Annotated in this window: 56 protein-coding genes and 1 tRNA gene (1 of these 57 only partly in view); 33 read left to right on the top strand and 24 right to left on the bottom strand. The window is 62.3% G+C overall.

All coding sequences use genetic code 11. From position 1 onward, the window contains the following. The 3 genes in view from P1U55_RS00675 to P1U55_RS00665 are tightly spaced (at most 7 nt apart) and all read left to right on the top strand, a layout consistent with a single transcriptional unit that may run on beyond the window. Positions 1–27, top strand: the 3' end of a protein-coding gene (locus P1U55_RS00675; RefSeq protein WP_301045532.1) for a hypothetical protein. The gene continues 765 nt to the left of window position 1, outside the view; only the last 27 of its 792 coding nucleotides appear in the window; its start codon lies beyond the left edge, outside the window; its stop codon occupies positions 25–27. Then, positions 27–1337, top strand: a complete 1311-nt coding sequence (locus tag P1U55_RS00670) for a hypothetical protein (RefSeq protein ID WP_301045531.1) — start codon at positions 27–29, stop codon at positions 1335–1337. Before P1U55_RS00675 ends, P1U55_RS00670 begins: the two co-directional genes overlap by 1 nt. Positions 1338–1344: 7 nt before the next feature. Next, positions 1345–2250, top strand: a complete 906-nt coding sequence (locus P1U55_RS00665) for a glycosyltransferase family 2 protein (RefSeq protein WP_301045530.1) — start codon at positions 1345–1347, stop codon at positions 2248–2250. Here P1U55_RS00665 and P1U55_RS00660 read toward each other — a convergent pair. The 3 genes from P1U55_RS00660 to P1U55_RS00650 form a co-directional block, all read right to left on the bottom strand. Continuing rightward, positions 2242–3606, bottom strand: coding sequence for a polysaccharide biosynthesis/export family protein (locus P1U55_RS00660; protein WP_301045529.1), 1365 nt, complete (start codon positions 3604–3606; stop codon positions 2242–2244). The genes P1U55_RS00665 and P1U55_RS00660 overlap by 9 nt on opposite strands. A gap of 62 nt (positions 3607–3668) precedes the next feature. Then, on the bottom strand, positions 3669–4343 hold the full coding sequence (locus tag P1U55_RS00655; RefSeq protein WP_301045528.1) for a YjbF family lipoprotein: 675 nt from the start codon (positions 4341–4343) through the stop codon (positions 3669–3671). Continuing rightward, the gene (locus tag P1U55_RS00650; RefSeq protein WP_301045527.1) at positions 4340–6412 is read right to left on the bottom strand and encodes a YjbH domain-containing protein; all 2073 of its coding nucleotides are present in this window, start codon (positions 6410–6412) and stop codon (positions 4340–4342) included. Before P1U55_RS00650 ends, P1U55_RS00655 begins: the two co-directional genes overlap by 4 nt. A gap of 311 nt (positions 6413–6723) precedes the next feature. On the opposite strand from P1U55_RS00650, the gene P1U55_RS00645 reads away from it, so the two are divergent. Together P1U55_RS00645 and P1U55_RS00640 are read left to right on the top strand one after the other, a co-directional pair. Further along, a complete protein-coding gene (locus tag P1U55_RS00645; protein WP_301045526.1) occupies positions 6724–6990 on the top strand; it encodes a hypothetical protein in 267 nt (88 codons plus the stop codon). 5 nt (positions 6991–6995) lie between these two features. Beyond that, entirely contained in the window at positions 6996–7778 is a 783-nt protein-coding gene (locus P1U55_RS00640) for a hypothetical protein (RefSeq protein ID WP_301045525.1), read from the top strand. Here P1U55_RS00640 and P1U55_RS00635 read toward each other — a convergent pair. Beyond that, positions 7775–8908: a glycosyltransferase family 1 protein gene (locus P1U55_RS00635; RefSeq protein WP_301045524.1), complete on the bottom strand. Its 1134-nt coding sequence runs from the start codon at positions 8906–8908 to the stop codon at positions 7775–7777. The two genes, P1U55_RS00640 and P1U55_RS00635, sit on opposite strands and share 4 nt — an antisense overlap. A gap of 299 nt (positions 8909–9207) precedes the next feature. Here P1U55_RS00635 and P1U55_RS00630 point away from each other — a divergent pair, with 299 nt between their 5' ends. Continuing rightward, positions 9208–10653, top strand: a complete 1446-nt coding sequence (locus tag P1U55_RS00630) for a mannose-1-phosphate guanylyltransferase/mannose-6-phosphate isomerase (RefSeq protein ID WP_301045523.1) — start codon at positions 9208–9210, stop codon at positions 10651–10653. A 6-nt stretch (positions 10654–10659) separates the two neighbouring features. Continuing rightward, on the top strand, positions 10660–11436 hold the full coding sequence (locus P1U55_RS00625; RefSeq protein WP_301045522.1) for a sulfotransferase family 2 domain-containing protein: 777 nt from the start codon (positions 10660–10662) through the stop codon (positions 11434–11436). Here the strand turns inward: P1U55_RS00625 and P1U55_RS00620 are convergent. From P1U55_RS00620 to P1U55_RS00595, 6 genes are all read right to left on the bottom strand, one after another. Then, positions 11406–12863, bottom strand: coding sequence for a hypothetical protein (locus P1U55_RS00620; protein ID WP_301045521.1), 1458 nt, complete (start codon positions 12861–12863; stop codon positions 11406–11408). The two genes, P1U55_RS00625 and P1U55_RS00620, sit on opposite strands and share 31 nt — an antisense overlap. Before the next feature lie 52 nt (positions 12864–12915). Then, positions 12916–14061 carry an acyltransferase gene (locus P1U55_RS00615; RefSeq protein WP_301045520.1) on the bottom strand — a complete coding sequence of 382 codons (1146 nt, stop codon included), beginning with the start codon at positions 14059–14061 and terminating at the stop codon, positions 12916–12918. Positions 14062–14235: 174 nt separating this feature from the next. Then, on the bottom strand, positions 14236–14919 hold the full coding sequence (locus P1U55_RS00610; protein WP_301045519.1) for a sugar transferase: 684 nt from the start codon (positions 14917–14919) through the stop codon (positions 14236–14238). 345 nt (positions 14920–15264) lie between these two features. Further along, positions 15265–15789 (bottom strand): hypothetical protein, encoded by a 525-nt coding sequence (locus P1U55_RS00605; protein WP_301045518.1) that lies wholly within the window; start codon positions 15787–15789, stop codon positions 15265–15267. 246 nt (positions 15790–16035) lie between these two features. Continuing rightward, on the bottom strand, positions 16036–16305 hold the full coding sequence (locus tag P1U55_RS00600; RefSeq protein WP_301045517.1) for a hypothetical protein: 270 nt from the start codon (positions 16303–16305) through the stop codon (positions 16036–16038). Further along, complete coding sequence (locus P1U55_RS00595; RefSeq protein WP_301045516.1) at positions 16284–16448, bottom strand: hypothetical protein; 165 nt, start codon at positions 16446–16448, stop codon at positions 16284–16286. Before P1U55_RS00595 ends, P1U55_RS00600 begins: the two co-directional genes overlap by 22 nt. Positions 16449–16545: 97 nt before the next feature. Here P1U55_RS00595 and P1U55_RS00590 point away from each other — a divergent pair, with 97 nt between their 5' ends. Together P1U55_RS00590 and P1U55_RS00585 are read left to right on the top strand one after the other, a co-directional pair. Next, on the top strand, positions 16546–18705 hold the full coding sequence (locus P1U55_RS00590) for a polysaccharide biosynthesis tyrosine autokinase (protein ID WP_301045515.1): 2160 nt from the start codon (positions 16546–16548) through the stop codon (positions 18703–18705). Between the two features lie 144 nt (positions 18706–18849). Continuing rightward, positions 18850–18925 (top strand) — tRNA-Lys (locus P1U55_RS00585). A gap of 399 nt (positions 18926–19324) precedes the next feature. Here the strand turns inward: P1U55_RS00585 and P1U55_RS00580 are convergent. From P1U55_RS00580 to P1U55_RS00565, 4 genes are all read right to left on the bottom strand, one after another. Further along, on the bottom strand, positions 19325–19756 hold the full coding sequence (locus P1U55_RS00580) for a universal stress protein (protein WP_301045514.1): 432 nt from the start codon (positions 19754–19756) through the stop codon (positions 19325–19327). Further along, the gene (locus tag P1U55_RS00575) at positions 19753–22365 is read right to left on the bottom strand and encodes a TRAP transporter permease (RefSeq protein WP_301045513.1); all 2613 of its coding nucleotides are present in this window, start codon (positions 22363–22365) and stop codon (positions 19753–19755) included. The genes P1U55_RS00580 and P1U55_RS00575 overlap by 4 nt, the downstream gene beginning before the upstream one ends. Positions 22366–22491: 126 nt before the next feature. After that, positions 22492–23457, bottom strand: a complete 966-nt coding sequence (locus P1U55_RS00570; RefSeq protein ID WP_301045512.1) for a TAXI family TRAP transporter solute-binding subunit — start codon at positions 23455–23457, stop codon at positions 22492–22494. Positions 23458–23510: 53 nt separating this feature from the next. Further along, positions 23511–24371, bottom strand: coding sequence for a MurR/RpiR family transcriptional regulator (locus P1U55_RS00565; protein WP_301045511.1), 861 nt, complete (start codon positions 24369–24371; stop codon positions 23511–23513). 121 nt (positions 24372–24492) lie between these two features. On the opposite strand from P1U55_RS00565, the gene P1U55_RS00560 reads away from it, so the two are divergent. The 16 genes from P1U55_RS00560 (at position 24493) to P1U55_RS00480 (ending at position 41472) form a co-directional block, all read left to right on the top strand. Continuing rightward, positions 24493–25812, top strand: coding sequence for an aspartate aminotransferase family protein (locus tag P1U55_RS00560; protein ID WP_301045510.1), 1320 nt, complete (start codon positions 24493–24495; stop codon positions 25810–25812). Positions 25813–25952: 140 nt separating this feature from the next. Further along, complete coding sequence (locus P1U55_RS00555; RefSeq protein ID WP_301045509.1) at positions 25953–27209, top strand: aminotransferase class V-fold PLP-dependent enzyme; 1257 nt, start codon at positions 25953–25955, stop codon at positions 27207–27209. 186 nt (positions 27210–27395) lie between these two features. After that, on the top strand, positions 27396–28004 hold the full coding sequence (locus tag P1U55_RS00550; RefSeq protein WP_301045508.1) for a TetR/AcrR family transcriptional regulator: 609 nt from the start codon (positions 27396–27398) through the stop codon (positions 28002–28004). A gap of 219 nt (positions 28005–28223) precedes the next feature. Further along, on the top strand, positions 28224–29573 hold the full coding sequence (locus P1U55_RS00545) for an extracellular solute-binding protein (RefSeq protein ID WP_301045507.1): 1350 nt from the start codon (positions 28224–28226) through the stop codon (positions 29571–29573). Between the two features lie 46 nt (positions 29574–29619). Further along, positions 29620–30855: a carbohydrate ABC transporter permease gene (locus P1U55_RS00540; protein WP_301045506.1), complete on the top strand. Its 1236-nt coding sequence runs from the start codon at positions 29620–29622 to the stop codon at positions 30853–30855. Further along, the gene (locus tag P1U55_RS00535; protein WP_301045505.1) at positions 30852–32072 is read left to right on the top strand and encodes a carbohydrate ABC transporter permease; all 1221 of its coding nucleotides are present in this window, start codon (positions 30852–30854) and stop codon (positions 32070–32072) included. Before P1U55_RS00540 ends, P1U55_RS00535 begins: the two co-directional genes overlap by 4 nt. Beyond that, the gene (locus P1U55_RS00530; RefSeq protein ID WP_301045504.1) at positions 32069–33325 is read left to right on the top strand and encodes a trehalase family glycosidase; all 1257 of its coding nucleotides are present in this window, start codon (positions 32069–32071) and stop codon (positions 33323–33325) included. The genes P1U55_RS00535 and P1U55_RS00530 overlap by 4 nt, the downstream gene beginning before the upstream one ends. Then, on the top strand, positions 33313–34332 hold the full coding sequence (gene ugpC, locus P1U55_RS00525) for a sn-glycerol-3-phosphate ABC transporter ATP-binding protein UgpC (protein WP_301045503.1): 1020 nt from the start codon (positions 33313–33315) through the stop codon (positions 34330–34332). Before P1U55_RS00530 ends, ugpC begins: the two co-directional genes overlap by 13 nt. Positions 34333–34386: 54 nt before the next feature. Beyond that, entirely contained in the window at positions 34387–35181 is a 795-nt protein-coding gene (locus P1U55_RS00520; protein ID WP_301045502.1) for a S49 family peptidase, read from the top strand. Positions 35182–35369: 188 nt separating this feature from the next. Beyond that, positions 35370–36329, top strand: a complete 960-nt coding sequence (locus P1U55_RS00510) for a calcium/sodium antiporter (protein ID WP_301045547.1) — start codon at positions 35370–35372, stop codon at positions 36327–36329. A 1-nt stretch (position 36330) separates the two neighbouring features. Beyond that, complete coding sequence (locus P1U55_RS00505) at positions 36331–37095, top strand: SDR family oxidoreductase (protein ID WP_301045501.1); 765 nt, start codon at positions 36331–36333, stop codon at positions 37093–37095. Positions 37096–37420: 325 nt separating this feature from the next. Next, a complete protein-coding gene (gene uvrC, locus P1U55_RS00500; RefSeq protein WP_301045500.1) occupies positions 37421–39283 on the top strand; it encodes an excinuclease ABC subunit UvrC in 1863 nt (620 codons plus the stop codon). Positions 39284–39385: 102 nt separating this feature from the next. Next, positions 39386–40108: a hypothetical protein gene (locus P1U55_RS00495; protein ID WP_301045499.1), complete on the top strand. Its 723-nt coding sequence runs from the start codon at positions 39386–39388 to the stop codon at positions 40106–40108. 51 nt (positions 40109–40159) lie between these two features. Beyond that, positions 40160–40777 (top strand): CDP-diacylglycerol--glycerol-3-phosphate 3-phosphatidyltransferase, encoded by a 618-nt coding sequence (pgsA, locus tag P1U55_RS00490; RefSeq protein ID WP_301045498.1) that lies wholly within the window; start codon positions 40160–40162, stop codon positions 40775–40777. 2 nt (positions 40778–40779) lie between these two features. After that, on the top strand, positions 40780–41025 hold the full coding sequence (moaD, locus tag P1U55_RS00485; RefSeq protein ID WP_301045546.1) for a molybdopterin converting factor subunit 1: 246 nt from the start codon (positions 40780–40782) through the stop codon (positions 41023–41025). A gap of 3 nt (positions 41026–41028) precedes the next feature. After that, positions 41029–41472 carry a molybdenum cofactor biosynthesis protein MoaE gene (locus P1U55_RS00480; RefSeq protein WP_301045497.1) on the top strand — a complete coding sequence of 148 codons (444 nt, stop codon included), beginning with the start codon at positions 41029–41031 and terminating at the stop codon, positions 41470–41472. Positions 41473–41482: 10 nt separating this feature from the next. Here the strand turns inward: P1U55_RS00480 and P1U55_RS00475 are convergent, their stop codons facing one another. The 4 genes from P1U55_RS00475 to ubiA all read right to left on the bottom strand — a co-directional run bounded on the left by P1U55_RS00475 (position 41483) and on the right by ubiA (position 45483). Further along, positions 41483–42124, bottom strand: coding sequence for a DUF2268 domain-containing putative Zn-dependent protease (locus tag P1U55_RS00475; protein WP_301045496.1), 642 nt, complete (start codon positions 42122–42124; stop codon positions 41483–41485). 91 nt (positions 42125–42215) lie between these two features. Then, a complete protein-coding gene (locus tag P1U55_RS00470; protein WP_301045495.1) occupies positions 42216–42545 on the bottom strand; it encodes a hypothetical protein in 330 nt (109 codons plus the stop codon). Beyond that, on the bottom strand, positions 42538–44451 hold the full coding sequence (locus P1U55_RS00465) for an OmpA family protein (RefSeq protein WP_301045494.1): 1914 nt from the start codon (positions 44449–44451) through the stop codon (positions 42538–42540). The genes P1U55_RS00470 and P1U55_RS00465 overlap by 8 nt, the downstream gene beginning before the upstream one ends. A 69-nt stretch (positions 44452–44520) precedes the next feature. Then, the gene (ubiA, locus tag P1U55_RS00460) at positions 44521–45483 is read right to left on the bottom strand and encodes a 4-hydroxybenzoate octaprenyltransferase (RefSeq protein ID WP_301045493.1); all 963 of its coding nucleotides are present in this window, start codon (positions 45481–45483) and stop codon (positions 44521–44523) included. 12 nt (positions 45484–45495) lie between these two features. Between ubiA and P1U55_RS00455 the strand changes: the two genes are divergently transcribed. The 4 genes from P1U55_RS00455 to P1U55_RS00440 all read left to right on the top strand — a co-directional run bounded on the left by P1U55_RS00455 (position 45496) and on the right by P1U55_RS00440 (position 48537). Continuing rightward, positions 45496–46221 (top strand): 16S rRNA (uracil(1498)-N(3))-methyltransferase, encoded by a 726-nt coding sequence (locus P1U55_RS00455; protein ID WP_301045492.1) that lies wholly within the window; start codon positions 45496–45498, stop codon positions 46219–46221. Beyond that, complete coding sequence (locus P1U55_RS00450) at positions 46218–46736, top strand: hypothetical protein (protein ID WP_301045491.1); 519 nt, start codon at positions 46218–46220, stop codon at positions 46734–46736. Before P1U55_RS00455 ends, P1U55_RS00450 begins: the two co-directional genes overlap by 4 nt. A gap of 55 nt (positions 46737–46791) precedes the next feature. Next, complete coding sequence (locus P1U55_RS00445; protein ID WP_301045490.1) at positions 46792–48162, top strand: glutamate--cysteine ligase; 1371 nt, start codon at positions 46792–46794, stop codon at positions 48160–48162. Between the two features lie 129 nt (positions 48163–48291). Continuing rightward, positions 48292–48537, top strand: a complete 246-nt coding sequence (locus P1U55_RS00440) for a hypothetical protein (RefSeq protein WP_301045489.1) — start codon at positions 48292–48294, stop codon at positions 48535–48537. Between the two features lie 31 nt (positions 48538–48568). Here the strand turns inward: P1U55_RS00440 and plsY are convergent, their stop codons facing one another. The 6 genes from plsY to P1U55_RS00410 all read right to left on the bottom strand — a co-directional run bounded on the left by plsY (position 48569) and on the right by P1U55_RS00410 (position 52833). Continuing rightward, a complete protein-coding gene (plsY, locus tag P1U55_RS00435; RefSeq protein ID WP_301045488.1) occupies positions 48569–49192 on the bottom strand; it encodes a glycerol-3-phosphate 1-O-acyltransferase PlsY in 624 nt (207 codons plus the stop codon). A 235-nt stretch (positions 49193–49427) separates the two neighbouring features. Continuing rightward, on the bottom strand, positions 49428–50705 hold the full coding sequence (pyrC, locus tag P1U55_RS00430) for a dihydroorotase (protein WP_301045487.1): 1278 nt from the start codon (positions 50703–50705) through the stop codon (positions 49428–49430). Further along, on the bottom strand, positions 50702–50863 hold the full coding sequence (locus tag P1U55_RS00425; RefSeq protein WP_301045486.1) for a hypothetical protein: 162 nt from the start codon (positions 50861–50863) through the stop codon (positions 50702–50704). Before P1U55_RS00425 ends, pyrC begins: the two co-directional genes overlap by 4 nt. Continuing rightward, positions 50860–51420 carry a hypothetical protein gene (locus P1U55_RS00420; protein ID WP_301045485.1) on the bottom strand — a complete coding sequence of 187 codons (561 nt, stop codon included), beginning with the start codon at positions 51418–51420 and terminating at the stop codon, positions 50860–50862. Before P1U55_RS00420 ends, P1U55_RS00425 begins: the two co-directional genes overlap by 4 nt. After that, positions 51413–51871, bottom strand: coding sequence for a hypothetical protein (locus P1U55_RS00415; RefSeq protein WP_301045484.1), 459 nt, complete (start codon positions 51869–51871; stop codon positions 51413–51415). The genes P1U55_RS00420 and P1U55_RS00415 overlap by 8 nt, the downstream gene beginning before the upstream one ends. Before the next feature lie 5 nt (positions 51872–51876). Continuing rightward, complete coding sequence (locus P1U55_RS00410; protein WP_301045483.1) at positions 51877–52833, bottom strand: aspartate carbamoyltransferase catalytic subunit; 957 nt, start codon at positions 52831–52833, stop codon at positions 51877–51879. 85 nt (positions 52834–52918) lie between these two features. Here P1U55_RS00410 and P1U55_RS00405 point away from each other — a divergent pair, with 85 nt between their 5' ends. The 4 genes from P1U55_RS00405 to P1U55_RS00390 form a co-directional block, all read left to right on the top strand. Further along, the gene (locus P1U55_RS00405; protein ID WP_301045545.1) at positions 52919–53719 is read left to right on the top strand and encodes a uracil-DNA glycosylase; all 801 of its coding nucleotides are present in this window, start codon (positions 52919–52921) and stop codon (positions 53717–53719) included. 25 nt (positions 53720–53744) lie between these two features. Beyond that, positions 53745–54365 (top strand): LysE family translocator, encoded by a 621-nt coding sequence (locus P1U55_RS00400; protein WP_301045482.1) that lies wholly within the window; start codon positions 53745–53747, stop codon positions 54363–54365. Then, positions 54362–54895, top strand: a complete 534-nt coding sequence (gene moaB / locus P1U55_RS00395) for a molybdenum cofactor biosynthesis protein B (RefSeq protein ID WP_301045481.1) — start codon at positions 54362–54364, stop codon at positions 54893–54895. Before P1U55_RS00400 ends, moaB begins: the two co-directional genes overlap by 4 nt. A 249-nt stretch (positions 54896–55144) precedes the next feature. Beyond that, the coding region (locus P1U55_RS00390; protein ID WP_301045480.1) for an HlyD family efflux transporter periplasmic adaptor subunit at positions 55145–56126 on the top strand (982 nt) is incomplete at its 3' end.

Below are 56126 nucleotides of genomic sequence, written 5' to 3'. Positions count from 1 at the left end.
TTTGACGGTCTGGAAGAAAGCTGCTGATGCTTAGAAGCAGTATTCAGGCTCTTGCGATCCGGCTGATGGGCACGGCCATTTGGGTTGTGCTCACGATGCTTTTGGCGCGGATGGTCTCGCAGGAGGCCTTTGGGGAGTTGTTCTTCCTGATCAACCTGACGATCCTTGGCGGCACCGTTCTGACGCTGGGGTATGATGTAATTTCCCTGCGGTTTGGAGCGCCGATGTGGGCGCAGGGCGAGACCGGTGGCATGCGGGCGCTGCTCGGGGAAGGAATGGGCATATCGCTTGGGGCGTCGGCCCTGCTGGCGGCGGTTCTGCTGGGGGGGTTGGCCTTTGGCGTGGTATCGCCGGTGACGGCCTCGGTAGGATCGGCAGCGCTGGTGGTTGTGGCGATTTTCCTGACGGCGATGATTGGGCTGAGCCGCGATATGCTGCGCGCGAGTGATCGGCTGCGGCGGGCGCTGATCGGGGAAGCCTTTGTGCGCACGCTGGTCTTTGCGGTGCTGGCGGCGGCCCTATTGCTCACCGGGCAAGCCACCGCGATTGGGCTGTTCGCGCTTTACGTAGTGGCGCTGTTGCTGACAGCGGGGCTACAGGTGAACTGGGTGCGCCAGGCGATTGGCGGGATCACGGCGGCGTGGCCAACACGCGTCCATCTGCCGGTGGCGCTGGCGGTGTGGCCGGGCACAGCCTCGGGCATCATTGTGATGCGCGCGCCGGGGCTGTTTGTGGGGATGCAATCGGGCCTGGTCGAGGCGGCGCTGTTCTTTGCCGCCGACCGGGTGGCGCAGCTTTCGTTCTTTCTGGTGGCGGCGGTGCGCACCGCCGTGGCCCCGGAACTGGCGCGCGCCGAAGCATCCGAGTTGCAGGAAACCGTTGCGCGAACGAGTGCTTTGATGCTGCTCTCGGGCATCTTTGGCCTTGTGGCGGTGATGGCCTTTGGCACGGCAATGCTTTGGGCGCTTGGGCCAAACTACTACGCGGCCTTCCCGACGATGGTGTTCCTGCTGATCGGCAACTCGATGACGGCGATCTTTGGGCCGTTTCAGGTGTTGCTCAACATGCGGGGCCGCGAGCGCATTGCATCGGCCATCGTGACCGCATCGGCGGTTTTGCTGGTGGTTTTGCTGCTCACCGCCACATCGGCGCAGGGCGCGGCGATGATTTTTGCCGGGGTGCAGGCGGTGGCCTATGCCATGGGCTGGCTGGCGGTGCGCCGCACGCTTGGGGTGAGTTGCGGCATGTTCGCGGTGAAAGCGCGCCACATCAAAGAGGTGCGCGCGGAGTTTGGGGCAATGGCCCGCAAGCTGACAGGAAAACAGCACAGGAAGTGACGCCGGCATGACTGCACAGACCAAACCGCTGATCGTATCGCCGATCGTGCCCACCATGGGGCGGGCCGAGGAGATCAGGCCATTGCTGGAGAGCTTCATGCGCCAGACCCGCAAGGCCGACGAGATCCTCGTGGTGGACCAGAACGAAGATGACCGTTTGGTGCCGATCCTTGCGGAGTTCCCCGATCTGCCGATCCGCCACATCCACGATCCGGCGCTGCGCGGGCTGAACAAGAGCCGCAACCATGGCTGGCGGGAAAGCAAGGGGGATGTGATCTTTTTCCCGGATGACGATTGCTACTATCCGGATGATTTCATCGAAAAGGCGCTGGCGAAGCTGGAAGAGACGGGTGCGGATGTCGTTACCGGGCGTTGCCCGGAGGGTCGTGGTGGGCGCTACCAAACCGAGGCGATGTGGGTGGACCGGCGCACAGTTTGGACGACGCAGGTAGAGTGGATCATGATTATGCGCCGCGAGGTTCTGAAAACCATCGAGGGCTGGGATGAAAACCTGGGCGTTGGCGCTGGCACCTTTTGGGGCGCTGGCGAGGCGCAGGACCTTTCGCTCAAGGCGATGGCTTGCGGATTTCGTGAATACTACGATCCAGAGATCATTGCCCACCATCCGCCGCTCAACTTGAGTGAGATGGATGCAAAGATGGTCGCGCGTGTATCCAGCTACTCCCAGGGTATGGGATATGTGTGGATGCGCCATGGATACGGCTTGGGCCATGCGACCCATTTCATCCTGCGGGCGCTTGGCACCATGGGCAAGGCCGCGCTCAAGGGAGAGCGCGCCAAGATGCAATATGGCTGGGGCGTGTTCAAAGGCCGGTTAAGCGGCTACCTGCGGGCGCGGCGCGAGGTGGAGCGCTATCACCCACCGGTTTCACCGGGCCTGCCCCTAGTTTGACGCCGCACTGATCGAGGTGGTGATAAGCGATGGGGTGATCTGGCGGATCACGCGGTTCCACCGGGTGACGGGCTGTTCGGCGACGAAGATCACATCATTCGGGCGCAGTTCAAACTGCGCGGCCAGGGTGAAGTTGGCGGCATTGCCCGCATCAAGGTGCCACGCCGTGACAGCGCCAAACTCGGCCGGGTTATTGGACGCTCGGAGCACATAGATCTGGCGCACGTTTCCGGTGAACACCGGCACGCCTTCGGCCGCTTCAAAAAGCGCATCGGCCAGGGTTGATTGCTGCTCGAAAGGCAAGGTGAAGCGGCTTTGGGTTTTGACCTCGCCGGTGATATACGCATGATCCCGCTTGATTGCGCCCAGATCGGCGCGGGCGAGATAATTTTGCCGTGCTTCTGTGAGCGCGTTGCGGCGGATGGCGATTTCGGTCGAGAGCGCGCCGAGAGCGGCCTGACGCTGCGAGCTGCGGAAATTGGCCAGCGCGATCTGCTGCTCGAAGTAGTCTTGCGCCTGCCCGAGATCATACTCGGTGTCTACGAAGACCGAATCTCCGTTGACCAGCCGAATGCGGCGGTGATCGGAGCGGGCATTGAACGCGGAAAGCGGGATTTGATAGAGTGTGCCGTCGCGGTAGATGCGGATCGCGGCGTATTCTTCATCAGCGACGTTGATACCACCGGCGGTGGCGAGGGCCTCATCCAGATACAGCGGGGACAGGGCGACAGGCACCACACCCGGCTTGCCAACAGCGCCGCCCACGGCCACGCGGCGGGCGTTGAACTCGGCGATTTCGAGCGAGAAGGTTGGATCAATCTGGCTTTCGACGAGGCGTTGAAACAGGGCGTTTTCGGCTTCTTCAACGGTCATCCCGGCGATTCTCACCCGGCCAACATTGGGGATGGCAATCGCGCCGTCATCCTGAACGGTGTAGCCTTGGCGCGCGTTTTGCGCGGCGAGCAGGCCGGTCAGCTCTGTGACCGAGTCGTTGCTGCGCGGCGTGGCCAGCAGGACCACATCGCTGATGCCGATGGTATAGGGGCCGGGCGCGGCATTGGGTGGCAGGCGGCTTTCAAGGGGACCGGGGCGGGCAGAGGCGGTGAGCACCGGCTGGGGGGCCGCGCCGCCCGTGCGCAGCCCGCTGCCGCCACCAGCGCCGGTGGTGAACACCGAAGGCAGGCCGCGCGGACGATAGGTAGAGCGATTGGCGAGGCGGGTTGTTTCGGCGTCTATCGGGACGACGCGAACGCGGGTGCCATCAACGACACCGTCGCGCACCTTGGGGCTGTGATAGACGGCCCCGCAGGCGGAGAGGGCCAATACCAGGCCAAATGTGGTGATCCAGCGCATCATCTTTGTCTCTCTTTCCGGCGTCATGGTCGTGTTTTTCATTTTCGGACGGTGCTGCGAAGCAGTTAATTCACCAGATCGCGGAGCACCAGCATCCCCGATACGGCCCCGGCCCATTGCCGCGATTGCACAATGCGGTCGCCGCGCAACCAATAGAAGTTGCGGAAGGTTTGATCGAGGCTGCGACAGTCTTCCTGCATCAGGCGGGTCTTTACCTTGCGTAACTGACCGTCACGGGTGGCGAGGTCAATCTCGGCGGGGCCTTGGGGGGATATTGTGCACAGGTAGGTGCGGGTAACGGCCCGGTACTCCCCTGTGAGGAAGGTTTGGAAGCGCTCGGCCACGCCACCGTTGCGGCTGCGCAGCAAGGCCGAAACCTGTGCAAGATCAGAGTTCTGGATATCGTTGCCAAGCCCGGCGGTGCCGGTCAGCAAACCATCGCGCATCCGCAGGGTGACCCCATCGGGGGTGACGTAGGTTTCGGCCCCGGCGCGGCGGGTCTTGAGCACGGCGATGGTGGGATTGCCGCCTTCAAGCACCGCGACCTGCTTCGCCGGAGCGCCGCTTTCGACCAGGCGGGCAAACTCAGCGGCGGCTTGGCGTTGCTCCTGCACCGGGGTGGGGGCGCTGGTGGTGCCCAGGCGCCCGCCGGTGGCGCAGCCGGTGATCAGCAGGCAGGCCGCAGCAACAAGGCCAAGGGTGGCGCGGCGCATCAGGGGGCGGGTGAAAGGCGATTTCATCGCAGGAACTTCCCCCAGCTGGCGGCCACCGCAGCGCCGCGATAGGGGCTTACGGTATCATAAAGGCGATTGCGCACATTGAGCCGCGCACCGCCGTCGCGCAGCACGGGGCGCAGGGTTTGGTTGACGGTGCGTAGCGTTGGCCGCCCGATGATCCAGGCCAGGGGCACTTCGATGAAGATGCCCTTGTCAAAGCTGCCTTCGCCAAAATCATCGTAGGAGACATCGGTGAAGGTGGCGAAGGCGCCAACGGTGAAGCCGTTGTTGAATTGCCGCGACAGGGTGAATGTGGCGCCCCAATCCCCGGCGAGGTAGCGACCTGCATCAATTTGGCCCTTATAGCCTTTGCCAAGGTCGTAGTAGGCAGAGGCGTGGCCTGTCCAGACGGAGTAATCCTGGAACGACAGCCCCTGATCAAACTCGCGCTGAACGGCGTAATTGATCTCGACTCCGAGGGCGAGGCGGCTGTTGAGCGGATACCAGAGCAGCTCACCCGAGACACCGCCGAACATGGCCTCAAGGTAGCCAACGGAGACGCGGCCAAACAGGTCTTTGCCGGGGCGGAACATATACTCGGCGGTGGCATAATCGAGCCGCAGATCCGTGCCCTGTGCGTAGAGCGTGGCGTCGGAGCGCACATGCGGCAGCACCGAATTGGACGTGCGGGTTGATTCCCCGATGGTATTCACCGCGGGTTGGCTAAGCTGGCCTGCGAAGGTGAGGCCGGGGCGCGGGGAATAGGCGGCAGAGAGGCGCGCTCCGGCGGCGTAGCGCAGCGGCTCGTCAGGATCGAACAGCGAGGTTGTGAGGTAGGGGGCGAGAGTCCACGAAAATTTGGGATAGGCGCCGGTGACTTCGCGGGGCCGGGGGGTGCTGACGCTGTCGCGGATATCTGAGCGGGCGAGCAGGTGCCATCCGCCCTCAAGGTCGGTTTCGAGCGCCTCCAGATCGCGGCGCGACAGGGTGATTGTGGTTTGCCTTTGGCCGTTGTTGCTGAGGGTGAGGGCAAATGTTTCGACGGATGGATGCGCGGTGTTGGCCATGAGGCGGAAGGTGCGGCCAGCCTCCTGTGCGCGGGCATTGAAGCGCTCGCTTTCGACCTCGGCGTAAAGCGTATCGCCGCGCCGCTCATAGCCCAGCAGCCGGATTGACTGCGCGGCGAGCCGTGCTTCAAGCGCATCGCGGGCCGCGTTGGCGGGGACGGTGGGAGCAGTGGCTTGGCGGAGGTTCCAGCTTTGCGCGGCGACGGTGTTGCGCGGCAGCAAAGTCGGTGGCCCGGCCTCCTGCCCGCCTTGGCTGCGCGGGCGGTTCGGATCAATCACGTAGGAGGCCGAAATGCCGATCGCGTTGCCGTAAAGATAGTAGGCCGACAGATCTACGCCGTTGCGGAAGGCGTAGGTGAGGCCAAAGTTATAGGCCGAGCTGGGCGCATCCATCGCGATCTGGCTCTCAAGCTCGTAGAGATCGCTGGAATACTCGGCAACAAAGGTGAGCTGATCAGACACGGCCCATTCAACCCCGCCAAACAGGGCGGCAGGCCCGCGAAACCACTGCTTTGCCGAAAATTGCCCGGTGCGGGTGCTGCTTTCGGGGCGGGTTTCAAGGGATTCGGAGAATACGCCCAAAGGGTTATCAAAGGTCCCGCGCCCGGCAAACCGGCCCCAGCCGATGCCGCCGGTCACACGAAACCGCGGGGTGATGTGCTTGGAGGCAACGAGATACTCGCCGCTATAGATCCCGGTGCCGCCAAAATCCCGCAGGCCAAGGGCGATGGCGGGCCAATACCCCTCTTCCTCGCGCAGCAGGAAATGCAGATCGAAGCTGCGGTCGTAATAATCCTGGCCCGCAAATTCGAGCCGCCCCTGCGCCGAGTAGCGGAAGGTGCCGAGGATGCGCGGGGTGATCTGGAAGGCCAGCGTATTGCGGGTGACGGGACTGTAGTGCGCCGTTGTCAGCGCAAGGCTGCCATCCGGCAAAACGCCGGCGGTTGGCATATCCACCAAGCCGGGGGTGCCATAAAACGACAGCCGCTCGCGGGCGGTGGCCCCATCTCCGGAACCGGCAAGCACGAAACCGGCCGATGCAACGGCAAGAGAAAGAACACGGGGCGTAGGAAACAAGGGCAGACTCCGGAGGTGCGGCTAATAGAGGGCTCCAGCCAGATTATCAGCTTGGCGTTTGAGCGCGTTTACCCACGGTAACGAACAGCGCTTTTTTGCAGATGTGGCGCGGCAATGCCACATCATTGGCACATCCGGGCGCCGCACGGTGGATTTTGCGGCTGTTTACGATTGGGGGGTAGCCTTTGGGAGTTCGATCTACTTGGCCCGGCCTGCAAATTTTGATGCGGTGCGGGCCTTCAATTTTAGAAGGAAGCCCCATGTTCGATCCGTTTGAAGACCGCACCCCGAGCGCTCAGGGACCGGCCAACGACCTTGCGCCTGTGACCCCTTCGGACAGCACCGATCTACCCTCGGTGGCGATTGCGCTTTACGTTGAAACCGCCGGCGCGCTTTCGTTTGTTTCGCAAGCTGGGGAAAGCCGGACTGTGGCGCTTGCGGATTTTGCGATCCTTCCGGTTGGCGTGCGCCGGGTGATGGCCACGGGCACAACGGCCGCTGGCATCCATGCCTTCGTTGTGGGGTAAGGCCGATGCACGAAATGAACCTGTCGATCATCGACGTAGCGCTGCGGCGCGGGGCTGGCAGCACGGGGCCACCGCCTGGGCCCGCCGTGACGGCGCTTGCGGATTGGGACCCTTCGGACCTTTCGACGCTCTATCAGGATGGCGCGATGACTGTGCCGGTGACAGCCAGTGGCGATCCGGTGGGGGCGGTGGCCGACAAGAGCGGCAACGGGTTTCACCTGACCCAGTCAGAAAGCGCGCGCCGCCCGGTCTATCGCACCAGCGGGGGGCTGCATTGGTTGGAGTTTGACGGCTCCGGGCAATACCTGAGCCGTGCCAGTTTTGCGGTTCCCGATACCATTTCGGTCGGACAGGCGTTCGAGGTGCTTTCGACGCCGCATCTGAACAGCTTTAGCTACATCTTTACCGGAAGCGGCGAGAAATTTGCCCGCCGGGCGCAGGTGGCAGGGCAGTTCCGCGGGACGTTTTTCAACAATGGGCTTAGTGTGGCGAGCCGGTCAGCATCGGAAGCCCCGGTTGATTGGATCGACGGCGCACCGCATGTATTTGCCGACGTTCTGGATGCCGGCGCCGGGGCGGTGGTACAGCGAGTCGACGGGGTTCAGGGGTGGAGCAAGAGCGGATACACTGGCCTTTCGATGTCTGACTATACCTTGCTTGTTGGTGTCAACGACTTCATCGCGCATCCCATTGAAATGAAACTTTATGGCATGACGGTTTGGACCAACCCGGCCGAAACTCAAGCCGCTGAGGCAAAGCTTGCCGCAAGAGCGAGAATGGCAATTTAGGGTGCCGCCGCGCTTGTTTCGGCGGCGGTGATGGCGGCAAGGACCTTTTGTGCCGCGCGCTCCCATGTGAAGCGCGCGGCCTGTGCCTTTCCGGCGGCGGCAAGTGCCTTGCGGCGCTCTGGATTGGCTTCGATCACCTCCAGCGCGGCGCGCCATGCGGCGGGGTCTTCCGGATCGGCGAAAAGCGCGGCGTCACCGCAGACTTCGGGCACCGCGCCGCCGGTTGTGACGATGGCCGGGCAGCCATGCGCCATGGCCTCAAGCGGGGGCAGGCCAAAGCCCTCGGTGAGGGATGGGAAGGCCAGCGCGGTGGCCCCCTGATAAAGCGCCACCAGTTCACCATCTGTCACACGGCCAAGGAAGCGCACGCCCTTGCCCTCAATCAGCCCGTGATCACTGAACACAGACGCATTGCCGCCCCCCGCCACCACAAGCGGCAGCGCACCTTCCGGGCGGTTGCGTGCGACTTCGATCAACATGGGCAGGTTTTTGTGCGGCGCGAGGGTGCCGATTGCCAGAAAGTAGCCCTGCGGGTTGAGCCGGTGGCGCGCCAATGTGCTCGCATCGGGTGAAATGCGGTGGATATGGTCAACCCCGTTATGCACCACGATGGCCTTGCCCGGCGGGACAACGCCATGGTCTTCAAGCTGGCGGCGGGAGAAATCTGACACGGTGAGCACCACCGATGCCCGTTTGGCGACGCGAGGTTGCAACAGGTTGTAGATCGCGCGGAACTTGCGGGAATAGGCCTGCGGCTGGCTGAACACCTGTGCATCGTGGATCATCACCACCTGGCGCGTGCGCCACACCGGGCCCATATTGCAAAAGCTCAGCAGCCAATCTTCGGGCGCGGTCCGCCAGAGCGCCACCTGCTCCCAGAAATAGCCATCGCTGGCCATGGTTGGGACCACATCAAGCCCGAGCAGCCCCGCGATGGCCTGTGCCGAGTTGTCACGCTCCTGCGCGCCTGCCTTGGGCAGCGCAAGGCGCAGGCGGCGGCTTGGCCCATCTTGCGTGGCCAGTTGAGCAAGGAGCGCGGTGGACAGTTCGGCGGCGACCCTATCGACGCCGGTCATCGGGCGGGACAGGAAGCGGCCGTTCAGGATGAGATCGCGTGCGGTTTGAGGCATGTGGCCCTTGATTTGTGCGGTTAAGTACGAGGCGCGGGCAGCAACCGGTGCCGCAGGGCGAATAGGGGGTCAGACGGCGGCAGTTTTCAAGGGTGGGGTTGGTCAGCCATGTTTGATGCTGCATTGCGGCAACGCTTGGCTATAATCGGCGGTAAATCAGGCGGCGTAGAGGCGATTTTTCTGCATCTGCAAAAAACCCGGCAACGAATGTGGATATATTGAAGCAGTTTACATAATCTCTGGAAAAAAGACGCCGGGGCGCACTGCCGTGTTCCGACCCAAGGAAGATAGGGACATTCATGATTTATCCGACAATTCTGTGTGGTGGATCGGGCACCCGGCTGTGGCCTCTGTCGCGTAAGAGCTACCCAAAGCAATTTGCCCAACTGTCCGGGGAGGAAACGCTTTTTCAGGGGTCGGCGAAGCGGATGTGCGGCGCGATTGGCGAGGAGAGCTTTGCCAAGCCGGTTGTTCTCACCGCATCGGACTTTCGGTTTATCGTGGTGGAGCAGCTTGCCGAGGTGGGCATTGATCCCGGCGCGATCCTGATTGAGCCAGAAGGGCGCAACACGGCGCCGGCGATCTTGGCGGCGGCGCTGCATGTGAGCGCGCAAGACCCGGAGGCGGTGATGCTGGTCTCGCCCTCGGACCATGTGATCCCCGACACGGCGGCCTTTGGCGCGGCGGTGGCGCGTGGGCTGAGCGCGGTGGCGCAGGGCAAACTGGTGACATTCGGCATCCAGCCAACCCGTGCCGAAACCGGCTATGGCTATCTTGAGCTTTCACAAAAGCCCGATGGCAGCGGCAGCGCGATTGATCTGAAGGCCTTTGCCGAAAAGCCCGATGCCGCACGGGCGCAGGAGATGCTTGGAGCCGGAAACTACCTGTGGAACGCGGGGATTTTCCTGTTTCGCGCGGCGGACATCATCAAGGCGTTTGAGGCCCATGCGGGCGGTCTTGTTGGGCCGGTGCGCGAGGCGGTGGATCAGGCCGAAGTCGACCTTGGTTTTTTGCGCCTTGCGCCGGAGCCATGGGCCGAGGTTGAGAACATTTCAATTGATTATGCCGTGATGGAAAAGGCCGATAGCCTTGCTGTTGTCCCGTTTGACAGCGGCTGGTCTGATCTGGGCGGCTGGGATGCGGTGTGGCGTGAATCCGGGCCGGATGATGCAGGCGTGGTCACATCGGGCGATGCCACGGCGATTGAGTGCGCCAACACCTTGCTGCGCTCTGACAGCGAGCGGCTTGAGGTGGTGGGCATTGGCCTCGAGAACGTGATGGCCGTGGCGATGAATGACGCGGTCCTGATTGCCGATATGTCACGCGCGCAGGACGTGAAGGAAGCGGTGGCGGCGCTCAAGGCCAAGGGCGCTTCGCAGGCCACGCATTTTCCAATGGACCACCGGCCATGGGGCTGGTTCGAAAGCCTTGTTGTGGGCAATCGCTTTCAGGTGAAGCGCATTCATGTGCATCCCGGTGCGGCGCTGTCGCTGCAAAGCCATTTTCACCGCTCTGAGCATTGGATTGTGGTGGAAGGAACCGCGCGCGTTACCGTTGATGGTGAGGTGAAGCTTGTGGCGGAAAATGAATCGATTTACGTGCCTTTGGGGGCCAAGCACCGGATGGAAAACCCCGGCAAGGTGCCGATGGTCTTGATCGAGGTTCAGACCGGCTCTTACGTGGGCGAGGACGATATTATCCGCTACGAAGATGTGTACGCGCGCGGCCAGGGTGCGAAGGGGTAAGCGCGGATGATCGGGCTGGCCAAGACTGCGCTGAGGTCATCGCGCCGGGTGCGCGAGCGGCTGACCCCGCATCGCATTTTGTTTCATCACATCCCCAAGTGCGGCGGCAGCGCCATCACCCGGCCATTTCGGATGCGCTCGGCACTGTCGTTTCACAAGGTGGATGAGGACGGCACGCTCAACATGGTCGATCCCGGCGGCGAGGTTGGGCACTTTGCGCGCCACGATGCGGCTTTTGCGCTGAAGCGCGATCTGTGCCGCTATTTTGCCACCACCGGGACGGCGCTGGTGCAGGCGCATGTGCCCTACTTTCCGGCCCGCGAGGGCGAGCCGCTGGACAGCTATGACCGGATCACGCTGCTGCGTGAGCCCAGGGCACGCTTCCTGTCCCATTACTTTTGGGACAAGGGACGCGACAATCAAAACGGGATTACCCTTGAGCTGGAAGAATTTCTGGATACCGAGCAGGCCCACGCCTTTGGCAGCCTGATGACGCGTTTCCTCAGCGATCATGCCTGGCCCAAGGCCTGCACGCCGGAGGCGGTTGAGGCGGCGGTGCAAAATGCCGCGCGATTCCGCATTATTGGTTTTCTTGAGGATCTGCCGAAGTTTGCCGAGGATGTGCGGGCGGGCTACGGCTGGAAAATGCGCTTTCCGGTGGGCAACAAGGGCTCGGTTTCGGACTATGACAGCATTCTCACAGGGCCATTGGCGGCGCGATTGGATGAGGTTTGCGCGGCGGATATCGCGCTTTACGAGCGGCTGTTTACGGCGGGGCGCTGAGGGGCCGCTGCGGTGCTGCCGTGGTCCGGGGACAGGTGCATTTGGGTGGCCGCGGTGCTGATCCAGAGCGGCCGCCGGGTGGTAACGGCCATGGCCGATATCAGCATTGAGGCGATGCCGGGATCAAGCAGCGTGCGGCTTGCGCCTTCACCGATCAGGTACACCGCGACGGCGGTGGTGGCTGCAAACCAGTGGTGGTAGTCGGCCGGGTTCTGGCCCTTGAGCCGCCCGCGCCCGCGCATCACCAGAAAAAAGAACAGCACAAACAGGATGGTGCCGGGCAGGCCAATGTTGCCAAGCCACACGAATGGCAGGCCGTTGGAGACAACAGATCCCGCGCCGGCGCCGAGATACCATGTGTCGCGCAGGGTGGTCAGGCTGAGCCGGAGGGAGGCGCTGCGCACCAGGCCGGAGTCGCTATCAGCCTTGTTGAACACCAGACTGTTGACCACATCCACCACGATTGGCCCTGCGGGCGTGAGGGCGAGGATTGCGCTCAACGAGAGCAGGAAAACGGCCAGCAGGGCGCCGATTCGGTAGGACGACAGCCGCGAAACCCGGCTGGCAAAGAGAAACCGCGCCGTGAGCACCGTGAAGGCGGCGGCAATGCACAGGAAGGCCGAGGTTGAGAGCGTTGAAAGCCCGGTCACAAACAACAGTGCAGCGAGGCGGAAGTTGCGCTTGCCGCCGCGCATCAGCCAAAGCGCAAAGAAGTAAGAGAAGAGGATGCCCGCGAGGATGCCGTAGCGCGATGCCTCAACCATGGCGCCAATGGTGCGATCAAGCCCGAGCATCTGGTGCGAATCGTTGATGCGGTAGCTGGCGGTTCTGACGATCGACAGGATCGAATCGAGCCCGATGATATCCGCCAGACCAAGGCCCGCGTGAACCGTCGCGGCGATTGCGAGGCCGCGATCAAGCAGCGCATAGCCGTGTTTCCGCCCAAGCCGAACTGCCACCACAAAGACCAACGCCGAAAACAGGGTGTAAGCGGGTTGGGTGAAGTTTGCAGAACTGGGGCGCAGCGGTGACAGGGAGAGGCCGGGCACGTTATTGGCGTAGCGTTGCTCGCCGGCGAACGTCAGGCTGGGGTTCACCACCCAGATATCGCGGAAGACGTTGGGCAGGAACAGGGCGGAGAGAAACACATAGCTGATAAGCAGAAACAGCACGGCCTGCTCAACCTCGACCCGGCCACGGGGCTTGGCCGAGGGTTTGCGCAGCAGCGCGGCGGCCCCGGCGGCGCCCATGATGAGTGCAAAGGCCAGATGCTCGGCCAGAATGTTCAGGCCCCCTGCGCTTAACACCGCCGAGGTGCGAAACGGCACCGACACGCAGGCGCACAAGAACGCTGCCCGCAACCCGCCAAAGGCAAAGGCCAGAGCCACCAGCATGGGCAGAAGGAGGGCGATCGGGTGGATGCTCACGGCTACTTTTACGCTGGATTTGCCAAAATCAGAAGACCATTTGCAGCAGAACTCAGGGGGTGGCGCGGCGTTTGCGTGGCCGCCCGAGGGCTTTGCCCGGAACCTCAATGTAGCGATAGGTGAGTGCTGATACCCCGATGACAATGGTAACAGTGGCGATGTTGAGCAGCGCGGCCCATTCGGTTTCGAGCGGAGGCCGCCCGTTCAGGCCCTCGATCTGGGCGGTGGGCAGCTTGACGATGTAGCGAAACACATTATCGACACCGGCCACGATGATCGCGTGGGTCATGTAGATCGAATAGGAAATCAGGCCGATAAAGCGGAATGCCTGTAGCGACATCAGCCGGGTCACCACGCCGGTGCTATTGGCGAACCAAAAGAGCGTTACGGCGAAGGTGGCAATGGTGATGGCCTGCACCGCCACGTTGCCGTGGGCGTAGGAGACCAGCAGGATGCAAAGAGCGCAAAGCGCAACCTCCACCGCCGACAGAAACGCCGGACCGACCGCAAGGGTGAAATGGCGGTGAAAGTGGCAGATCAGCGCCCCGGTGCAAAACGACAGAACGCAGCGCAGGAAGCCGTAATCATAGGTGAAGAGCATCCCGTGGCGCGTGTCCAGTGCCAGCCCGAGCCAAACCAGCAAAATTCCGGACCCCACCGCGCAGATGGCGAGGGTCAGGGGAAGGAAGCGTCCGGAAAGGGACACCAGCGCAAAAAACAGGACATAGGCCCAGAACTCCACGCTGATGCTCCACGAGGGGTAATTCCACGACAGATAGTCCAGCACATGCATCGAGTGGACGAGCGCGAGATTGGCCAGAAAGCTCTCGGGGTTGCTCGAAAGCGTGGGGTCTTCGCCAAATCCCATGGTGGTGTAGACGTAGAGTTTGGCGAGGATATAGGGCACCCAAACCAGTAGCAAAAACAGGTGTAGCGGGTAGAGCCGGGCGAGGCGGGCGCGCAAGTAGGGCCAAAACCCAAGCCCCTCGCGGATGCGGGCAAGATAGGCGTGGCTCATCACGAAGCCGGAGAGCAGGAAGAAGAAATCAACAAAGATTCCAGCGCCTTGCAGGAAGCTCAGCCGATCACCGTTGACGAAGCCAAGATGATAGAGAACCACCGAAACCGCTGCGATGCCGCGAAACGACTCGAGAGATGGGTAGAACGCGGGCGGGGGACCGGAGCGGCGCTTCAGCACGGCGGCACCCGCTGCGCCAAGGACAAGCCAGCGCCGCCGACATGAAGCGCCAGGATGAAAAGCGGGATGAGGAAAGGGTGCACGCCCAAGGTTATGCCTGTTTTTAGGGATCGGCTGCGAACATACAGGGTTTTGGGAGGGCTGCCATGGCACGGACTGGGCGCGCGCTTGCGATTACTTCCCGGTGCGGTTCAGCACCACGCTAACCGTGCGCAAGATGAGCGAGAGGTCTGACAGGAAGCCAAGCTGCCGCTCATACGTCTCATCATAATTGACCCGGTCCATGAAGGTGGTTTGGCTGCGACCGAAAACCTGCCACAGGCCGGTAATGCCCGGGCGCAAAGCGAAGTAAGCCTTGCCGCCGCCCTTGCGATAGAGCGTTTCCTGATCATCGGTGAAAGGGCGGGGGCCGACGAAGCTCATATCGCCCATCAGGATGTTGAAAACCTGAGGCAGTTCATCAAGGCTGGTGGCGCGCACAAAGGCCCCAACGCGCGTGATCCGGGGATCATTGTCGAGCTTCTGGTGGACGTGCCACTCATGCGCCATGGCGGGATCACGCGCGCACATCTCGTGAAGCACCGCATCCGCGTTGATGACCATGGAGCGGATCTTGAAACAGTTAAACTTGCGGCCATCCTGGCCAACGCGGACTTGAGTGTAAAAGCCCGGCCCACCATCTAGCCTGGTGAGGGCCCACAGGACCGCCAGCACCGGAAGGATCAGTGGCAGGATGAGAAGGGCAAATACGACATCGAAGATCCGCTTGCCAAGGAGACGGTAAACCTTGCTTGCACGCCGGGGCGGGAAAGCGACGGCTTCAGCAACACCAAGGTCTTCAAAAATGGCTGACTTCATCACGACACCCCCGTTCCAAGTACGCTTCCCGACTTGCGTAACATGGAATGCAATAAACATATTGCACTTGCAGCACATCCGGACGTTGACGTAGGGATAAGGACGATTTGACGACAAATCCAGCACAATTTGATGAAAGTTAAGGCATAGTTAATTCGCGCTAACGTTTACTAGACGTTGAATTAACCGGGTGCTGCGGTGAAAGATGGTGCAACCACGCGAGTCTCTCGAAATGCGTGCGAATCGCCAAAAATGCTCCCGCTTGGGGTATTTCCGCACAAAAGGATTCTGCGCCGCAGCGAAAGGTTTCGCAGCAGCGCGGTGTGTCATCAGGTTTTTGGAGTATCAGCGCGAACGGGACGCCAGGCTTGCGCAGGCCGGAACGCCAAGCGCGATGAGGTTGGCCCCGGACACCCGGAACATTCCCTTGGATTTTTTGCGACCCTCGGCAAGATACCAATCCGCCAAGACCGGCGGATAGTAGGAGGCAATGAGGCGCGAGAGGTAATCTGCCTGTTCGGGCGTCAAACTGCCGAACGCCATGCCCGGCGCATGAAACCCAAAGCTGGTTTGCGGCGACACGCAGACATCTTCGACGGCGAGATACATCGTGCAGGATGACAGGCAGACGCGGCCCCGAATCTCGACACGCTGATGACGTGCGCGGATTCTGTCGATCTCGCGCAGGCGCGCCCTGATAAAGCCGCCCTGATCGCTGCCAACGATGATTGTTGCGCCGTAGGGCGCCGCCTTTGCGGCCTCGGGCGGGGCAGCGAGGCTAAGAGTTAAGGCTGCCGTAAGTGCCACTGAGGTATTGCGAACAGCCAAGCGAAATTGCGACCGGAATCCGGCCAATGGAACGATTTTCATGATACACCACCATTTTCTGTGCTGCGCCTCGTTCAGCGTGAACCGGAGGTGCGGCCACGCTTGCGAAGACAGCATGACAATCGCTGGTTAAGAACAACTTAAGATTGTGGAAAAAATGCGGGTGGCATATGAATTTTTTGCCCTGAAACGCTGTCGGCCGCGCTCGTTGCTGAGCGCGGCCGACAGGGTTTCAATGCGAGCCAGAGGATGCGCCCCAAGCCGGGCCAAACCCTGGGTTGGCTGTAGTTAGTTACCGAAGGTGCTGTTGGCAGAGCCGCCGCCGCCACCACCACCCGCGCCAGCAGCGACCAGCAGGCCTAGCGGCACCAAGAGTAGCGGTGCGGCGTTCGTGGCCAATCCGGGAACGGGAAGGTTGGAGGCAGCACACTGGGCTTGGGCACGGTTTGCGGGATTGGTGCAATCGACTGGAGCAGCGTTTTGAGCGACAGCGGCTGATGCAACAACCGAAAGGGCGAAAGCGATTGAAATCCTGTTCAGGCGCATGATGGTCTCCATTTGATCTGTTCCTTGCGTAGCATTTTTGCACGTGCAGCGAAAGCGCTACGACCCACGATGGTGAATTGGCGATTGCCAACGGCGTTGAGGAGACGCAACTGGCGCATCTTTGCACTGGGACGAGTGTTTTTGTCGATTTTCATGGCAGGATTGGGCGGAATGTGGGAAATGGGGAGGGTGTGACGGCAATTTACAGCCAAACAGGATTTTTGCAGGTGCAGAAAATAGTGGGGCATCAGATTGCAGCAGGACGTTAACTTCTCCCGTGGTACATTGCAGGGCACCGCTGGCGGTGACGGGCAGAGTGGCGAAGATTACCTTAAAGTTGGTGATGCGTTTCGGACGATCTGGCGGGGCAAACTGCTGATCGCGCTGGTCGCGGTACTGTGCGTTATTCCCGGCGTTTACTATGCCTACTTTGGCGCGACCTCGATGTACGAGGCTGACACGGTTCTCAAGCTGAACACGCAGGAACAGACGGTTCTGGATATTGACCAGGTCATCGGTGGGCTGACCTCTGACACCAATCAGGTGAACTCGGAGATGCAGGTGCTCACCTCGCGGGGCCTCATGCAGCGGGTCGTGGAAAAGCTGAACCTTGTGGACGACCCCGAGTTCAACCCGCGGCTGCGCGAGCCGACCAGCCTTGATATTGTGCGTGGTGCGGTGCGCAACCTGCTGCTGGGCGAGGACGAGAATGCCACCTCGGCCACCGAAGAGATGCGCGCGCGCCGAGCCCGGGACAATGCCGTAAGGATACTGAGCCAGAAGGTGACGGTGCGGGCCGTGCCAAGCAGCGTGGTGTTTCGCATTGCCGCCTCAACCACCGATCCCGAAAAATCGGCCCGGATCACTGACACGATTGCCGAACTCTATATCCTGAGCCAACTGGAAACCAAATTCGAGGCAACCAAGCAGGCAACGGTTTGGCTATCGGAGCAGGTCGCGGTTTTGCGCGGGGATCTGGAGGCCGCCGAGGCGCGGCTTTCGGCGTTCAACACCGGGACCAACCTTGTATCGGTTGAAACGCTTCAGGCGCTTGAGCGCCAGTTAAAGGATCTGCGTGATCGGGTGGAAAGCGTCGCGGCAAACGCCGAGGCAGGCTCAAAGCAGGTGGCGGCGATGGAGCAGGCGACCACCGCTGCCCAAAAGGCGGAGATGGCACAGGACCCAACGCTCACCCATCTCTTGGCGCGGATCAACGCTGGCGATGCGGCGGCTGAGCAAAGTTTCAATGCGCGGTTCGAGGCATTGCTCACGGCCAAGCGCGTTGATCAGCTTCGCCGTGAAAACCAGCTTGAGGCGCTGCGCAACTCACGCGAGGTGCAACAGGACAGGATCGCGGCGCAGAATGCCGACCTGATCCAATTGCAGCAGTTAACGCGCGAAGCCGAAGCAACGCGCGCGCTATATGAGTACTTTCTGGCGCGGATGAAGGAAACTTCGGCGCAGCAGGGTATTCAGCAGGCCGATAGCTCAATCATCTCGCGGGCGGTGGTTTCGGGGGTTGCGACCTCGCCCAAGCGCAGCATGATCATGCTTGCCGCGGGCTTGTTTGGGCTGTTGCTGGGAACGGCGTTGGTGTTGTTGCGCGAAGCCCGCAACCGGACATTCCGGCTGGCGACTGACCTTGAGCGGATGACTGGCCTGCCGGTGTTGGGGCAATTGCCCGCTGTTCCGGGCCGGAGCCGCCTGAAAATGCTGCAACATATTCAGGCGAATCCCTCATCGGCCTACGCTGAAGCGCTGCGAAACCTGCGAACCTCTCTCATGTTGGCGAATGGTGAGGCGGCTGCGCCACAGGTGATCCTGTGCACCTCGGCGGTCCCTGGCGATGGCAAGACAACCCTGTCGCTCACGCTGGCACAGAACTTTGCGGCATTGGGCAAACGGGTGGTGCTGGTAGAAGGTGACGTGCGGCGGCGCTCGCTTCTCAAGTTCTTTGATGATTTGCCGAAAACCGGGCTTAGCGCGGTTTTGGCGGGTGAGGCGGATCTGGAAGACGCGACTTACCACAGCGATGATCTGAATATCGACATCATCGTGGGGGATCAGCATGAGGTGAACGCTGCTGATGCCTTTGCCTCGGATGGGTTTTCGAGCTTCATCGAGCGGCTGCGCGGCACGTATGATGTGGTGATCATTGATACGGCGCCGGTGCTTGTGGTGCCTGATGCGCGAATCGCCGCCAGGGTTGCGGATGCCGTGCTGTTTGTTGTGCGCTGGGACAGCACCTCGATGGATCAGGTGCAGGAAGGATTGCGGCTGTTCCGCCAGGCCGGGATTGGCGGGATCGGGATGGCACTGACGCAGATCAACTTCCGGCGGATGCATGATTACGGCTACGGCGGAAAATACGGTGCCTATGGTGCATATGGTGCAACGTACTACCAGAAGTGATCGGCCCGGATTGAAGATGAGCGCCAATACGATGAGCGGCTTTCTGTGGCGCAAAACCGGCGGAGCGGGCGGGGAGATGGTGCGCTGGCAAAGATTCCCGCTTGACCCTCCGCAGGTGATTGCCTAGAGAGCGGGCCTCAGAGTGGGCCGTTAGCTCAGTTGGTAGAGCAACTGACTTTTAATCAGTGGGTCGCTGGTTCGAACCCAGCACGGCTCACCACTGAAGTTTCATTTCGTGAGTAATCACGATTGAACCCCCTTCCAGCCATGGTCGTTTCTGCCGGTTTTCACTCCCAAACGCCTTTTGACTGGGGCGCTATGACTTTGGCGCATTGCGGCTCTTTCCCGATGGTACCGGAACACACAGCTCATCAGGCTCGCTCGATGAAGTGGAGGGCCGGGGCAGATTGGTGTGGTTGTTCTGCCGTGTGAAAAAAGTGAAGCAATTTCAGGCGATACCGCGCCCGTTGATCGCTACGATGGCAGGGAGCCACGCGATCGGGAGCCGATAACGGAAGGCCATGGAGCCGCCGGATTCAGAAACTTCTGTGCCGATGGGTGAGTGTGCCCCCCCGCCGGGATTGCTCTTGAGGCGGGGGAGGGAGGGCTTGGCGCGTCTTTAGCGGACGACGTAGACCGAGCATGTGGAGTGGCGCACAACGCGGGCGGCGTTGGGGCCGAGGAGGTAGTCTTTTATGTCGGGCGTGTGGGCGCCCAGAACGATCAGGTCAGCCCCGGCCTTTTCGGCGGTTTCCAGGATTTCGTGGTAGGCGTTGCCCACCCCGATCACATGGCGGATCTTGCCGTTGACCTCGGCACCAAGGGTTTGGGCGACGAGTGTTTTGAGCAGCTCCCCCGCCTTGGCCTTGGCCTTTGCAGTGTGATCGCTGCCGAAATAGCCGCCAACCACGGACATGCCATAATCAGGGATGACGGTGATCACATCAAGCTGGGCGCCTTCCATCTCGGCGAGCTTGTAGGCGCGTTCCAGCACCTTTGTCTCGGCTTTCGGGTTGGCGATATCAACGGCGCAGAGGACGTTTTTGATCATGCCGGAACTCCTTCTTCGACTTCGGGTTCTTTGCGGCGCATTTGCAGGAAGGCGATCAGGCCGAGCAGCAGCAGCGCGGGGATGAAGATCAGCTCCTTGGGCAGCCCGTGGACCGGGGCCTTGAGCGCGGTGACCGCCACCGGCGCATCGCCGTAGAAATCAAAGCTCGACAGATCGTCACCAATGGGGGAGCCAAAGCCCGGCTCGTCCAGTTTCATCACCTCGCCCTCGGGGAGGAGGATGAAGCCCATCGCATCAAGCCGCGCGGCAGCATCGGCCCCTTCGGGCACCGCGACGACCAGCGTGGTTTCTTTTACCTCACTGGTATCGAAGTCCGGGCCAGAGACGATCACGCGGAGCGAGTCCCCCGGTGTGGCCTCGGCGACGGCCTGTTCGAACTGCGCTGGCGCCATGTCACGGAACGGCGGCTGGATCATATCCATGAAGAAGCCGGGCCGGAACAGGGCGAAGGCGATAGCGAGCAGGGCCACCGTTTCCCAGATGCGGTTCTTGACGAAGAAGAAGTTCATGGTGGCAGCGGTAAACACGAGGATACCGATGGTCGCCACAATGAAGACGATGATGCCTTGCAGCCATGTCACATCAATCAATAGCAGATCGGTGTTGAAGATGAAGACAAAGGGCAGGGCCACGGTGCGCAGGCTGTAGAAGAACGCAGTGAAGCCGGTTTTGATCGCGTCGCCGCCCGAAACCGCCGCCGCCGCAAAGGAGGCGAGGCCCACAGGGGGCGTTACATCGGCCATGATGCCGAAGTAGAAGACGAAGAGGTGAACCGCGATCAGCGGCACCACGAGGCCCGATTGCGCGCCAAGCTCCACCACGACAGCCACCATCAGCGAGCTGACGACGATGTAGTTGGCCGTGGTGGGCAGGCCCATACCGAGGATCAGTGACAGGATTGCCACCAGCACCAGCATGGCGATGAGGTTGCCGCCCGAGAGGAACTCGACGAAATCAGCCATCACCTGCCCGATCCCGGTGAGCGAGACGGTGCCCACGATGATCCCCGCAGTAGCGGTGGCCAGCGCGATGCCGATCATGTTGCGCGCGCCGTCGATCATGCCAACGGCCCAATCCACCACGCCCTCTTTCCAGCGGCTCGAAGCATCGCTTTCGCCACGGAACATGGCCTTGAGCGGCTTTTGAGTGAGCAGGATGAAGAACAGCAGGAAGGTGGCCCAGAACGCCGAGAGGCCCGGCGACTTGCGCTCGATCATCAGGAAATACACCAGCACGATGATCGGCAGCAGGTAGTAGAGGCCGGATTTGTAGATCTTGGGGATCTCGGGCAGCTCGACCACTTCGGCGTTGGGATCATCAGGCTCAAGGTCATCGACGGTTGAGGCAAGATAGAGCAGCCCAAGGTAGATCACCCCGATCAGCGCCGCGAGCACCAGCCCCGAACCATCGGGGAGCATCGAGGTGATAAGCTGCACCGGGTATTTGGTGGCGTAGCAGAGCACCGCAAAGCCCGCGAAGAAGGCAAACATGCCGAGGATGGTGTTGAAGAGGTTCACCACCTTGTTGCCGATGGTCGGCATTTTGTTTTTCACGGCTTCCAGATGCACGATGTAGACCAGCGCGATGTAGCTGATGATCGCGGGCAGGAAGGCGTGGGTGATGACCTCGACGTAGGAAATGCCCACATATTCAACCATCAGGAAGGCGGCAGCGCCCATCACCGGCGGCATGATCTGGCCGTTGACCGATGAAGCCACCTCGACAGAGCCGGCCTTTTCCGCAGAAAAGCCTACGCGCTTCATCAGCGGGATGGTGAAGGTACCGGTTGTGACCACGTTGGCGATGGAGGAGCCGGAGATCAGGCCAGTGGCGGCAGAGCCGACCACGGCGGCCTTGGCGGGGCCGCCACGCAGGTGGCCAAGGGCGCCAAAGGCCATCTTGATAAAGTAGTTACCCGCGCCGGCCTTATCGAGCAGCGCGCCGAACAGCACGAAGAGGAACACAAACTTGGTGGATACGCCAAGTGCGATGCCAAACACGCCCTCAGAGGTGATCCACATATGCGACATGGCCTTGCGCAAGCTCGCCCCGGCCCAGCGGATCTGGTCGGGGACAACTTCGGAGGAGCCGAAGAACACATAGAGCAGGAAGAGGCAGGCCAGGGCCACCATCACAGGGCCAAGCGTGCGGTAGGCGGCGATGAACAGCAGGATCAGGCCCGCGAGCGCGGCGTAGGCATCTGTCTGGTCGGCGAGGCCACCGTTAGAAACGATCTTTTCGTAAAAGAAGTAGCCATACATCGCCAGGGCGGCACCGCCGACCCCGAGCACCCAGTCATACCAGGGCACCGATGTTTTGGGCGCCCGTTTGAAAAGAGGGTAGGCCATGGCGGAAAGGAAAATCGCAAAGGCGAGGTGGATCAGGCGGTCATTGTTGATCATGTCGCCGGGCAGGATGTAGGGCGACCATGGAGAGGCCAGCAGCACCTGAAAGATCGACCAGATCAGAGCAACAGCAGCGATGAACATACCAAGCGTGCCGGGCACCGAGCGCGCGCCACTGTCAGACGCGGCAACAAGCTCTTGTAGCTCGGCCTCGCTGAGGGCGTTGTTTTCCTTTGCAGACATTTGTTTCCCCACTGTCAGGCCATTTTTCCGGCCGGTCCCTGTTCGCGTTTTGCGTATTGGTTTTTTTGGTGGGCCGGGGGCGGCGCTGGGCCGCCCTCCGGCGTTTGCATGAAAGGGCTGTCGAGATTACTCGATCAGGCCTTTTTCCTTGTAGTACTTGGCAGCGCCATCATGCAGCGGAGCCGAAAGCGACTGCGTTGCCATCTCTTCTGCCGTCAGGTTGGCGAAAGCGGGGTGCAGGCCTTTGAAGTCTTCGATGTTCTCGAAAACCGAGGAGACAACGGCGTAAACCGCATCGTCAGACACCGCGTCGGAGCTGACAAAGGTGGCGCGCACACCGAAGGTTTTCACGTCGCCATCGTTGCCGCGATACATGCCACCTGGGATGGTTGCCACGGAGTAGAAGGGGAACTCCTCAACCAGAGCGGAAACCGCATCGCCCGACACTTCGACGAGCACGGAATCACAGGCGGTGGTGGCTTCCTGGATGGAGCCGGACGGGTGGCCAACGGTGTAAACCATCGCGTCGATCTGGTTGTCGCAGAGAGCAGCGGACTGCTCGGCGGCCTTCAGCTCGGTTGCGAGGGCGAAATCACCGGTGGTCCAGCCCATCTTTTCGAGCAGAACTTCCATGGTTGCCCGCTGGCCGGAGCCGGGGTTGCCGATGTTGACGCGCTTGCCTTTGAGATCGTCAAAAGTTTTGATCCCGGAATCGGCGCGGGCCACAACGGTGAAGGGCTCGGGGTGGACCGAGAACACGGCGCGCAGGCCTTCAAACGCATCACCCTCAAACTGCACGACGCCGTTGTAGGCATTGTACTGGATGTCGGACTGGGCGACGCCAAACTCAAGCTCGCCTTCCTTGATGGTGTTCACGTTGTAAACCGAGCCGCCGGTCGATTCGACCGAGCAGCGGATGCCGTGGTCTTTGCGGCCCTTGTTCACCAGACGGCAAATCGCCCCACCGGTGGGATAATACACGCCGGTCACGCCGCCGGTGCCGATGGTGATGAACTCTTCGGCCATCGCAGCGGGGGCCATGAGCGCCCCTGCGATTGCACCGATGAGGCCGAGTTTGATTGGTTTGGTCATATCGTTCTCCCTGATTGACACATTTTTATGCCGCTAAGGTGGACTCACTTTCCTCATGAGTCCACCACCTCGCCGAGCAGGCGGTTTTGCGCTTCGATCCGGGCGATGCGTTCTGTAACGGAAGGCCCGGCCTGTTTTGCAACCATCCCCATCACCGTTTCGAGCAGGAAAACCGTGGCAACATAGGACGAAAAGAAGCTGGGGCCGTCATCTGGCAGGATGAAAGCGGTGGAGGCATGGGGCATGGCCGGGCAGGCGCAGCTATCGGTGATGAGGGCCACATGCGCCCCGGATTTGGCCGCAGCTTCGGCTGCGCGAATCGAATTTCGGGCCGAGGGCGGCTTGGTGATGACCAGCATCACATCCTGCGGCCCAAAGCCTGCGAGCGAACTGGCGAGCGAACTCCCGCCTTGCCCCGCCATCTCCCATCCGGCGCCAAGGAAGCGGCCCATATAGGCGGCGTAAGTGGCCACCCCGAAAGAGCCAAGAGCGCCCACCAGCAGCACCCGCCGCGCCGCGCCAAGGCGGCTGACGAGCGCCTCAAGCTGGGCCGGGTCCACGGCATCTGTCAGCGCGGCGAGGTTGGCGGTGCAGGCATCACGATACCGGGTGAGGAAGCTTTCATCGCCGCCTTCCTCATGCTGAAGCGCACCCGCCCGTGCGGCAAAACGGCGGACCTTGAGCGCGATCTGCGCCCGAATGGCCTCGCGCAACGCCTCGAAATTGGCAAACTCAAGCGCGTGGGCGAGGCGGGTGAAGGTGGCCGGGGCCATTTGGCTTTCAGCCGCGATGGCACGCAGCCCACGGCTGGCGGTATCAACCGGGTTGGCCGCGATATAGGCGCCCGCTTCGCGCAAGCGCGGGCTGAGGGTGGTGAAATGGGCGGCAAATCGTTGATCGAAGGTGTCGGGCATGGGGCACCTGAAATGGGGAAAGTTGCCCAGCGGAGTGTTTCAAGTGTTTCATATATTGTCAACGGATGAAACATACGTTTCATGATTGGGGAGGATGAGCCACGCCAGGGAGCGATTCGCCATGACCCATGTTTTCCACCGCCAAACCGCCAAGGTTCCGCCTGTCGCCGCAAAGGGCGATGGGGCCTACATCATCAGCGCTGATGGCCGCCGGTATCTGGATGCCTCGGGCGGCGCGGCGGTTTCCTGCCTTGGCCATTCTGATGCGGCGGTGGCGAAGGCGATCCACGATCAGGTGGACGCGCTGGCCTATGCACATTCGGGCTTCTTTACATCGGATGCGGCGGAGCGGCTCGCGGAGCGGCTGGTGGCCCATGCGCCGGAAGGGATTGAATATGTGTATTTCACCTCCGGCGGGTCAGAAGCGGTGGAGGCGGCGCTGAAGCTGGCGCGGCAGTATTTTGTGGAAAAGGGCGAGAGCCAGCGCGTGAAGTTCATTGCGCGGCGGCAAAGCTACCATGGCAATACGCTGGGCGCGCTGGCCACTGGCGGCAACGCGTGGCGGCGGGCGCAGTTTCAGCCGCTGATGGTGGAAGGCACCCATATTGCGCCCTGCTATGAGTATCGCGGCCGCGCGACGGGCGAGACGGTTGAGGCCTATGGCCTGCGGGTGGCGGATGAGCTGGAAGCCGCGTTGCAAGCGGCGGGTCCGGAGAGCGTGATCGCCTTCATCGCCGAGCCGGTGGTGGGCGCGACAATGGGCGCGGTGCCAGCGGTGGAGGGCTATTTCAAGCGCATCCGCGAGATATGTGATCGCCACGGCGTGTTGCTGATCCTGGATGAGGTTATGTGCGGCATGGGCCGGACCGGCACGCTGTTTGCCTGCGAGCAGGACGGGGTTGCGCCCGATATCGTGACCGTCGCCAAGGGGCTGGGCGCGGGGTATCAGCCGATTGGTGCCGCGCTGTGCTCAGGCGAGATTTACAGGACCATTCAGGGTGGCACCGGGTTTTTCCAGCATGGGCACACCTACATGGCGCACCCGACGGCCTGCGCGGCTGCGGATGCCGTGCTGACCCGGCTGCTTGATGATGGGCTGGTGGGCCGTGTGGGCCGGATGGGGGCGGTGCTGCGCGGTGCGCTGGATGATGCCTTTGGCCAGCACCCGCATGTGGGCGATATCCGGGGGCGCAGCCTGTTCATTGGGCTGGAGCTGGTTGAGGACCGTGGCACCAAGGCCCCGTTTGATCCGGCGCGCGGGGTCAACAGGGCGCTGAAGGCGGCGGGTTTTGACGAGGGGCTGATGTGCTACCCGATGGGCGGCACGATTGATGGCCAGCGCGGCGACCATGTGCTGCTCGCGCCGCCGTTCATCATCACCGAGGATCAGGTGGGCGAGATCGTGGACAAGTTGGGCCGGGCCATGGCGCGGGTGCTTTGAGCGGCACCCGCAAAAGAGCCAGAGCGGTGGTGAGCCGGGGAGCGCAGTGCCCGCTGCCCGTCGATCAAGGGGTCGCAAAACCGGCCCACTTGCTCCGGCACGCCACCGCGTTTACCCCTTTTGCCAAAAGGAGCACCGGGATGATGGGACAAGACAAATCGTTGATCAAAGAGGTGCGGGCGCGCTTTGCCTATGTGGAAAGCGATCCGTTTTCCGGTGAGCGCATTTTCTTTGAAAATGCGGGCGGCGCGCTGACGCTGAATTCGGTTGTTGAAACCGCCGCAAAATTTGCCGCCATTCCTGACAATCAGGGGCGCGATAATCCGGCGGCCAAGGCGATGGGTGAGGTGATCGCCAAGGGCCGGGCCGATGCGATGGTGTTCCTTGGCGCGGAGCAAGGGCAGGTGATCGTGGGGGAAAGCGGCACCGAAATGCTGTTTCGCCTGATCCGCACCGCTTGCATGGGCACATCGGCGGGCAATGTGCTTGGCTCAACGCTGGAGCATCCGGCCAGCCGTTCTGCGGCAGCGCATTGGGCCAAGGCGGCAGGCAAAAAGCATGTGCTGGTCGCCCATGATGATGCGTCCGGCTGTGTGGGGCCAGACGCCTATGCCGCAGCCGTAACCGCAGATACGCAAGTGGCGACGATTGTGCATTGCTCCCCTGTCACCGGGATGGACGTGGATATTGCAGCGATTGCGGCGGTGATCCGCAGCGTCGCGCCGGAGTGCATTATCATCGTGGATGGCATCCAGCACGCAGCGCATGGGCATGTTGATGTAACGGCGGCGGGTGTCGATGGCTATGTGATCTCACCTTACAAGGTGTTTTCGCGCCATGGCTTCGGGCTTGCGTGGATGTCAGACCGGCTGGCCGGGTTGCCGCATGAAAGCCTGATCGGGGCTGATAGCTGGGAACTGGGCACGCGGGATGCCGGGGCCTATGCGGCTTTTTCCGACGTGGTGGACTACTTCGACTGGCTGGGCACCAAGCTCGGCGGCCCGGCAAGCCGGCGTGGGCGGATCGAAGAGGCCGCAGCGGCGATCAAGGCGCATGAAACAGACCTGACCGACGCCATGCTGAAAGGCGTGGGCAACCTCGCCGGGCTGGCGGAACTTCCCGGCGTTACGGTGCTTGGCGGGGTGGATAACCCGGCGCGGGCCGGTCTGGTCGCCTGCGCGCTGGAGGGGATGAGCGCTGAGGAACTGGTGAGTGCCCTGCGCGAGCGTGGCGTGCGCACCCATGCCCGGAAGGCTGATCACTACTCGGGCAATGTGCTGGCGCCGCTTGGAATGGCAGACTGCCTGCGCGTTTCGCTGTGCCACTATAACACCGAGGCCGAGGTTGCTGCCTTCCTCACCGCGATGGCCGAGATTGCCGGGCAGACAAGGCAGTAGATTCGCGCGGCATGTGCCACCCGGTCGGCATATGGCCAATGCGCCGGAAAGCAGCAGGGTAAGGGGGGTGGCGGCTTTGAAGACGGCTGTCACAGGTTGGCTTTCGACCAAACCGTATAGTAGATTACGATTGCGAGATGGCATGACCGTATATATAATTACGGCCATGCCATACTGGAGACAGCGATGAAAGCCGACCGTCGCACGAAACGAGAGAGCGAGATCATGGCCGCGGCCTATAAGCTGCTGGATGAGGGCGGCGCGGCAGGAATGTCGATGCTGGCCGTGGCGAAGGCGGCGAAGGCTTCAAACGAGACACTCTATAATTGGTATGGCGATAAGCTGGGCCTGTTGTGCGCGATGGTGGCGCGCGATGCCGAAGACCTGCGCCAGCAATTGGAGGCGGTGCTTGCCAAGGGAGATGCGCCGCTGGAGGTGCTGGATACGCTTGGCCCCCTGCTGCTGGAGGTGCTGACCTCACCCCGCGCCATTGCGTTGAACCGCGCGGCGGCGGCGGATGCGACGGGGGTCTTGGGTGCGGCGCTGGCGCAGGTGGAGCGCGGCAGTATTGCGCCGATGATCGGGGCGCTTTGCCAGCAAGCGCTTGATGATGGAGCGATGAAGGAAGGGGATGCGCAAAGCATCGCGGAAACCTACATGAGCCTGTTGATCGGGGATTGGCAAATTCGCCTTGTGGTTCAGTCGATGCCCGCGCCCAGAAAAGCCGCGCTGCGGGCGCGGGCGGACCGGGCGCTCATGCTCACCTGGCGGCTTCACGGCACAGCAAAGCCATGAGGCGCGTGTGATTATTCTTTAGGCAAAACTGTGTAACTTTATGTCTGCCGGGCAAAAATACCTTGCCCGAAGCGAAAGGCCTGCCAAGATTGCGCTCAATAGAGGAGGCTCAAGAGGATGCCGGACGCGGTGCGAAAAGTGCCGCTCGTGGCAAAAGGGCAGCCCATGAACACAAGGCGTGATGCAACGCCAGGTTGACCAATGCCGGGAGGACGATTGATGACGTTTTTTACCTTTAAACAGGGCCTATTGGCCGCCACCGCGCTGACCTTCAGCGCCGCGATGGTTGAGGCGGAGACCATCCGCTTTTGGACCACCGAAGAGCAGCCGGAACGGCTGGCAAAACAGGAAGAAATGGCCAAGGCTTTTGAGGCCGAATCCGGCACCAGCGTTGAGGTGATTCCCGTTACCGAGAGCGATTTGGGCACGCGGGCGACGGCGGCTTTTGCGGCGGGCGACCTGCCGGACGTGATTTACCATACGCTGCAATATGCGCTGCCCTGGGCCGAGGCCGGTATCCTTGATGCCGAGGCCGCCAGCGAGGTGATCGAAGACCTTGGCGCCGATACCTTTGCCCCCGGCCCGCTTGCCATGGCGGCGTTTGAGGATGGCACGGCCTCGGTCCCGGTGGATGGCTGGACGCAGATGATTGTGTACCGCAAGGACCTGTTCGAGGAGAACGGGCTGGAAGCGCCGAGCTCTTATGCCAACGTGCTTGCCGCGATCGAAAAGCTGCACAACCCGCCGGAGATGTATGGCTTTGTGGCCGCCACCAAGGTGGACGAGAACTTCATGAGCCAGGTGCTGGAGCATGTGTTCCTTGCCAATGGCGTGAGCCCGGTGGGGCCGGATGGCTTCAAGCCGCTGGATGTGAAGGCCACGACCGAGGTGCTTGATTTCTACAAGGCCATTGCCGAAGCCTCACCGCCGGGTGAGCTGTTCTGGAAGCAATCGCGTGAGCTTTACTTTGCGGGCCAGGCGGCGATGATCATCTGGTCGCCCTTCATCCTTGATGAGCTTGCTGGCTTGCGTGACAGCGCCCCGCCCACTCTCAACGATGATCCAACCAGCCCTGAGCTGGCCTCGAAAACCGGCGTTGTCACCACCTTCTCCGGCCCGTCCAACCCGGATGGCGCGGCCTGGGGCGACACGCGGTATTTCGGGATCACCACCGATGCGGACAGCGATGCCGCGATGGAGTTTGTGAAGTTCTCGATGGACAAGGGCTATATGGACACGCTTTCCATTGCGCCCGAGGGCAAGTTCCCCACCCGCCGCGGCACCGCCGATGAGCCGGACAAGTTCAAGGCGGAATGGTCGATGCTGGATGTGGGTGTGGATCGCAAAGCCCCGCTTTCCAAGCTTTACGCGCCGGAGATGATCGAAGAGATCGTGGTGGGCCTTGATAAGGCGCAGCGCTGGGGCGTTGAGGACGGGCAGCTTTCGCTGGCGTCCAAAATGATCAACGGTCAGGCGATCAACCGGCTGGTGCGGGAGTATATTGACGGCGAGCGCGATGCCGCAGCCACCGTTGAGATGATGAACGAGGAATTGGCCAAGGTCGATTGACCTTTGGCCAAGGGGCGGCCGAAGATGTGCCGCCCCGTTCCATCCCATGAGTGACACACCCCATCCGCCCAAGGGCAGCGGGCCGCTCGCCAGACGAGAGGCGCGGCTGGCCTGGGGCCTGCTGGCTCCGACGGTTATCAGCGTTTCGCTGGTGGTCATCCTGCCGCTGCTCACGATCTTCTGGATCAGCTTCAAACCGATTGGCCTAGCCGATCTGCGCGCGCCCACCCTGCGGGTGAACGAGCAGTTGCGCGATGCCGATGAGGCGGAGCCTTACATCCGCTACCGGGTGCGCAACACCAGCCAGGATATTGCGCTCACCTCGGCGAGCTTTCGGGACGCTATTCCGCAAGGCGTTCGGCTGGGCGCGTTGCCGGAGCAATGCACCTTTGAGCAGCAGGTTCTGGCCTGTGATCTGGGTGAGGTAGAGGCTGGCGGGCGCAGTGAATTGCGGGTACCGATCCTCACCAGCGATGCCGGGGCGGTGGAGGATGTGCTGGAAGACAGTGCGCCGCTGGTGCGCGTCAAGGCGCCGAATATCCTCACCAACCTTGATTTCACCCTCGAAAATTTCGCCCGCGTGTTTGATGGCGGCGAGTTTTGGCAGGTGCTGTGGGTCACGCTGGCCTATACGATTTTTGGCACCATCGGCGCGCTGGTGATGGGGTTGTTTGCGGCCATGCTGCTGAACAAAAGCTTCAGGGGGCAGGGGATTTTGCGGGGGCTTTACCTGTTCCCCTATGTGGCGCCGGTGATCGCGGTGGCCTTCACCTGGGTCACCCTGTTTGACCCGTTCAGCGGATCAGCCAATGCGCTGCTCATCCAGATGGGGGTGAGCGAGGGGGCGATCAACTTTTTTGGTGACAGGCCGCTGGCGCTGATCATGGTCATCATGTTCGAGATCTGGCGTTACTTCCCGCTGAGTTTCCTGTTCATTCTGGCGCGGATGCAATCCATTGATACCGATATGTATGAGGCCGCCGATATGGACGGTGCGAGCCCGTTTCAGAAGTTCTGGTATCTGTCGATGCCGCAACTTCTGGGCATCCTTTCGGTGCTGTTCCTGCTGCGCTTCATCTGGACCTTCAACAAGTTTGACGACATTTTCCTGCTGACCGGCGGCAACGCAGGCACCCGCACCTTGACGGTGAATGTGTATGAGCAGGCCTTTGCGATCAGCAATATCGGCGCGGGGGCGGCGGTGGCCGTGGTGATCTTTGGCTGCCTGCTGCTGTTCAGCCTGTTCTTCTTCCGCTTCATGAGCCGGGAGGAAGGTCTATGAGCGTGTTTTGGCGCGGTGGGCTGACCGGCCCGATCATTGGGGCGCTTTGGCTGCTGGTTCTGTCGGTGACGGTTGCGGTGGCGGTGAGTTTTGGCACGGGCGATGCGTTTCGCCCGGTGGTTTGGCTCTCTCTCCTTTGGGGCGCGCTGGGCGGGCTGGCGCTGGTGGCGGCGCGGCCCGGTGTGCCGGTTGCGGCACTTTCCCTGGCCGTGGTGCTGGGCGCTTTGGCTGCGGTGGGTTTTGGTCCGGTCGCCGTGGGCGAGAGCGTTGGCACGGGCTGGGAGATTGGGGTCAACGCGGTGCTGGGCGCGCTGTTTGGCCTTTCGGCGCGGGTTATCCTTGAGGAGGTGCCGGGGCTGGGGGCGCTCACGCGGCACCAGTTTGAAGATGCGGTGATCCGGTTTCTCACCGGGTTTGGCTATATCTTCTTTACCGCCATCGTGGTGATCCCGTTTTACGTGATGGTGATGACCTCGCTCAAAAGCCAACAGGCCCTGCTGCAAAATCCGCTCGACTTTTCGCTCGACCTGTCACGCGGGATGGAGCTGTTTCGCAGCTACCGTGAGCTTTTTGTGGATTACTCCTTTGCCCGCTACCTGTGGACCAGCTTTTACGTTTCGTGCCTGACGGTCTTTATCACGCTGCTGTTTTCGGTGCCGGGGGCCTATGCGGTGGCGCGGCTGCGGTTTAGCGGGCGGGCGGCGTTTTCACGGTCGATCCTGCTCATCTACATGGTGCCGATGATCGTGCTTGCGCTGCCGATCTACATTGCGTTCAGCCAGTTGGGGCTGCGCAACACGGTATTTGGCATCGTGCTGATCTACCCGGTCACCACCATCCCGGTGGCGCTTTACATGCTGCAAGGCTACTTCCGCGGCCTGCCCGCCGAGGTCGAGGAAGCCGGGCTGATGGACGGGCTTTCGCGGCTTGCGGTGATCTGGAAAATCACGCTGCCGCTGGCGCTTCCGGCGCTGGCGAGCGTATCTCTCTATGTGTTCATGATCGCGTGGAACGAGTTCCTCCTCGCCTTCATGCTGCTTGATGATCCCTCGAAATTTACCCTCACCCGCGCGGTGACGAGCCTCAACAGCTCGGAAGTGCCGCGACAGCACCTGATGGCAGGGGCGGTGATTGCGACCGTGCCGATCATGGCGCTGTTCCTCGGGTTGGAGAAATTCATGACCAAGGGCCTGACGGCCGGTTCGGTGAAGGGATGAGCGCGCTGGATGATGAAGCCCGCGCGATTCTCGCCACGAACGACCGGGGTGGCTACACCGTGCCGACCCATGGCCTTTATCCCTATCAGTGGAACTGGGATTCGGTGTTTGCGGCCATCGGCTTTGCCGAGCATGACATGGAGCGGGCCTGGGTTGAGATTGAAACCCTGTTCAGCGGCCAGTGGGAGAACGGCATGGTGCCGCATATCATCTTCCATCAGGTTGATCCGAGCTACTTTCCGGGGCCGGATGTTTGGCGCGGGATCGGGCCGCTGCCGTCTTCCGGGATTTCGCAGCCACCGATTGCCGCGACCTTCGTGCGCTGGCTGGCCGAAAAGGATGGCGCCTTTGCCCCCCGCGCCGAGGCGCTGATCCCCAGGCTGATGGACTGGCACCGCTGGTTCATGACGTGGCGTTGCGAGCGCGGGGCGATTGTGGTGACCCACCCGTGGGAGACAGGCCGTGACAATTGCCCAGACTGGGACGGCCCCTTTGCCGCCATAGAGCCGGAAGGGGTGGAGCAGTATTACCGCCGTGACACCACCCATGTGATCGAGGAAGAGCGGCCAAGGCGTTATGACTATGACCGCTACCTCTATCTTGTGAAGCTGGGGGCCGAGAGCGGGTGGGATGAAGCCTATCTACGTCAGGCCAATCCGTTTCGTGTGGCAGACCCGACGATGACCTTCACGCTCCTGCGCTCCTGCCGTGACCTGCGGGCAATGGCCGAGGAATTTGGTCTGGAGACCGCCGAGATCGACGGTTGGATCAAGACGATGGAAGAGGGGGCAGAGCTGCTGTGGAACGACGACGCCGCGACCTATGATTGCTATGATCTGCGGGCCGAAAAGCACACCGGCGTAGTTTCAAACGCGTCATTCCTGAGTTGGTATGCTGGCGTGGGGGGTGACCGGATGATGCCGCATCTGGAGCGGATCACCGGGCTGGAGCCGTTCTTCATCCCCTCCACCGACCCCGAGCATGAGGCCTATGAGCCAAAGCGTTACTGGCGCGGGCCGGTTTGGGCGATGATGAACATGCTCATCGCGCGTGGTCTTGCCGATGCGGGCCATGGCGATTGGGCGGGCAAGATCACCGAAAACACCCGCGCCATGATCGCCGGGAACGGCTTTGCCGAGTATTTTGACCCGCGCGACGGCGCTCCGGCGGGTGGGCGCAATTTTACATGGACGGCGGCGGTGTGGCTGGCATGGGCTTCGGCGACGACGGGAGAGAAGTTATGGGCAGCATAGAACTGAAAGCAGTCGAAAAATGGTTTGGCGATGTTCAGGTCATCAAAGGGGTGGACCTGAAGATCGAGGATGGGGAGTTCATCATCTTCGTGGGGCCATCGGGTTGTGGCAAATCCACCCTGCTGCGCATGATCGGGGGGCTGGAAGAAACCTCGCGCGGTGAAATCCTGATTGATGGGGCCGATGTAACGGCGGCGCCGCCCAGCAAGCGGGGGCTGTCGATGGTGTTTCAAAGCTACGCGCTTTATCCACATATGTCGGTGGGCGATAACATGGGTTTCTCTCTCAAGACGGCGGGCGCGCCGAAAGAGGAGATGGAGGCCAAGGTTGCCGAGGCGGCGCGGGTTTTGAAGCTGGAACCCTACCTTGAGCGGCGACCAAAGGACCTGAGCGGCGGGCAGCGGCAACGGGTTGCGATTGGGCGCTCTATCGTGCGGGACCCAACGGCCTTTTTGTTTGATGAGCCGCTTTCCAACCTTGATGCCTCGCTGCGCGTTGAGATGCGTTACGAGATCGCCAAGCTGCACAAGAGCCTTGCGACCACGATGATCTACGTCACCCACGACCAGGTAGAGGCGATGACTCTGGCCGACAGGATCGTGGTGCTGGAGTTTGGCAAGATCGCGCAGGTTGGCTCGCCGCGTGAGCTTTATGAGCGGCCCGCCAACCTGTTTGTGGCGCAGTTCATCGGCTCTCCCAAGATGAACGTGATGCCGATCACCGCCAGCCTTGCGCTGAGCGATGTGCCAGAGGGCGCGGTGCAACTGGGGGTAAGGCCAGAGCATATTGAGGTGGTTGAGAGTGGCGGCACCTGTGACGGCACCATTGATGTGATCGAATATCTCGGGGCCGATACCTATGTGATCGTTGATGCGGGTGAAGCCGGGCAAATTACGCTGCGTGCGCCAGGCAACACAGGGCTAAAGGAAGGCACTGCGATCTCGCTTGGCTTCCCCCCCGAGAGCCTGCATTTCTTTGGGGACGACGGGGTTTCGATCCGCAGGTGATGAAACAGCGGCTGTCCCTTGCCGCCGCGCCCCGCCGAGCCTACATGGGACAGCATGCGCCATTTGATCCCCTTCATGCCGAAAATCCCGCTGGTGAACGTGGTGCGCCTGCAAGGCACCATCGCCACCGGCCGTGGCCGCCTGTCTGACGCGGGCGTTGCGGCCCCCATCGAGCGGGCCTTCACGCGGGGCAAGCCTGCTGCGGTGGCCTTGCTCATCAACTCGCCCGGCGGCTCGCCGGCGCAATCCTCGCTGATCGCGGCCCGCATCCGGCGGCTTGCGGCGGAAAAGGAGGTGCCGGTGGTGGCCTTCGTTGAGGATGTCGCCGCTTCGGGCGGCTACTGGCTGGCAACGGCGGCGGATGAGATTTTTCTGGATGAAAACTCTATCGCAGGGTCGATCGGGGTGATCTCGGCCGGTTTCGGGCTGCATGCCTTTATCGACAAGCACGGGATCGAGCGGCGGGTGCATACCGCTGGCAAGTCCAAAAGCTTTATGGACCCGTTCCGCCCCGAAAAAGAAGAAGACGTTGACCGGCTCATCGCCCTGCAAGAGGTGATCCACGGCAACTTCATTAATCAGGTCAAATCACGCCGTGCGCACCGGCTGAAGGAAGAGCACGATCTGTTCACCGGTGATATCTGGGTCGGCCAGCAAGCGGTGGATGTGGGCCTTGCCGATGGCATCGGCCACCTTGTTCCGGTGCTCAAAAAACGCTTTGGCGAGAAAACCCGTTTTAACGTGCTTGGTCCGCGCCGCTCGCTCTTGAAGCGGATTGGTGCGGAGGCCATGACAGGGGCCACGGGCGCAGTTGAAGAGCGTGCGCTTTGGGCGAGGTATGGGCTCTAGTGGTCATCAAGGCTGTCATTCTGTTTTTGGCGTTCATGGGCGTGCTTGCTGTGTTTGGCAAGAAGCGCACCACCAAGCCAAAAGCCACGTCCAAGCGCACGGAAACCGCCAGGAAGTGCCCCAAATGCGGGGCTTTCAAGATTGGAACAGGCCCCTGCGCCTGCGGAAAGAAGAGCTGACGGGTGGCGATTGATCTTCTAACGGCAGGCCTTGGTCTGGTAATCCTTCTTCTGGCCGGGGACGCGCTGGTGCGTGGGGCCGTCAACCTGGCGCTGCGCATGGGTATCCCGGCGCTGATCGTTTCGCTCACCATCGTGGCCTTTGGCACCTCTGCGCCTGAGCTGCTCATCTCGATCAACGCGGTGCGCGACAATGCGGGCGGGCTGGCGCTGGGCAATGTGGTTGGCTCCAACATCGCCAACGTCCTTTTGGTGCTGGGCGTGCCTGCGGTGATGACCGGCCTCGCAACCCGCGACCACGACACGAAGCGCAGCTTTCTCTTCATGATCGCCGCATCGCTGCTGTTTATCGTGGCCTGCTTCCTTGGTCCGTTGCGGTGGTATCACGGGCTCATCCTGCTGGTCGCCCTTGGCGGGGTTCTGTGGGATGCCACCCAAAGCGCGCGCAACCACCGCCGTGAACAGGCCACGCAAAACTACGGCGCGGATGAGCTTGAAGACCTTGAGGGCGCAGACCCAACAATGCCGTGGTGGAAGATCGCCCTGTTCACCGTGCTGGGCCTCATCGGCCTGCCGCTGGGGGCTGATCTGCTGGTGACGGCCTCGGTCAATATCGCTACCGATCTTGGCGTTTCCGATACGGTGATCGGCCTGACGCTGGTGGCCATTGGCACCTCGCTGCCTGAGCTGGCCACAACGGTCATGGCGGCGCTGCGCAATCAGGCCGATGTGGCGCTGGGCAATGTGATCGGCTCCAATATGTTCAACCTGTTGGCGATCATGGGCATTGCCTCAATGGTTGGCCCCATCCCGGTGGACCCTGAGATCATGCGCTTTGATCTGTGGGTCATGCTGGCGGCCTCGCTGGCGCTGGTGCCTTTCGTTTTCATGGGGCGCAACATGGGGCGGAAAATCGGCATCGGCTTTTCGGCGCTATACGTTCTTTACCTTGTGGTCGTGGTGGTCTGACATGCGGGCGCTGGTAACAGGCGCAGGCGGCAGGCTGGGGCGGGCGATGGCGCTTTGGCTCGGCCAAAATGGCTGGGATGTTGCCGTGCACTATGCCTCCAGCGCCGAGGGTGCCGCGGAAGTGGCCGGGCGTATCAAGGCGGAGGGGCGAAATGCCGTGACCCTGCAAGCTGATCTGCTGGATTGGGACGCCGCCGAACGGCTGGTGCCGCAGGCGGCAGAGGCGCTGGGTGGCGAGCTGACACTGCTGATCAACAACGCCTCGATCTTTCAGGACGATGATTTTGGCACCGTCACCCGCGAAAACTGGGAGGCGCATATGGGATCAAACCTGCGCGCGCCCTTGCAGCTGATCGGCGCTTTCGCCGCGCAGGCCCCCGAAGCACGGCGTGACGCGCATGCCGAGCCGGTGGCCCAGGCGCTGGTGGTGAACATGATCGACCAGAGGGTTCGCAAGCTGACCCCGAGGTTTGTGAGCTACACGCTCGCCAAATCCGGCCTCTGGACGCTAACGCAAACCGCAGCGCAGGGCCTTGCACCGCACGTTCGGGTAAACGCCATTGGTCCCGGCCCAACCCTTCAGGACGCGCATCAGGATAGCCAGTCCTTTGCCCGCCAGCGCGCCGCAACCGTGCTTGAGCGCGGCTCTGACCCGGAGGATATCATCGGGGCGCTGGCCTACCTGATTGGCGCAAAATCGGTTTCCGGGCAGCTCATTTGCACCGATGGCGGGCAGCATCTGGCGTGGCGAACTCCTGACGTTTGAGGCAGGAGAGGTTGCCCGCAACCCGACCGCTCAACGAAACTTATTCAACCGTCACCGATCCGTTACCTAAGCGTTACAAATTTCTTAATGAAATCAAAAATTTAGCGGGCGTCAAAAAATAATTCGTTTCAAAACAATGTGTTGATAGGGCCACGGCAAGTCGCCTACTTTTTGGGCATGTCGACGAATCCACTCGTTTTTAACGGGTTTTTCGCCCTCCCTGCATTTTCTCCAAAGACTTATCCACAGAAACGGGGGAGAGGTTTCCTCTTGCCCCGAGGGGGATACCATTGCAGCGATAGCAGGGAATCATGAGCGAGCGAGTATGAGCGAAACCAAGGCGGCGAAATCCGGGTATGAGGTGATCAAGGGATACCTGCGGCAGATTGATGGGTCGCCGGGGGTGTACCGCATGCTCGATGCAGAAAGCCGGGTGCTTTATGTGGGCAAGGCGCGCAATCTCAAGGCGCGGGTCAGTTCCTATGCGCGGCCCACCGGGCATTCGCCGCGGATCGCGCGGATGATCGAGCAGACCGCTTCGATGATGTTTCTGACCACGGCCACCGAGACCGAGGCGCTGCTGCTGGAGCAGAACCTCATCAAACAGTTGAAGCCGCATTACAACGTGCTGCTGCGCGACGACAAGAGCTTCCCCAATATCCTCGTCAGCAAGCAGCATGACTTTCCTCAGATCAAAAAGCACCGTGGCGCGAAGAAGGAAAAGGGCAGCTATTATGGGCCCTTCGCCAGCGCCGGGGCGGTGAACCGAACGCTGAACCAGTTGCAACGGGTTTTCCTGCTGCGCAACTGCACCGATGCCACCTTTGAAACCCGCAGCCGCCCCTGCCTGCTCTACCAGATCAAGCGGTGCTCCGCGCCTTGCGTGGGCAAGATATCCAAGGCGGACTACGGGCGGTTGGTGGGCGATGCCGAGCGGTTCCTGCAAGGCCGCTCGACCAAGGTGCAGGAGCAATTGGCCAAAGAGATGCAGGCCGCTTCCGAGGAGATGGAATTTGAGCGCGCCGCCGCGCTGCGTGACCGTATCCGCGCCATGACCAGCCTGCAAAGCGCCCAGGGGATCAACCCGCGTTCAACCCCCGAGGCGGATGTGATCGCGCTCCACATGGAGGGCGGGCAGGCCTGTGTGCAGGTGTTCTTCATTCGCGCCGGGCAAAACTGGGGCAACCGGGATTACTATCCGCGTCTTGGTGGGGCCGAAAGCCCGGCAGAGGTGCTGCAAGCCTTCGTTGGCCAGTTCTACTCCACCAAGGAGCCGCCGCGCCTTGTGCTGCTGAGTGATGACATCGAAGACCGCGAGGTGATGGAGGATCTGCTCGGCGAGACGGCCAAGCGCAAGGTTGAGATCATAGTGCCGCAGCGTGGCGAGAAGGCCGAGTTGATCTCTGGCGCTCTGCGCAACGCCCGTGAAAGCCTGGCCCGCAAGATGAGCGAAAGTGCCACGCAAACCAAGCTGCTGAAGGGGCTTGCCGAGGCGTTTGATCTGGCCGCCCCGCCACAGCGGATTGAGATATATGACAACTCGCACATCCAGGGCGCTCATGCGGTGGGCGGCATGGTGGTGATGGGGGCTGAGGGCTGGGTGAAAAGCCAGTATCGCAAGTTCAACATCAAGGGCGAAGAGCTGACCCCCGGCGATGACTTTGGCATGATGAAAGAGGTGCTGTCGCGCCGGTTCAAACGCCTGTTGAAGGAAGACCCGGACCGCCAGGGCGAAACATGGCCTGACCTGCTGCTCATTGATGGCGGCGCGGGGCAAATCAGCGCGGTGGGCGAGATCATGGCCGAGCTTGGGGTGGAGGATGTGCCCTTCATCGGCGTTGCCAAGGGCGTGGACCGTGACGCGGGCAAGGAAGAGTTTTACCGCCCCGGCCAGCGGGTGATGGCGCTGCGCCACAATGATCCGGTGCTCTACTTCATCCAGCGGATGCGCGACGAGGCGCACCGTTTTGCTATTGGAACCCACCGCGCCAAACGCAGCAAAAGCACCTTTGCCACCCCGCTGGATGAGGTGCCGGGCGTCGGCGCTACCCGCAAGCGGGCGCTGCTGGCGCATTTCGGATCGGCCAAAGCGGTGGCAAGGGCCAACCTCGCGGACCTGAAGGTGGTGAGTGGGATCAGCGAAGGGCTGGCGCAAACGATCTACGATTATTTCCACGAAAAGGGCTGACCGGCAGACTCGACAGCGCAGCTTGGCTTCGTCTAAGGTCGATCAGGGGAAATTTTGGCCCCGCATGTGTTTGACGCTCAATACCTTTTCGGGAGAAAGTTAATGGATATCTATTCGGCGGTCGATGGGACCGGCCCGGACGACAACTCCGACTATATGAAAGAATTCGCCAACAGCCACTGCAAGCGGCTTTACGCCGAGTGGCATGGCCGCGCCAAACGCTGGGAGCGCGGGCCGTCGCTGACAGGCAGTGAAACCCAATCGCTTGCCGTGCGGCAGGCTCGTTTTGCCAAAACCCAATATGATGCCCATCCGGGCAGCCGCATCTTTTTGGCGGGCTACAGCCGTGGTGGCGCGGCAGCGGAGGTGGCGTGCCACATTCTCAAGCGTGAAAACGTGCCGGTGCATTGCTTGTTGCTGTTTGATGCGGTCGATCGCTCCAGCGTTGATACCCCCGGCGTGCCGGACAACGTAGATCACTGCTTCCACGCCATGCGTGACCCGCGCACCGCCTCGCGCGAGATTTTCGGCAATTGCTCCACCGAAAAGCTGGGCGGCCGCAAGATGATCAAGCAAAAGTTTTACGGAACGCATGGGGCGATTGGCGGTGTTCCGCAAACCGAAACCGGCTTCCTGATGGATACCGTGGTGGAGCTGCACTTGGGCGGCGCAACGGCGATGTCGGCGCTTGGCGGGCTTGCGGGCACTTACACCGCCGCGCAAACCCGCAACACAAATGTGACCCCGGCGCAGAATATCCTTGCCTCGGCGCAGATCTGGATTTGGATGCAGCAGCACCTGCTGACGGCCCGCAACGCCACATAGCGACGTCAGTAGTGCTTTCGCCGGGCGGGGCAACACGCTAAACCTTCGGGTATGATATGGAACTTGCCCAATATCCTCACGGTCCTTCGGCTCCTCGCGGCGCCGGGGGTGGCCGTGATGTTCCTTTATTTCCACCGCCCCTGGGCGGATTGGTTTGCGCTGGTCCTGTTTGTGGCCGCCGCCGCGACCGACTTTTTTGATGGCTGGCTGGCTCGCAAGTGGGGGCAGGAAACCAAGCTGGGCGCAATGCTTGATCCGATCGCCGACAAGGCGATGGTGGTGATCGCGCTGCTGGTCATTACCGGCTTTTCGGGGATGAACCCGTGGATCCTGTTGCCCGCCACGCTGATCCTCTTCCGCGAGGTTTTCGTCAGCGGGTTGCGCGAGTTTCTGGGCGATACGGCGGGCACCCTCAAGGTGACCAATCTCGCCAAGTGGAAGACGACAGCGCAGATGGTGGCGATTGCCGTGCTGTTTCTTGGCACCGGCCTCGATTGGGTGGCGCGGGGTGAGATGGGGCCTTCAGGGCTGGCCAGATTCCGGGATGGTCCGGCAGGCTGGGCCACGGTGACGGGCATCTTGATTCTGTGGGTCGCCGGGGCGCTGACGCTGATCACCGGCTGGGACTATTTTCGCAAATCGGTGCCATTCCTGAAGGGGCCAAAATGACTGTGAATGTGCTTTACTTCGCTTGGGTCCGTGAGCGGATCGGCCTGCCGCGTGAAGCGGTGGAAACAGAGGCCGCCACGGTTTCCGAGCTGGTTGAAGAGCTGAAAACGCGCGAGGATCGCTACGCCGCAGCCTTTGCCGATGTGACAGCGCTGCGCGTGGCGCTGGATCAGGAGCTTTCTGATTTTGAGGCACCGTTGGCGGGCGTGCGTGAGATCGCCTTTTTCCCGCCGATGACAGGGGGCTGACCCTTGGCCGAAGTGCGGGTTCAGGCCGACAGCTTTGATGCGGGCGCCGAGCTTAACCGCTTTTCAGAAGCGCAGGCCGGCGCCGGGGCCGTGGTGAGCTTTACCGGCGTGGTGCGCGATGTATCCGGCGGGCTGGAGGCGATGGAGATCGAGCATTATCCCGGCATGACCGAAAGCGCGATTGCCACCATTGTTGATGAGTCCAAGGCGCGCTGGCCGCTGACTGGCGCGCTGGTGATCCACCGCCACGGGCGGCTTGAGCCGGGGGCGCAGATCATGATGGTTGCCACCGCTTCGGCGCATAGGGTTGCGGCCTTTGAGGCGGCGGAATTCCTGATGGATTACCTCAAATCCCGCGCCCCTTTCTGGAAAAAGGAAGTCACCCGCGAGGGCACCGGCTGGGTTGCCGCAAAGGATGAGGACGAGGCCGCGCTGACGCGCTGGTAGCCTCGGGCGATCACATTAATGCAGAGCGAAAGTGCTCGGTTGGCGCATGGGCGAGGGCCGAAGCGGTGGCAGTGGGGTGCTCGTCAAAATACCGCGCAACCAGTTGATAGGCGGCGCTGTAGCCAAGCCACTGTGGGTAGGCCCCGGTGCCAAAGAACCATTCATTATGATCATAGCCCGCGTCATCCCAAAGGCTGCGAATGGTTTCGCGGTGGGTGAGGAGCGCATCGGCCACGGCGGTTTCCCATGGCTCAAGCGGCAGGCCATAAAGCTCTTCAACGAAATGGCCCGCAAGGCCTTCGGTGACGAGCGCGGCGCCAAGGGTGCTGCCATAGCCCGGCCCATCCCAGCGGGCGGCATGGTGCATCTCGTGGGCCAGCATCCGCTCAAAGCTTTGCGCGGTGTTGCGCTCCAGCGCGGGGTTGTCGGGGTCCACTGTTACAAGGATCACACCGGGGCCGGGGGCGTGGCCCACATGGCCCTTTTGCGGAATCACATCGCGGGCGGCCCGAACCACCACATCCACCGGGCCAAGCGACAGGCGGGGCGCGACGCGGGCGTGGGTTTCTTCAATGGTGCGGGTGAGCCACTTGGCGTGGGCTGTCAGGGTGCCTCGGGCATCGCAAAGGTGCAGGGAGAGGGCGCTGTGCATCGGGTGAGGGGCCTCCTGCCTGGCTTGCGGTGCTGCGCCTCCAAAGCAAGGCGCGCGACGGGAGGCTGATTGGCGGCTGGGGTGGCGGGTGTCAGCCAGCCTGCTGCTGGCGTTCGATCCAGGCGCGCAGTTCTTCGGCCTCCTGGCGGGCGTCACGCAGCCCGTCCATCGCGGCGGAAAGCTCTGCCTCGGTCTGGCTTAGCTGGTTGGTCAACTCGGCCTCGCGCTGTTGCAGATAGGTGATCGCCTGATCGCGGGTTTCCTCGGCATCGTGGAGCGATTGCGCCATCTTGTCCAACTCACCCATCTCCGATTGGGTGACGCGGGTGAGCCGGTGAATCAGCCAATTGGCGAACCAGCCCAACATGAAGGCCACAAAAAGGATGATGGCCGTAACGACGATAAATTCGGATCTACTCACCCGTCTTCTCCACTTGCCCGTCTTCTGCTGCCGGGTTTGCTTCTTCTGCCCCATCGCTGGCCTCGGCGCCAGCCTCCTCGGTCACCAAACCAAAGGCAATGCGGCGGTTGGCTTCGCGGCCTGCTTCGGTGTCATTGTCAGCAATCGGGTTTTCTTCGCCGTAGCCGCGCGCCTCGATCCGCGAGGTCAGAACCCGGCGTGCCGCCAGCGCGTTCAGCACTGCTTCGGCGCGCTGCTGCGAAAGCTGCTGGTTCATCTCTTCGCGGCCCTGGCTATCGGTGTAGCCGCTGATCTCGATGTTCATTTCAACCTTGGCGCACTTGTCTTTCAGCACGTCGGCGATTTTGTCCATCACACCCACCGCATCGCCGGTGATCTCCACCGAGCCCGGCTCGAAGGTGATCTTGGTCGCTTCGTTGATCGCCTTGATCTTTGCAATGCATTCCTCAGCGCTGGGCAGGGCGGCGAGCGGATCAAGCGCCTCTGTATAGGTGACCTCGATCTTGAAATGCGCCCCCTCGCCAAGCCGCGCGGCAAGGTGGCGGGCGATCTCGGCCTTGGCCTCGGGGTTGCCGGTGAGGCCGCGCACCTCGATATAGCTGGGCTGCACGATCACCGAGCCATTGTTCACCTCGGAGAGTGCTTGCAGCCCGGCCAGCACGCGCACCGGCCAGCCATCGGGCAAGGCTGGGTCAATCCGGGTGGCAGCGTAAACCGCTTGCGAACCAAAGTGTGCCTTGGCAAAGCTCTCGACCGCCTCGCGCACCTGCGCATTGGTGACGCGTCCGCGCAACTGCACATTGCCCTCGGGGCTGCGGGTGGCAACAAACTCTGGCGGGCCATTGCCCTCACCCGTGCCATTCACGTTAACCTTTTCGGGCAGGGTCGAGGTGAGCGAGAACACGTCGGGAAGGTTGCTTTCCAACTCGCCAACCACCCGGTCAAAGGCGCTTTGCCCGGTGTCGGGCGTGGCCAGCAGCGACACATCGGCATCTGAAAAGGTGATCGAGCCACCGCCCAATTCGCCCACAGCCTTGATCCCCAGATCGGCGGCTTCGGCCCATTCGGGGGTGGGCACGCCAAGGCCGAGCACGCAATCTGCATCGCCCTCAAGCCCGGCGGCGCGGGCGGCGGCAAGAATGCGGCGGCGGCTGGCCTCGGTATCGGCGGAACAGGCATCAAACCGGGCGGTTCCGTTTTCGTCGATCAAAAAGCGCAGGGTGAAGGGGGTGATCACCGGGCGCGGCGCGGTGATGTTGATCCGCAGGTTCAGCCCATCGGGGGCGCGGCGCTGTAGCCTTGCCTCCAGCTGGCGCTTTTCTGAACCGGAAGATGAAATGGCGGTGATCGCAACCTGGTCCGCAGAGATCGAAATCTTGGAGCGGGGCAGCAATTCCAGCGCCTCCAGTCCAAAATCCACCGCATCGTCCCAGCCATCGGGCACAGGATAATCGGCGGTTTCCAGCAGATCGGTGACCTCGGTATCATCACCCGCATCGGAGATATCTTCGGCAAATTCCTCACGGTCGATTGTGGCCGGGATCAGCCCGATCATCGACACGCCATCGTCGTTGCGCAAAATCTCGATGGAGAACTTTGGCGCGGTGATCGGTTTGGCGGGCGTCACTTCAACCTGGTCGATAACGCGGGAGGCATCGACGACCTTGGCCGCGGTCGACAGCGCGCGAAAGCGGTCAGCCTCAGTTGGGGCGGTGCCGGACACTTGCACCTGTAGGCCATCGGTTTCGACCTTGGCCCAATCTGTTCCGGCTTCGATCAATGCGGTCTTGACCGCTGAGCGAGAGCCACTTTCGATCATCCCGGCCGCGGCGGTGGCGCTGACATAGCAAAGCCCACCTGCAACGATCAGGGTGGTCACGGTGATGATCCTGGAGCGAAGGGCCATGTGGTTCCCTGTGGTGGTGGTTGACAGTTCCTTTAGTCCCGCCAGCGCGGGGGTGCAATCATCGGCTGTTCACAGAAGGATGACGACGGCAAGAAACAGCACGGGCAGCAGCCCCGCATCCCGATTGGCGCGAAACAGCCGCAGGCACGTTTGCGGGTTGGCGGTGTCAAGCTGGCCAAGCTGCCACGCCATATGCCAGCCCATCGCCCAGGCCCCGCCCACCGCAAGGGCAAGCTGGAGCGGCGAGGCCGGATCAATCAGCGCGGCAATTACCGCCACAGTCAGCAGGGTGATGGTGAGCGCCAGAAACAGCCGCAGGATCGCGGGTGAGTTGTCTCCAAACAGCCGCGCGGTGGATTTGACCCCGATCAGCGCGTCATCTTCCACATCCTGGTGGGCATAGATCGTGTCATAAAAGATCGTCCAGGCGATGCCCGCCGCATAAAGAAACACCGGCGCCAGTGAGAGCGAGCCGGTGTGCGCAGCCCATGCCAGCAAGGCACCCCAGTTGAAGGCAAGCCCCAGGAAGATTTGCGGCCACCAGGTGAAACGCTTGGCAAACGGGTAGATCGCCACCAGCCCAAGCGATGCCACCCCGAGCCAGATCGCAGTGGCATTGAAGGTGAGCAGGATCGCAAGGGCGATGAGCGCCTGCACCCCCATCCAAACCGCCGCCTGCGCCACCGAAACCTGCCCCGAGGGGATTGGCCTTGAGCGGGTGCGGGCAACCTTGTCGTCGATGTCGCGGTCGGTGATGTCATTCCATGTGCAGCCTGCGCCGCGCATCAGCCAGGCCCCCAGAGCACAGCCAATGATGATCCACAGATCAAACCACCGCCAGCCGGTGGAAGCCGCCGCAAGCAGAACGCCCCACCAGCAGGGGATGAGCAAAAGCCATGTGCCAACGGGCCTGTCGGCACGCGAGAGGCGCAGGTAGGGGCGGGTGGCTTTGGGGGCCAGCCTGTCTACCCAATTGCCACTTACGGCGTCCGCAACGGCGGCTGTCTCTGGCGTTTCGTCGCTGGCGGTCATATCTCTGGCTCCATGGCACGCAAGGCAAAGGTCAGGCTCTATGTAGAGCACGCGCTGGGGGCGGGGCAAATGGTCCCTCTGTCGCGGGAGCAGGCGCATTATCTCTTTGGGGTGATGCGGCTTGGTGTGGGCGATGCGCTGTTCGTTTTCAACGGCGAGGCCGGGGAGTGGCGGGTTGATGTGGTGGAGGCGGACAAGCGCCGTGGTGTGCTGGCCTGCGTTGAGCAAACCGCCCCGCAAAGCCAGCCGCCAGACTTGTGGCTGCTGTTCGCCCCGATCAAGAAGGCGCGCACCGATTTCATCGTTGAGAAGGCGGCCGAGATGGGGGCGGCGCGAATTTGCCCGGTGCTGACCGATTTCACCAATGCTGAACGTGTGCGCGTGGATCGCCTTCAGGCGCATGCTGTTGAGGCCGCCGAGCAATGCGGCGGCACCTTTGTGCCCGAGGTCGCAGCCCCGGTGAAACTGGCCGATATGCTGGGCCAATGGCCTGAGGAGCGGCAGCTGATGTTTTGCAATGAAGGGCTGGTTGGCAGCGCGGCGGGCCTCTCGGGCAAGCCGGGGCCTTGGGCGGTGCTGATTGGCCCTGAGGGTGGCTTTTCGGAAGGGGAGCGCAGCCGGCTTGCGGCGATGGAGCAGGCGCACCCGGTATCGCTTGGCCCGCGCATTTTGCGGGCTGATACGGCGGCGGTGGCGGCGCTGACGATGTGGCAGATGGCGCTGGGAGATTGGCAATGATTCGCCCCGCTGTGCGCATCTGGCTCTACCGCTGGCGCGAGGTGCTGGTGGCGGGGGCGGTAATGCTGGCCGGTTTGGCGCTGGCGGCAACCTCATCAGGGTTGATCCATGTGGCCGGGTTGATCCTGGCGGCGCTGGGGGCTGTGGTGCTGTTCACGGCGGTGCAACGCGCCCGGATACAGCCGCGTTCTGGTGGGCCGGGGGTGGTGGAGCTGGACGAGGGCGCGGTGCGCTACCTCACGCCGGGCGGTGGGCTTACGATCTCGCTGCCTGCGGTGACCCGGATCGAGATAGAAACCACCGGCGATGGCCCTGGTGCCGATGATCTCTTCTGGATTTTTGAAACACCTGAAGGGGTTGGCCGCATTCCCGGCTCGGCGCATGGCTCTGATCTGCTGATCGACGCGCTCGCCAGCTTCCCCGGTGCCTCTTACGAACAAGTGATCGCGGCGTCGGGATCGGTGGAGCCTGCGCGCTTTGCCATATGGGCCAAGCCGCGCCGTCTCTTGCATTGACTTCACGCCGCATTCGTCCCAACTCTGGCGCTCCACGCAAGAGCGGAGCGCGCAGATGTCTATTCCCCAATCCGGCGGCGGGCCGATTGAACGGCACGAGCAGATGGCCGAGTACCTGGCCGAGGGCTGCAAGCCCAAGGAAGACTGGCGCATTGGCACCGAACACGAGAAATTTGGCTACTGCCGCGACACGCTGAAGCCGCTGCCCTATGAGGGTGAACGCTCGATCCGGGCGGTGCTTGAGGCGCTGCGCGACAGCTATGGATGGGACCCGGTTGAAGAGGGCGGCCACCTGATTGGCCTCACCAAGGACGGCGCCAACGTGAGCCTTGAGCCGGGTGGCGCGCTGGAGCTTTCGGGGGCCCCGCTGGAAACCATTCACCAGACCTGCGACGAGGTGAACGAACACCTGCGCGAAGTGAAGGAAATCTCTGACAAAATCGGCGTTGGCTTCATTGGCCTTGGCGCGGCGCCTATCTGGAAGCATGAGGAAATGCCCCTTATGCCGAAGGGCCGTTACAAGCTGATGAACGACTACATGCAGCAAGTTGGCACCATGGGCACAACCATGATGCGGCGAACCTGCACAGTGCAGGTGAACCTTGATTTTGGCTCCGAAGCGGACATGGTGCAAAAGTTCCGTGTGGCGCTGGCGTTGCAGCCTTTGGCGGTGGCGCTTTTTGCCAATTCGCCGTTCTTTGAGGGCAAATTGAACGGGCACAAAAGCTATCGTTCGCTGGTCTGGCGCAACCTTGATGATGCGCGCACCGGGATGCTTCCGTTTGCGTTTGACGAGGGCTTTGGCTTTGAAGCCTATGTGCAATATGCGCTCGATGTGCCGATGTATTTTGTGTATCGGGATGGAAAGTATATCAATGCCTTAGGCCAGTCTTTCCGCGATTTCCTCAAGGGGGAACTGCCCGCGCTGCCGGGCGAAAAGCCCACGCTGAGCGATTGGGCCGATCACCTGACCACGATCTTCCCCGAGGCGCGGCTGAAGAAGTTTATCGAGATGCGCGGCGCCGATGGCGGGCCGTGGCGGCGGCTGTGTGCGCTGCCGGCCTTTTGGGTGGGCCTCACCTATGACCAGACGGCGCTGGATGCCGCCTGGGACATGGCCAAGGGCTGGAGCGCGGAAACGCGCGAAGCGCTGCGCGTGGCAGCCTCGGTGGACGGGCTGCAAGGCGAGGTCGATGGCATGAAGATCCACGATCTTGCCAAAGAAGCCGTTAACATTGCGCACGCTGGCCTGAAAGCGCGGGCGCGGCCCGGCTCTGGTGGCCTGGTTCCCGATGAAACCCACTTCCTGAACGCGCTGCAAGACAGCATTGAGAGCGGAAAAACCCCCGCCGACGAGCTGCTGGAGCATTACCACGGCGACTGGAATGGCGATATCACCCGGATTTTCCCAGAGTACAGCTACTAACGTTAAGGCCGCGTGAATTGCGCGCGGCCTCGCATCGCTATGCCAGACGTTGTTCTTGACCCAACGGTAAAAGCTGGGCCACCATCCTCTTATTGTTCAAAAATACCATGCAAACAGGGGATTATTTCCATGCGTGACACCATTATCAAAATTGCAGAAGTCCTGATCTGGGTGGCCGGTGCGTTGGTGGCGATTATCGGCATCATCGGCGGTATCGTTGCCATTGTGCAGGGTGAATTGGCGGGGCTGGGCGCGATCTTTGCGGCGCCGCTGGTGGCGATCATCTACATGGCGGGGTTCTTCATTTTCATCGGGAATTACTACAACCGCCGCCGGATTGCCGATGCGGTCGAGAAGCTTGCAGCACGCGGCTAACCCGCTGGCAAATCACCCGAAAAGCCGCGCCTCACGGGGCGGCTTTTTGCTTTCCGGCGCCGATCTTTGGCTCGGTTCCGGCCTTGAGGCGGCGGATGTTTTCGGCGTGGCGCAGGTAGATCAGGGCGGTGAGCGCGATGCCAAGGAAAAAGCCCTGACCATAGCCCAGTGTGAACATGTAAAGCGTTGAAAGCGCGGCAGAAAACAAAGCCGCCATAGAGCTGATACGGGTGACAGCCGCCATCACCAGCCATGTGGCGCAGCAGGCAAGGCCAACCAGCGGTGCAAGGGCGAGCATGGTGCCAAGGAAGGTTGCCACCCCTTTGCCGCCCTTGAACTTGAGCCAAACCGGGAAGATGTGCCCCAAAAAGGCAGATAAAGCAGCCACTTGCGCCGCATCCTCACCCAGCACGGCGCGGGCGATCAGCACCGCGACGGCGCCCTTTGCGGCATCAAAAAGCAGGGTCAGCGCGGCGGCGGGTTTGGAGCCGGTGCGCAGCACGTTGGTGGCCCCGATGTTGCCTGACCCGACCGAGCGCAAATCCCCCAGCCCAAAGGCCCGCGCCATGACCATGCCAAAGGGCACAGAGCCAAGCAGGTAAGCCAAAATCGCGGTTAACGCGAGCAGCGGGGCAGCGGTGGTAATATCGGGCATTTGCACTCCTTCGTGGGATGGTATGCGCCAAAGGGCCCCCATCGGGCAAGTGTGTTAAAGCCGCGAGGATTCGCAAAAAGCGAAGGGCCACAAGGGATGCACAACCGATGCACAACCCATACATCTCGCTCTTGCGGCATTGCCCCCTTCCCGCAACGCGCGGTGAGGTAAGGCTGTGGGCGGGGCTTTAAGGCGCGGTTAACTGTGTTTTTGCACCGTTTTGGAGGCGTCGCGGTTAGTGGACGCGCGCGCCCGCCACCCAGGTGCCCAGCACCCGGCCCTCCATGCGCTGGCCATCAAACGGGGTGTTCTTGGATTTTGATTTCAGCGTCCAGCGATCAAGCACGAAGGGCGCGTTGGGATCAAACAGCGTAAGATCAGCTGGGGCTCCGGGGGTGAGGCGGCCCGAGGGCAGGCCCAAGCGGCTGGCGGGCCGAAGCGCCATGGCGCGGAAGAGTTGCGGCAAGCCAAGGTGCCCGGCATGAACAAGGCGCAGCGCGGCGGGCAGCAGGGTTTCAAGCCCCACCGCGCCAGAGGCGGCTTCCTCGAACGGCAGGCGCTTGCTTTCCTCGTCCTGCGGGGTGTGCATGGAGGAGATCACATCAATCAGCCCGGTGGCGACGGCCTCGACCATGGCAAGGCGGTCGTCCTCATCGCGCAGCGGCGGCTTTACCTTGAAGAAGGTGCGGTAGTCGCCCACGTCGAGCGCGTTGAGCGTGAGGTGGTGGATCGAAACGCCTGCGGTAATGTCAAACCCGTTGCCCTTGGCGCGCTCCAGCGAGGGCAGGGCGCGGGCGGCGGTGATCTGGTCAAAGTGGTAGCGCGCGCCGGTCATCTCCACCAGCGCCACGTCACGGTCGATCCCCATCCGCTCGGCCATGGGAGACACGGCGGGCAGGCCCATCAACGTGGCAAATTTGCCCGAGGTCACGGCGGCCCCGGCAGAGAGGCCCGGCTCTTGCGGGTGGCCGATCACCAGTGCGCCAAGTTCGCGGGCATAGGTGAGGGCGCGGGTGAGCACCTTGGTATTGGCGATGACCTTGTCGCCATCTGAAAAGGCCACGGCACCGGCGTCGGTGAGAAAGCCGATCTCGGTCATCTCGCGGCCCTCGCGCCCCTTGGTGAGGGTGGCCATGGGGGCGATGCGCACCGGCGAAGCCTCAGCCGCGCGGCGGGTGACAAACTCCAGCGTTTCGGGGCTGTCGATGCAGGGGATGGTATCGGGGCGCATGACCATGGTTGTCACCCCGCCCGCCGCTGCCGCCTGCCCGGCGGATTTGAAGCTTTCCTTATGGCGCTCGCCCGGTTCGCAGATTTTCACCCCCAGGTCGACGATGCCGGGCGCAAGGCAATGCCCGCCGCCATCGACAATCTCGGCCCCTTCGGAAGGCAGCGCCTCGCCCGCGCCAGAGACCCCGGCGATGTGCCCGTTTTCGACAAGCAGCGTGCCGGGCGTTTCGGTGAGGGCTTCGGGATCAATCAGGGTGACGTTGGTGAAGATTGTGCGGGTCATGTGCTGGGTTCCTTGAGCGCCTTGCGCGCCAGTTGATAGACCTTGCGGCCATCGGAGACAGGCTTTTGCCCAAAGCGCCTTTGGGCAAGGTCGCCGGGGCGGGCCACGTGGCCGGTGTTGGGGAGGCCTTGCCAGCCGAGGGGCAAGGCGCGGCTCATCGGCCTTTGCCCCGGATCGCGGTGAGGGCGGTTTCGGCGGCAATGGCATCAGCCTCCGACAGCCCGCCAAAGCCGATGGGATTGGGGGGGCCGCTGTGCTCTGTGTTGCTCCGTTGCGCGGTGCGGTGGGCGGGAACCTGGATCAGCACCGACCACGCACCATCCTTACCCTCAACCCGCGTGATCCTGCCGTCCTTGGGGATGGTAAAGCGCTTCAGATCGCGCCCGCTCTGAAGGATCATCGCGCGCGAACGGGTGACACCATAGCGGGTGCGGGCATTGGCGGCGCGGGCGTAGGCCGGGGCGATGAGGGCGAAGGCCACGAAGAGCCCGCCCGAGAGGAGCACAACGCCGAGCCAAGGGGCAAAGGGGCCCTCCATCTCATCAAGATTGGCGAGGCCAAGCGCAAGGAACAGCGCAAAGCAGGCGAGCATCCCCCAGCCCACAAAACGGATGATCGCAAAGCCCTTGCCAAGCGCGCGGGTGTGGGTGGGCTTGCCCTGCCATGTGAGCCTGTCGCCGGGCAGCAGGTGAGGGGTGAGGGCCGTGTCACTCATGCGGGGCCTCGCCTTTTTGGGCGGCGATCTGTGCATTGATCCGCCGCTTCATCTCGGACGCGTGGGGGATGTAGAGCGCACGGAATTTGGTGCCGCTGCGCAGGCGGATCCCCACAGAATACCACAGCCAGAGCGAGACATGGGTGATCTCCGAAAGCGCAATATCCACCACCTCGCCATCAGAGCCATGCAGGCGCAGCCGGTCCGGGAACAGCACCCAGCGCTCGCGGCGGTGACGCAGCCATTTTTGGTGGTCGTCAAACAGAAAGCCCCAGATCAGCGGGGTAACGAGGAAAATCGCCAGCGCGGCAAGCACCGCCCCCGAAAGGGTAAGCTCCACGAGGGTGCTAATAAAGGGGCTGAAGATTATCGCCGTGACCGCGCCCAAGGCGAAGTAGCGGATGATGAACACCCGCAGGGAGGGGCAGTAGGTGGCGATGGATTCAAGCACTGCGGCTACACCTCCACCGGGGCGGTCTCACGCTCGGCACGCAGGCCTTGGGCCAGCAGGTCCATCGCGGCCATGCGCACGGCGACGCCCATTTCAACCTGTTCCCGGATGACCGAGCGGTTGATGTCATCGGCAATCGCGCCGTCAATCTCGATGCCGCGGTTCATTGGACCGGGGTGCATGACGATGGCATCGGGGGCGGCGTGGGCGAGCTTTTCGGCGTTGAGGCCGTAGCGGTGGTAATATTCACGCTCGGACGGGATGAAGCCGCCGTCCATCCGTTCGCGCTGGAGGCGCAGCATCATCACCACATCACAGCCCGCGAGGCCCTCTTCCATATCGGTGTAAACCTCGCACCCGAGGTCGGCAAAGTCGCGTGGCAGCAGGGTGGCGGGGCCAACGAGGCGCAGGCGGTTTTCCATTTTATGCAGCAGCATGATGTTGGACCGGGCCACGCGGGAGTGGGCGATATCGCCGCAGATCGCGATGTTGAGCCGGTGCAGGCGGCCCTTGGCGCGCCTGATGGTGAGCGCATCAAGCAGGGCCTGGGTGGGGTGTTCGTGGCGGCCATCACCGGCGTTCAGCACCGCGCAGTTGACCTTTTGCGCCAGCAGGTCCACCGCGCCGGAATGCGGGTGGCGCACGACCAGCAGATCGGGGTGCATGGCGTTGAGGGTGAGGGCCGTGTCGATCAGGGTTTCGCCCTTTTTGATCGAGGAGGCCTGCATGACCATGTTCATCACATCGGCCCCCAGCCGCTTGCCAGCCAGTTCAAAGGAGGCCTGCGTGCGGGTCGACGTTTCGAAGAACATGTTGATCTGGGTGAGACCCGCCAGCGCATCGGCGTGCTTTTGCGGCGCGCGGTTGAGGGCAACGTAGCGCTCCGCCAGATCGAGGATTGCGGTGATCTCACCGGGGGTGAGCGTGGCGATGCCAAGCAGGTGACGGGCGCGCAAGGTCATGGATGTCCCCCAGTATTTTCCGGCAGCTTATAGCAGGGTTACGGGGCGCTTCAACATGGTGGAGAAAGGGCGTATGGCTTGGGCCATGGATGGGGATTTCGACAGATGGGCGATGCTGGCCGCTTTGGAGTGGCAGGCGGAGCTTGGCGCGGTGGAGGCGATTGGCCCCGAGCCTGTTGATCGGTTTGAGAGCACCAAGGCCGAGCGAGAGGCCAAGGCCGCCCGTGCCAAGGCCCCCGCCAAAGGCGCGCCGCCGCCGCCGGTGAAGGCCGTTGAGGTGGATGCCGTCGCCGTGGCAAAGGCCGCAGCAAAAGGCGCGGCCACGCTGGAAGAGCTGGCCGCCGTGCAGGAAGCCTTTGAACATTGTGACCTGAAGCGCGGGGCGCGGAACTTTGTGTTTGCCGATGGCGATCCGCGTGCGCGGGTGATGGTGATCGGGGAAGCGCCGGGGCAGGAGGAGGACCGCGAGGGCAAGCCGTTTGTGGGCCGCTCGGGGCAGTTGCTTGACCGGATGTTTGCCGCGATTGGCCTTTCCCGCCAAGCCCCCGATGCTGGGGCGGCGCTTTACATCACCAACGTGGTGCCATGGCGCCCGCCGCAAAACCGTGATCCGGAGCCGGGTGAGCTTGCCATGATGCGCCCTTTCGTGGAGCGCCACATCGCGCTGGTGGACCCGGAGTTGATTGTGTTGATGGGCAACCCCGCCTGCCGCGCGCTGATTGGCCGCGCCGGGATCACACGGCTGCGGGGGCGCTGGCATGAGCTGGGCGAGCGCCCGGTGATGCCGATGTTCCACCCCTCTTACCTGCTGCGCCGACCGGAGAACAAAAAGCACGCCTGGGCCGATTTGCTCACCATCAAGGCCCGGCTGGAGGGCATGGGATGACAGTGCGCGGCGGGGGTGTGGCGCAATGATTGACGGGGTGATGTTGCTCGCCTTCTTGCCCGCCGCCTTGGCGCTGAACTTCACGCCGGGGGCGGATATGATGTTTGTTCTGGCGCAGGGGTTGCGCGGCGGGCGGGGCGCGGCGATGGCCGCCAATGCCGGGATCGCGCTGGGCTGCTTTGGCCATGTGTTGGCGGCGGGCCTGGGCCTTGCCGCGCTGGTGCAGGCCGCGCCTGCCGCCTTTGACGTGATCCGCTGGGTGGGGGTGAGCTACCTGTTGTGGCTGGCGTGGAAGGCCCTGCGGGCCGCAGCGCCGGGCCGGGCTGATGCGGTGGGGCTGGTGCCTGCAAAGGCATTTGTGCAGGCGCTGGTGGTGAACCTGACCAACCCGAAGGTGATCTTGTTTGTGCTGGCCTTCCTGCCGCAGTTCGTAGACCCAACGCGCCCGGTGCTGGCGCAATTTCTGCTGCTTGGCGTGGTGCTTTCGGCGGGCGGATTTGTGGTGAATGGCGCGGTTGGGCTTGGGGCCGGCTCATTGGGCCGAGCCCTTGCGGGCTCATCCCGCTTCGCCCGCGTATTGGGCTGGGTTTCGGCGGGGGTATTTGGCGCGTTGGCGGTGCGTTTGGCGATAATGGAAAGGACATGACGATGGAAAAGCAGTTTATCCCGGTGCGCATTGCGGTGCTCACGGTTTCTGACACGCGCAGCCTTGAGGAAGACCGTTCGGGCGATGCGCTGGTAGCGCGGATCGAGGCGGCGGGCCATGTGCTGGCGGCGCGGGATATTGTGCGCGACGAACGCCCGGCAATAGCCGATTTGCTGCGGGCGTGGTGTGCCGAGGATGGGATTGATGTGGTGATCTCGACCGGCGGCACCGGGCTGACGGGCCGCGACGTGACAGTTGAGGCGCATCGGGATGTTTATGAAAAGGAGATCGAGGCTTTTGGCACGGTTTTCACCCATGTTTCGCTGGCCAAGATCGGCACCAGTGCGGTGCAGTCGCGCGCAACCGGGGGCGTGGCGCAGGGCACCTATCTGTTTGCGCTGCCCGGCTCGCCGGGGGCGTGCAAGGATGCCTGGGACGAGATCCTTGAGGCGCAGTTCGACTACCGCCACAAGCCCTGCAATTTTGTAGAGATCATGCCGCGCCTTGATGAGCACCTGCGCCGAAGCTAGAGTTTTTGGCCTCCGGCGGGGATATTTGGAGCAAGAAAATGAGCGGGCACCGGGGGAAAACCTGAAACGGTTGAGCGCCAGGCGGTTGAGGCGGGTAGGCGCTTTTGGCTTGGGTCCGGCCACAAAAAGCCTTTCCTGTGGCAAAAAGTTTCGACGGAAATGTTCTATTGCTGCGTAACAACGTTGTGGCTTTGGCTGAATCCGGCAAAAGGCTAGGGTCGCACAGATCGTCAACTGCACGGTAAGCCTATGAATTTCTTGCGTCGTTCCCTGATGGGGCTGTTTTTACTCTCGATCACGCTGGGGCTTTTGGCCGTGGCGGGCGCAAGCTTTTGGGGGGCGGTGCAGGAGCGGATGAACCGTGAGGCCTTTCAGCGGCCTGCGCGCGAACGTGTGGCCGGGGTGAATGTGCTGGCGCTGGAGTTTGGCTCTGCGGTGCCGGTGATGGAGGCCTTTGGCGAGGTGCGCTCGAAGCGGACGCTGGATATCCGGGCCTCGGCGGCGGGGCGAATTGTGGAGCTTTCCGAAGGGTTTACCGAAGGCGGCGCGGTGGAAGCGGGTGAGCTATTGGCGCGGGTTGATCCGGTGAATGCCGAATCTGCGCTGGAAGTGGCGCAGACCGATCTGGCCGAGGCCGAGGCGGAATTGCGGGATGCTTCGCGGGCGCTGGAGCTTTCGCGCGATGATCAGGCCGGGGCCGAGCGGCAGGCCGAGTTGCGCGAAGCCGCCCTGGCCCGCCAGTCCAGCTTGCAGGAGCGCGGTGTGGGCTCGGCGGCGGCGGTGGAAGTGGCGGCGCTGGCAGCCGCTTCGGCCGATCAGGCGGTGCTGACGAAACGCCAGGCGGTGGCGAGCGCCGAAAGCCGGGTGGATCAGGCGCGCAACAGCGTCTCCCGCGCGCGGCTGGCGGTGGCCAATGCCGAGCGTGACCTTGCCGATACAGAAATTCGCGCCGTGTTCAGCGGCACGCTGGCCGATGTGGCGGTGGTGGAGGGTGGCCTTGTGACCGCCAATGAGTTGCTGGCCTCCTTGATTGATCCCGAAGCGCTTGAGGTTTCGTTTCGTCTGTCGACCGCGCAATATGTTCGCCTTTTGAGCGAGGAGGGGCGGCTGATTGGGGCCGAGGTGGATGTGCGGCTTGATGTTTCGGGCCTTGATTTGCTGGCCACGGGGCAGCTCAGCCGGGTGAGCGGCGCGGTGGGCGAAGGCCAGACCGGGCGGCTTATTTTTGCCA

This window comes from Vannielia sp., from assembly GCF_029212645.1.
Taxonomy (GTDB): Bacteria; Pseudomonadota; Alphaproteobacteria; order Rhodobacterales; family Rhodobacteraceae; genus Vannielia.
Note: the sequence above shows the minus strand (reverse complement) of the source record. Positions and strands in the feature narration are given on the sequence as shown.

Coding starts and splice junctions, on each gene's coding strand:
- P1U55_RS00670 (WP_301045531.1), top strand. CDS start 27: ATGCTTAGAAGCAGTATTCAGGCTCTTGCGATCCGGCTGATGGGCACG.
- P1U55_RS00665 (WP_301045530.1), top strand. CDS start 1,345: ATGACTGCACAGACCAAACCGCTGATCGTATCGCCGATCGTGCCCACC.
- P1U55_RS00660 (WP_301045529.1), bottom strand. CDS start 3,606: ATGATGCGCTGGATCACCACATTTGGCCTGGTATTGGCCCTCTCCGCC.
- P1U55_RS00655 (WP_301045528.1), bottom strand. CDS start 4,343: ATGAAATCGCCTTTCACCCGCCCCCTGATGCGCCGCGCCACCCTTGGC.
- P1U55_RS00645 (WP_301045526.1), top strand. CDS start 6,724: ATGTTCGATCCGTTTGAAGACCGCACCCCGAGCGCTCAGGGACCGGCC.
- P1U55_RS00640 (WP_301045525.1), top strand. CDS start 6,996: ATGCACGAAATGAACCTGTCGATCATCGACGTAGCGCTGCGGCGCGGG.
- P1U55_RS00635 (WP_301045524.1), bottom strand. CDS start 8,908: ATGCCTCAAACCGCACGCGATCTCATCCTGAACGGCCGCTTCCTGTCC.
- P1U55_RS00630 (WP_301045523.1), top strand. CDS start 9,208: ATGATTTATCCGACAATTCTGTGTGGTGGATCGGGCACCCGGCTGTGG.
- P1U55_RS00625 (WP_301045522.1), top strand. CDS start 10,660: ATGATCGGGCTGGCCAAGACTGCGCTGAGGTCATCGCGCCGGGTGCGC.
- P1U55_RS00610 (WP_301045519.1), bottom strand. CDS start 14,919: ATGAAGTCAGCCATTTTTGAAGACCTTGGTGTTGCTGAAGCCGTCGCT.
- P1U55_RS00605 (WP_301045518.1), bottom strand. CDS start 15,789: ATGAAAATCGTTCCATTGGCCGGATTCCGGTCGCAATTTCGCTTGGCT.
- P1U55_RS00600 (WP_301045517.1), bottom strand. CDS start 16,305: ATGGAGACCATCATGCGCCTGAACAGGATTTCAATCGCTTTCGCCCTT.
- P1U55_RS00595 (WP_301045516.1), bottom strand. CDS start 16,448: ATGAAAATCGACAAAAACACTCGTCCCAGTGCAAAGATGCGCCAGTTG.
- P1U55_RS00580 (WP_301045514.1), bottom strand. CDS start 19,756: ATGATCAAAAACGTCCTCTGCGCCGTTGATATCGCCAACCCGAAAGCC.
- P1U55_RS00575 (WP_301045513.1), bottom strand. CDS start 22,365: ATGTCTGCAAAGGAAAACAACGCCCTCAGCGAGGCCGAGCTACAAGAG.
- P1U55_RS00570 (WP_301045512.1), bottom strand. CDS start 23,457: ATGACCAAACCAATCAAACTCGGCCTCATCGGTGCAATCGCAGGGGCG.
- P1U55_RS00565 (WP_301045511.1), bottom strand. CDS start 24,371: ATGCCCGACACCTTCGATCAACGATTTGCCGCCCATTTCACCACCCTC.
- P1U55_RS00560 (WP_301045510.1), top strand. CDS start 24,493: ATGACCCATGTTTTCCACCGCCAAACCGCCAAGGTTCCGCCTGTCGCC.
- P1U55_RS00555 (WP_301045509.1), top strand. CDS start 25,953: ATGATGGGACAAGACAAATCGTTGATCAAAGAGGTGCGGGCGCGCTTT.
- P1U55_RS00550 (WP_301045508.1), top strand. CDS start 27,396: ATGAAAGCCGACCGTCGCACGAAACGAGAGAGCGAGATCATGGCCGCG.
- P1U55_RS00545 (WP_301045507.1), top strand. CDS start 28,224: ATGACGTTTTTTACCTTTAAACAGGGCCTATTGGCCGCCACCGCGCTG.
- P1U55_RS00540 (WP_301045506.1), top strand. CDS start 29,620: ATGAGTGACACACCCCATCCGCCCAAGGGCAGCGGGCCGCTCGCCAGA.
- P1U55_RS00535 (WP_301045505.1), top strand. CDS start 30,852: ATGAGCGTGTTTTGGCGCGGTGGGCTGACCGGCCCGATCATTGGGGCG.
- P1U55_RS00530 (WP_301045504.1), top strand. CDS start 32,069: ATGAGCGCGCTGGATGATGAAGCCCGCGCGATTCTCGCCACGAACGAC.
- ugpC (WP_301045503.1), top strand. CDS start 33,313: ATGGGCAGCATAGAACTGAAAGCAGTCGAAAAATGGTTTGGCGATGTT.
- P1U55_RS00520 (WP_301045502.1), top strand. CDS start 34,387: ATGCGCCATTTGATCCCCTTCATGCCGAAAATCCCGCTGGTGAACGTG.
- P1U55_RS00505 (WP_301045501.1), top strand. CDS start 36,331: ATGCGGGCGCTGGTAACAGGCGCAGGCGGCAGGCTGGGGCGGGCGATG.
- uvrC (WP_301045500.1), top strand. CDS start 37,421: ATGAGCGAAACCAAGGCGGCGAAATCCGGGTATGAGGTGATCAAGGGA.
- P1U55_RS00495 (WP_301045499.1), top strand. CDS start 39,386: ATGGATATCTATTCGGCGGTCGATGGGACCGGCCCGGACGACAACTCC.
- pgsA (WP_301045498.1), top strand. CDS start 40,160: ATGATATGGAACTTGCCCAATATCCTCACGGTCCTTCGGCTCCTCGCG.
- P1U55_RS00475 (WP_301045496.1), bottom strand. CDS start 42,124: ATGCACAGCGCCCTCTCCCTGCACCTTTGCGATGCCCGAGGCACCCTG.
- P1U55_RS00465 (WP_301045494.1), bottom strand. CDS start 44,451: ATGGCCCTTCGCTCCAGGATCATCACCGTGACCACCCTGATCGTTGCA.
- ubiA (WP_301045493.1), bottom strand. CDS start 45,483: ATGACCGCCAGCGACGAAACGCCAGAGACAGCCGCCGTTGCGGACGCC.
- P1U55_RS00455 (WP_301045492.1), top strand. CDS start 45,496: ATGGCACGCAAGGCAAAGGTCAGGCTCTATGTAGAGCACGCGCTGGGG.
- P1U55_RS00450 (WP_301045491.1), top strand. CDS start 46,218: ATGATTCGCCCCGCTGTGCGCATCTGGCTCTACCGCTGGCGCGAGGTG.
- P1U55_RS00445 (WP_301045490.1), top strand. CDS start 46,792: ATGTCTATTCCCCAATCCGGCGGCGGGCCGATTGAACGGCACGAGCAG.
- P1U55_RS00440 (WP_301045489.1), top strand. CDS start 48,292: ATGCGTGACACCATTATCAAAATTGCAGAAGTCCTGATCTGGGTGGCC.
- plsY (WP_301045488.1), bottom strand. CDS start 49,192: ATGCCCGATATTACCACCGCTGCCCCGCTGCTCGCGTTAACCGCGATT.
- pyrC (WP_301045487.1), bottom strand. CDS start 50,705: ATGACCCGCACAATCTTCACCAACGTCACCCTGATTGATCCCGAAGCC.
- P1U55_RS00425 (WP_301045486.1), bottom strand. CDS start 50,863: ATGAGCCGCGCCTTGCCCCTCGGCTGGCAAGGCCTCCCCAACACCGGC.
- P1U55_RS00420 (WP_301045485.1), bottom strand. CDS start 51,420: ATGAGTGACACGGCCCTCACCCCTCACCTGCTGCCCGGCGACAGGCTC.
- P1U55_RS00410 (WP_301045483.1), bottom strand. CDS start 52,833: ATGACCTTGCGCGCCCGTCACCTGCTTGGCATCGCCACGCTCACCCCC.
- P1U55_RS00405 (WP_301045545.1), top strand. CDS start 52,919: ATGGATGGGGATTTCGACAGATGGGCGATGCTGGCCGCTTTGGAGTGG.
- P1U55_RS00400 (WP_301045482.1), top strand. CDS start 53,745: ATGATTGACGGGGTGATGTTGCTCGCCTTCTTGCCCGCCGCCTTGGCG.
- moaB (WP_301045481.1), top strand. CDS start 54,362: ATGACGATGGAAAAGCAGTTTATCCCGGTGCGCATTGCGGTGCTCACG.